The following is a 57671-nucleotide window of genomic DNA, read 5'->3' as shown; positions in this document are numbered from 1 at the left end:
AGCTCGCGGTGTTTCTGGTGCTGGCCCTCCTGCTCACGCCGCAATTCGGGCCGGTGGGCATGGCGATCGCCATCGTCGCCAGCGACCTGCTGGTGCAGTTCGGATGGCTGAGCCTCACCGTCCTGCGCCAGACGCTTGCGAACCCGCTTCGGCACATCCTTTTCCTGGCGCTCATCGTCGCGGTAGTGATGCCGGCGGGATGGCTGCTGGGCACGTTGATCCGCTCGGCACTGCCGGGGCAGGGACTGGCGCATTTCGTGGCGGAATGCGCCCTGTGGCTCGTTGTGACGGGGCTTGTGGCGCTTCCCTTCCTGCGCCCCCGGATGCGCGCAAGGCTGGAGGCCGTCATTCCAAATTAGGCAGCAATTCAAATGACTTGACACGAAGTTTGCGGTGTTCCAAATACCCCCTGCATCCGGTTTTCTCCTGAGCAGTTGACATCATCATGTGTGGAATTGCCGGGATCGTTAACCTCCGCGGCCGGCCCGTCGAACAGGCCGAAATCCAGAACCTCACGGACCAGATCGCGCATCGCGGCCCCGACGGCGCCGGCTACTGGTTCAGCGCGCAGCGCGATGTCGCGCTGGGCCACCGCCGCCTTGCCATCATCGATCCCGGTCCAGGCGGATACCAGCCGATGGCGTCCGCCGACGGGCGCCATGTCATCGTCTACAACGGCGAGATCTACAATTTCCTCGAGCTGCGCAAGGAACTCGAGGCCATCGGCGAGCGATTCCAGTCCGAGTCCGACACCGAAGTGATCCTGGCGGCGTGGCGCCACTGGCGCGAGGGCATGCTGCTGCGCTTCAACGGCATGTGGGCGCTGGCGATCTGGGACACGCAAAGCGGCGAGATGTTCCTCGCGCGCGATCGCTTCGGCATCAAGCCGCTGCTTTATGCGCTGACGCCGGAGCGGTTTGTCTTCGCATCCGAACACCGCGCGATGGTGCGAAGCGGCCTGATGCCGACCTCGATCGATGCCGATGTGGCGCGGCGGCTGATGCTGGACGCCTTCAGCGTCGAGGGCAGCGAGCGCACGCTCAGCCGCGAGGTGCACCGCCTGCAGGCCGGGCATTTCATGTGGCTGCGCGAGGGAAAGCGCACGATCGGACGCTGGTGGTGTACGGTCGATCATCTGCCGGAGATACCGAGCACCGAAGCCGAGCGCGTCGAGCGGTTCGGCGAGCTGTTTCGCAGCGCCGTGGCGTTGCGGATGCGCAGCGACGTGCCGATCGGGACCTGTCTGTCCGGCGGCTTCGATTCGACCGCGGTGATCTGCGAGATGGCCGAACATGCCCGTGCAGGAATGGGGCCGCGCGACAGCGCAGCCTGGCGCCATGCCTTCGTCGCCGCATTCGCGGGTGCCGCAAACGACGAGCGGCCGATGGCGGAAGAAGCCGCCAAATGGGCCGGCGTTGCGCCGACCATCGTGGAGATCGGCCGCGACGACGCCACCAGGGAAATCGACCGCATCCTCGACGACAATGACGACGTCTACATCGCGCTGCCGAGCGCGGCGTGGCTGGTTTACCGCGAGCTTGCCAGGCACAAGGTGCTGGTGTCGCTCGACGGTCACGGCGCCGACGAGCTGATGGGCGCCTACCGGCAGGAGGGGCAATCGCTCGCCTACTACCTGCGAAACTCGCTCGCCCGGCTGAGCACGGGATCGCCAGCGCTGGCGCGCTGGGTGGACGTCTCGCGGGCGATGATGATGAAGGGCAGGGGACATTATTTCCTGCGCGGCGGCCTCTCCAATCTTCCCCCGCAATTCAGCCTGGTTGGCGAGAGCGACGCGCTGCCGGACGACTGGGACGCGCTCAACCGGCGCCTCTACCGGATGTTTCACGGCACAGTGCTGCCGACCATCCTGCGCAATTTCGACCGCGTTTCGATGGCCCATGGCATCGAGGTGCGGATGCCGTTCATGGACTGGCGTCTGGTCACCTATGCGATGGCGCTGCCGGGGGCGAGCAAATCGTCCGACACCCACACCAAATGGATCGCGCGGCGGGCGATGCAGGGCAGGATGCCGGAAGACATCCGGATGGGACGCCGCAAGGTCGGCTTCAACTCGCCGATGCCGGAATGGCTGAACGGGCCGCTTGCGGGCTGGGTCGCCGCGCTGATGAACCAGAAGGTGCCTGCCTTCGGCGAATTCGTCGACGAGGCGAGGCTCCTCCGCAAGGTCGGGCAATTGAATGCAGCGAAAGGCTGGGACTGGCAGTCGGTCGGTGCGATCTGGCCGTACCTCAACATGAAATGGTCGCTGGCGAGGATGAGCCGATGAGGGGCCTCCTGAACTTGATCGATGCGCTGCTCGGCTGGAACGTCCGGCGATCCGGCGCGGTCAGCATCGGCCGGGGCGCTGCCGTTGTGTGGCGGCGCATCCGGCAGGTCGCCGGAAACCGCCTGTCGATCGGGCAAGACTCGATCATTCAGGCCAATATCCGTTTCGAGGATCGCGGCGGCGAAATCAGGATCGGGGACCGGACCTATATCGGAAAGAGCGATCTGGTCTGCTACCGCAGCATCGTCATCGGCGACGACGTCATCATGTCCTGGGGGATCACCATCACCGACCACGACTCCCACAGCCTCGACTGGGCGCTCCGCAAGAACGACGTGCTCGACTGGGGCAAGGGCCGGAAGGACTGGTCGCATGTCGCGACTGCTCCGGTCGTCATCGGGGACAAGGCCTGGATAGGCTTCAATGTCAGCATCCTGAAGGGCGTGACGATCGGCGAGGGCGCCGTGGTCGGCGCCTGCACGGTCGTCACCCGCGATGTGCCGCCTGATTCGGTCGTCGTCGGCAATCCCGCCCGGGTGGTGCGCAAACCGGAATCCACCGGCTAGTCATGCGACTGTTTCAGAACAACGGGTTGTCGCGCGGCTTCCGAGCCCATCGGCCGCGCGCGGACGATCGCAGCTTTGCCGGCTGCCTGAACTCGTTTCTCGATACGCGCTATACCGCCTCGCATATCCTGCAGCCGGTGCTGGCCGGCAATGCGGACGCCTTCTACACCAACGGCGACGACGAGACGCTGCAGGGGCTGTGGGCGCGCGCCAATGGAATGGCCGGCAGGGATCTCGAGCAGATCCTGCTGGCGCAGATCGAGCATCACCGCACCGAGGTGTTTTATAACCTCGACCCGATGCGTTATGGCAGCGCCTTCGTCCGGAAGCTGCCCGCTTGCGTGAAAAAGACGATTTGCTGGCGGGCGGCGCCCTCGGGCTCGGCGGATCTTTCCGGCTACGATCTCGTGGTGTGCAACTTTCCCTCCATCCTGGAGGACTGGCGGATCAAGGGATGCAAGGTCGCCCACTTCTTTCCGGGACATGATCCCGCGATGGACGGCTATGTCGCGGCGAGGCGCCAGGACATCGACCTGCTGTTCGTCGGCGGCTTCTCGCGGCACCACCGCTCGCGCGTTGCGGCGCTCATCGCGGCGGCCTCGGTGCCGGGGATCCGCGCGCGGTTTCACCTGGAGGATTCCCGCCTGACCCGGCTTGCCAACCTGTTGCCGTTCCTGCCGCCGCTCCGTGAATTCCGCCATCCCGCGGAAATCCGCCGCGTGCGGGCCGGCCCGCTCTATGGCAGGGATCTCTACGCCGCCATGGCTTCGGCGCGCATCGTGTTCAACGGCGCGGTCGATATGGCCGGCGAGGACCGCGGCAATATGAGGTGCTTCGAGGCTGTCGGATGCGGGGCGGTTCTGCTAACGGATGCGGGACGCTATCCGGAAGGTTTTGCAGACGGCGAGACCATGGTGACCTATGCTTCGGCCGATCAGATTTCCCGGCTGGTTGAACGGCTGATTGCGGATGCGGATTGGGCCAACGCGATTGCGAAGGCAGGCTATGCCATGGTTCGCGACCGCTACAGCAAGGAACGGCAATGGGCCCGGTTCCGGGAACTGTGCGACTGAGGGTTGGCGACGGGGCGATGGCAAATAGTTCTCCCGCGACCTGGGAATCGGCAGTGGTCTGGCTGCGCAACCAGCCCGACCGGCGCCAGCTTGTGCTCGACGCCTATTACGATGACCCATTGCTGACGGCGGCACAGCGCTATCACGCGAGCGATGAGTGGCGCGAGATCGCGGCGCTGCTGCGTGGTCGCACCGGCAAGGCGCTCGACATCGGCGCCGGCCGCGGGATCGCAAGCTACGCGCTCACCCGCGAGGGATTTGCCGTCACTGCGCTCGAACCCGACCCCAGCGCCATCGTCGGCTCGGCGGCAATCCGCGCGCTGGCGGCGGAGGCTGCGCTGCCGATCGATGTGGTCGAGGAACTGTCCGAGCGCCTGCCGTTTGCCGACGGCGAATTCGACGTGGTGTTCGCCAGAGCCGTGCTGCACCATACCAGCGATCTCGATCGCGCCTGTGCGGAGATGTTCCGCGTGCTGCGGCGAGGCGGCCTTTTCGTCGCCGTGCGGGAACACGTGATCAGCAGCGAGAACGATCTGCAGGCCTTCCTGGACGACCATCCATTGCATCATCTCTATGGCGGCGAGCACGCCTTCCTGCTCGATCGTTATCTCGGCGCGCTTCGAAACGCCGGCTTCGCGCCGGTCGAGGTGCTCTCGCCGCTGCAGAGTCCGATCAACCTCTTTCCCTACACGCGCGACACTCTGCGCGAAGCCGTGGTGGAGCGTGCTTCACAAAAGCTGCTTCCCCGCACGTTCTGGCGTATGGCGTTGGGCTCCGACCGCGTCTTCGCCGCACTGCTTTCGCTGGCTTCCCGTTTCGACAATCGGCCGGGAAGGCTTTATTCGTTCATCGCTCACAAGGCGGCGTGATGTCCGTTTGGGTAACTGGAGCCAGGGGGTTCATTGGCGGCCATCTCGCCCGCGAGCTGGCGGGAGCCGGTCATGCCGTGCATGGCATCGGCCACGGCGCGCTCGAGGAAGCCGAGTGCAAGCTGCGCGGCTTGCAGTCCTGGATCGACGGCGAGATCGAGGCAGCCAATCTCGACGCACTGGCGGCCGCGCACGGACTCCCCTCCGCGGTCTTTCACCTGGCGGGCGGCTCCAGCGTCGGGCTTGCGATCGAGCGTCCCTTCGAAGACTTCTCCCGCACAGTGGCCAGCACGGCGCGGCTGCTGGAATGGCTGCGGGTGCATTCCCCGCAAAGCCGGCTGATCGCGGCTTCAAGCGCGGCGGTCTACGGGTCCGGACATTCGGGGCCAATCTCCGAAGAGGCCGCGCTCACACCGATGTCGCCCTATGGCCAGCACAAGCTCATGATGGAACAGATGTGCCGGAGCTATGCGATGAGCTACGGCATCGGCAGCACGGTGGTGAGGCTGTTCTCGGTCTATGGCGCGGGACTGCGCAAGCAGCTGCTGTGGGACATCTGCTCGCGTCTGGAGCAAGACGGCCGCGAACTCGTGCTCGGCGGAACCGGCGAGGAGATCCGCGACTGGTGCGAGGTCCGGGACGTGGTCCGGTTGCTGGCGATGTCCGCGCAATTGCCGCAAGGGGGATCCTTCCGGGTGATCAACGGCGGCTCGGGCATGGGGATGCGCGTGTCGGAAGTCGCGAGCCTGCTGGCGGGACATTGGGGAAAGGTCAGCGTGCGTTTCTCCGGAAATGTCAGGGCCGGCGATCCCTTCAGCCTGCTGGCCGACGATACCGCGCTGCGCGCAACGGGATTTGCATGGCGCGTGCCTCCCGCGCAGGGCATCGCCGACTATGTACGATGGTTCAGGGATCGCGCCCGTGGCTGAACAGGGGCCGCGACGCGTTGCCTTCACGTATATTTCCCGCAGGCGATGGGCCGGCGGATACAACTATCAGCTCAATCTGTTTGCCGCTCTCGCCCGCCACTGTCCGGGGAAGATCGTGCCGGTGCTGTTCGCCGGGACCAGCGAGCCTGCGGCCGAGCTTGCGCCTTTCTCGAAGATCTCCGGCGTCGAGGTCGTGCAAGCCGGCGCGTTCGATCGGCAATATGCCGGATTGGCCGCGGCGCTGGTGACGGGAATCGACCGAAAGGCGGCGGACGCGTTCGAGACGAAAAGCATCGACGTCGTGTTCGAGAATGCGCGCTTCTTCGGCTGGCGGCTGCCGGTCCCGGCGCTCGCATGGTTTCCCGACTTCCAGCACCGGAAATTGCCGGGATTGTTTTCGCCCGTCGCGCGGTGGCGCCGCGAGCTCGGCTTTCGCGCGCAGATCGCATCACACCGCAGCATCCTGCTGAGCAGCGAGAGCGCGCTGGCCGATTTCCGGGCGGCCTATCCGGGCGCATCGAACCCGGTCGCCGTGGCCCGCTTTGCGACCGAGCCGTCGCCCGACCTCTTGACCGCGGATGCCGCTGCCGTCATAGCCGAGCATCGTTTGCCGGAAAAATTCTTTTACTTGCCGAATCAGTTCTACCGCCACAAGAACCATTTGCTGGTGATCAACGCGCTAACTATCCTCAAGCAGCGCGGCGTGGACGTCGTTGTCGCAGCTTCCGGCAGTACCGAAGAACCACGCAAATCGGACTATTTCAGCGGACTGATGCGCGAGGTGGCCGATCGCGGCATCCAGGCGAACTTCCGCTATCTCGGCCTGATCCCGCTACCGCATGTCTATGCGCTGCTGTGCAGCTCGATGGCGCTCATCAACCCGTCGCGGTTCGAAGGGTGGAGCACGACGGTGGAGGAGGCAAAATCCTTCGGGGTGCCGATGATCCTGTCGGACCTTGCGGTGCATCGCGAACAGGCGGGAGCAGGCGCGAGGTATTTTGAGGTCGATAATGCGGAAGCGCTGGCCGGACATCTCGTGGCGGTCGCGCAATCGGCGGAGCCGCCTGCCGTGCGCAATCTTCTGCCCGGCCTCGACAAGCGGGTGGCGGCCTTTGCGTTGGACTTTGTCGCCGCCGTCGAAAAATGCGCAGATCTGTTTGGGCGCCGGTCCTAGCGCCGGATCATGCTCCGAGACCCTTCGCCCCTGAACGAAGCTCCGCGAGCAGCGCTTCCAATCGATCAAGGCAACTACGACGTTGTGGACTGCGGCACACAAACCGCCGCGCCGAGATAGACCATCAGATTGGAAGCAACGCCGGGAGCAATTTTCAGCAGGCCCGACCTGATGGCGTGCTTGATCGAACCTTTTGTGGTTCCGGCAAGAAACTGCTCGTAGGGAAGTGAGTTCGAAAATACCCGGGAACGCTGCACAACAAGTCCGGAGGTTTCGAGCAAGTTCAGAAATCGCGCGTGAGTATAGTGATTGATGTGGCCGAACGGTCTTCCGGCGGCAATAGACCGTTTGAGGCGAACGGTATGTTCCAGCGGGACTTCAACATATACCCGGCGTGCGACACGAGCCATTTCCCGCAGGAAAAGTCGCTCGTGTTCGACATGCTCCAGAACGTGAATCGCAATTGCAGTGTCAAAGGTCTTGTCCGGGAAGGGAAGGGTGTAGCCATCGAACGACTTGACCGAGCGAAGAGAGGCCAGATGCCGGGAATTAATGCGCTCTATTCCGGATGCCGAAATCTCAACCGCGTCGATCGTTCTCGCCGAACCGCGCCGGTCAAGTTCCTGAAGGACTGCTCCTTCGCCGCTGCCGACATCAAGGACAGATCCGAGATTGCCGCCTGTCAGGGCATCGAGGTGATCGACCGACTGGATCGCCGCGATGGCGCGCTTCTTCGCGACCACTTCCGTGTAGTAGTTGTCGTAGAGATTGTGAAGTTCCTGGCTTTGCAGCGACATATCTGTTCGTCCAACCATACTGCCATTATGATAGCAAAGTCTCGCCCCGACGGCCAATAGCAGCGTGCGCTCGCCGCAGGCTGCTTCTGTTGCGCGAAAGATCGAGTTTCCCGAGCAGTATCAAGCTGATTTGGGCTGTCCAGACGGAACGCGATAGCTATTCAATTTATCGGAAGTAGATGCCTGCGACGATGCGCAGCGAAGCCGTGTGGTCCTGGCATCAGATCATGCTCTGAGGTTCTTCGCCTGGATGACGCTTCGGGCACCGTAGTTCCTGTCGATCCAGGCCTCGTAGGCGCCGGAGGTGATGTCGCGCCACCACGGCTCATGGTCGAGATACCAGTGCACGGTGCGGCCGATGCCGTCGGAAAAATCGACATGGCTGCGGCTGCCCAGCTCGCTTTCCAGCTTGCGCGCGTCGATGGCGTAGCGGTGATCATGGCCGGGCCGATCGGTGACGAACGAGATCAGCGAGCGGCAGGCTTTCCCGCTCGCCGCGGGGCAGGCCGGAAAGCGAGCCGAAAGCCCGCTGTCCGCGACAAAGGCGCGGTCGATCGTGTCGCAGATCAGGCCGACGACGTCGCGGTTGTTGCGCTCGTTGCCGCCGCCGATGTTGTAGGTTTCGCCGACGCGGCCGCGCTCGATCACGTTGATCAGCGCTTCGCAATGCGCCGAGACGTGCAGCCAGTCGCGCACGTTGGAGCCGTCGCCATAGATCGGCAGCGGCTTGCCCTCGAGCGCGTGGATGATCATCAGCGGGATCAGCTTTTCCGGGTGCTGATAGGGCCCGTAATTGTTGGAGCAGTTGGTGATCAGCGCCGGCATGCCGTAGGTGGCCACGAACGAGCGCACCAGGTGGTCGCTGGAAGCCTTGCTGGCGGCATAGGGTGAGTTCGGCCGGTAGGGCGAGGCCTCGGTGAAGGCGGGGTCGTCGAGACCGAGCGAGCCGTAGACCTCGTCGGTCGACACGTGCAGGAAACGGCTGCGGTCCAGTAATGCCGCTTCGCGCCAATGGTCGAGCGCGGACTTCAGCAGGGTGAAGGTTCCCAGCACATTGGTTTGCAGGAACGCCTCGGGGTCATCGATCGAGCGATCGACATGCGACTCGGCGGCGAGATGAGCGACACGCGTGAAGCGATGCTCATCGAACAGCGCCCGGATCAGCGCGGCGTCGTTGATGTCGCCCCTGACGAAGGCGATGCTGCGCTCGGCGATCAGCGGTTCGAGGCTGCGCAAATTGGCCGCGTAGGTCATGGCATCGATGACGACCAGCCGGTCGGAGGGCCGTGCATCGCGCCATGCATGAACCAGGTTCTGGCCGATGAAGCCGGCGCCGCCGGTGATCAGGACGGTGTGCATCGAAATCTCTCGCTGACACTCCCGGCAGCTTATCCGCTGTCCGAGCCGGAGTGGTAGTCGCTCGGATTCAGGCGGTCAATACAGGCAAAATCCAGCAAGGCGGCGGCTGCCGTCCGGCGAGCGGCCTCATGCCGGTTGGGATTCTTCGGAAAAGATGCTGCGCGGCGTGATGTACCACAGCAGGAACAGCAACCCCGCGCCGTGTGTCAGCAGCACCGTGGACAGCGGCACATTGAGCAGAACCTGGGGAAGAACGGCTCCCGAGATCATGATAAACGGCGGCGGCAGGCTGGCGGAGACCCGGCTGCCGATGGCAACGATGAATCCGCATGCCAGCACCGCGACAGGCGCCAGATAGAATCCGACGGAGGCGATGCCTTCGACCGCAAACAGCGAGGCGTTGAAATTGCCGAGCTTGTATTCGCGTTCCATCACCACCGCGAGCATCTCCTGATAGGGGCAGTTCATGAACGGCTTCAACAGCGTTATCTGGCAGAAATGAGTGAGGGGTTGCCGGGTGAAAAAGTCGGAGTAGACGTCCATGGCAACTGCCGGAACCGCGATCATCCGGAAGTTGACGACCGAGATGGGCAGTGCGGCCTTTTCACCGAGCATCGCGGCCAGTAACAGCATGGCAGACATCGGCAGCAGCAATGACAGGATGACCGCCGTGCGAGCCTCGAAGAGCCTGGACAGGATGAAGATGCCGACAAGCCAGAAAGGCGCAAAGAGGGCGAGCTTGGTCAGCGTAACCGGATACAGGCACAACATCAGAAACAGGGCGGCCATTGCGCGCCAGTTGGCCTTGCGGGCGAGGAACCCGGCGAAAGCAAACGGCAGCAGCGCGCTGCTGACGATCCCGATCAGGTAGTTCAGCTGGACCGGCGACTGAATCTTGTCCCGAAACTGGTAGATATCCTCCACGCCCACCAGCCGGAAACTGTACGTAGCCCCGGCGACGACCGTTGCGGCGCTCAGCAGCAGGATTCCGACGAGAAGGCGATCGAACGCCTGTCCGGACAGCGCATAGACCTGCCGTATCGGCGTCGAGATCAGCAGCGTGGGCAGCATGAAGGCGATCGCGGCCGCGGCGGCGGAGAATCCCGCCAGCCGGTGGTCGTAGTTCAGGTCGGTGAAGTTGTTGAGCCAGATATAGCTCAGCACCATGGTGTAGGAATAGAAGGCGACGAAATAGCCGAAGCTGAAACGTGCGAATACAAACGCCGAAACAAGCATTGCAAAGGCACCCGCCGTCAGAATGGCCAACGGCAGCCGGGTGACGTAGAAGAAGATATGAAAGATGTGGGGATCGTAGGCCCCGGGATTGCGGTAGTAAGCGACGCTGATGAGGGACACCAAGCATATCGCGACGTGAATGCAGGCGAGAAGCCCCAGTCTGAAGCGCTCCCGATCGGGCTGAGTATGTATGGCCATTGAGGTTCGCAAGAGGTGTGTCGTGCGGGATAGCCCAATCGCCACGGCCGCACAACCTGGGCGCCTGCGCGCGATCCAGGCCCGTCTTCAAGGTCCTGGCCGGCCGCCCCCGGATTTCGAGGGGACGTCAAACGCCTTGATTTGCTGTGACTTTCTTGAATATAGACATTGATCTGTGCCGGCCCGCTCGCCCGGAGAGAGCCGCGAAACGGACCGTGACCGCCGCAAAGGAAGCCCAATGATCAGATTCGGCCTGCTCGGTTGCGGGCGTATCGCCAAGCGCCACTCCGATCTCCTGGGCGGCAACCACATCGAGGGTGCGAGCCTGGTCGCGGTCTGCGATCCCATTCGCTCGCGCGCCGACGCCATCGCGACGAAATTCGGCGTGCCCGCGCATTACGACATGAACGACTTCCTGGCGCGCAAGGACATCGACGCGGTCGCGGTGCTCACCCCGAGCGGCATGCATCCGGAGCACGTCATCGCCGCCGCCAAGGCGGGCAAGCACGTGGTCGTGGAAAAGCCGATGGCGCTGCGGCTGCAGGATGCCGACGCCATGATCGGCGCCTGCGACGAGGCCGGCGTCAAGCTCTTCATCGTCAAGCAGAACCGCTTCAACGTCCCGGTGGTCAAGGCGCGCGAGGCGCTGGAGGCCGGCCGGTTCGGCCGCCTCATCCTCGGTACGGTGCGGGTGCGCTGGTGCCGCGACCAGGCCTATTACGACCAGGACGCCTGGCGGGGCACCTGGGCCTATGACGGCGGCGTGCTGACCAACCAGGCGAGCCATCACGTCGACATGCTGGAATGGTTTTTCGGCGACGTCGTCAGCGTGCATGCCCGCGCCATTACGGCGCTGGCCAAGATCGAGACCGAGGACACGGCGGTTGCCACGCTGAAATTCAGGAACGGCGCGCTCGGGATCATCGAGGCGACGACCGCAGCGCGCCCGACCGATCTCGAGGGCTCGCTCTCTATCCTCGGCGAGAAGGGGACGGTCGAGATATCGGGCTTTGCCGTGAACCAGATCCGGCACTGGCGTTTCGTCGACGAGCTGCCGTCGGACAAGGACGTCATCGAAAAGTTCTCGGTCAACCCGCCCAATGTCTACGGCTTCGGCCACCAAGCCTATTACCAGCACGTGATCGAATGCCTGACCAGCCAGCGCGCGGCGCTGGTGGACGGGCTCGAGGGCCGCAAGAGCCTCGAACTGATCTCCGCGCTCTACGAGTCGATCGAGACCGGACAGGAAGTGCCGCTGCGCTTCACGCCGCGGCTGAGCCGGCTCGGTGTCGCCTCGTGAACGCCCCGGAACTGCATCAGGCCGGCATCCGCGACGTCGAGTTCGGCGCGCGCGTCAGGGTGGTCGAACCCTGCAACCTCTATGGCTGCAGGATCGGCGACGATTGCCTCATTGGTCCCTTCACCGAGATCCAGAAGGGCGCCGTGATCGGCGCGCGCACGCGGGTGCAGTCGCATGCCTTCATTTGCGAGCTTGTCACCATCGGCGAGGATTGCTTTGTCGGCCACGGCGTGATGTTCATCAACGACACCTTTGCCAGCGGCGGGCCCTCCGGCGGCCGCAAGGAACTGTGGCGCGAAACCGTGATCGGCAACCGCGTCTCGATCGGTTCCAACGCGACCATCCTGCCGGTGCGCATCGCCGACGATGTCGTCATCGGCGCCGGCGCGGTGGTGACGAAAGACATCACCGAACCCGGCATCTATGCCGGCAATCCGGCGCGCCGCCTGCGCGGGAAGTGAGGACGTCATCATGCCGGTGCCTTTCGCCGACCTGCAGCTGCAGTACCAGAGCATCAAGAGCGAGATCGACGGCGCGATCGCCTCCGTGATCGGCGACTCTTCGTTCATCCGCGGGCCCCATGTCGACCGGTTCGAGCGCGAGTTCGCGGAGGCCGCCGAGGTCAAGCACTGCGTCTCCTGCGCCAACGGCACCGACGCGATCTGGCTCGCGCTGAAGGCTCTCAAGGTCAAGCCCGGCGATGAGGTCATCACGACGGCGCATTCCTGGATCAGCACTTCCGCAATGATCACCCATGCCGGCGCCACCGTGGTGTTCTGCGATACCGACGGCATCACCTTCACGATCGATCCCGCGGCGATCGAGGCTGCGATCACGCCGCGCACGGTCGGCATCATTCCGGTGCATCTCTACGGCCAGCCCGCCGACATGGATGCGATCATGGCGATCGCGAACAGGCACAAGCTCTGGGTGATCGAGGATTGTGCGCAGGCGCATCTGGCGCGTTACAAGGGCCAGCCGGTCGGCAGCTTCGGTCAGGCGGCCACCTATTCGTTCTATCCCGGCAAGAATCTCGGTGCGATGGGCGATGCCGGCGCCGTCGTCACCAACGATGCTGCGCTGGCCGAGCACATGACCATGTTGGCGCGCCATGGCGGGCTGGTGAAGCACCTGCACCAGATCGAGGGCATCAACAGCCGGCTCGACGGCATGCAGGCCGCGATCCTGTCGGCGAAACTGCCGCATCTCGCCGCCTGGACAAAGGCGCGTCAGGACGCCGCCAAGATCTATGACGCCGGTCTCAACCAGATCGAGGATGTGACGGTGCCGGCCGTCGCGCCCGAGCGCAACCACGTCTATCACCTCTATACCATCCGGCATCCGCGCCGCGACGCGCTCGCCGCGCATCTTGCCGCCTACGGTGTGCAGACCGGCATCAATTATCCGACGGCGCTGCCGTTCCTGGCGGCCTACGGACGCTATGAGCACCGGCCCGAGCAATTCCCCAACGCCTTCGCCGATCAGGGCAAGATCCTGTCGCTGCCGATGTTCGCCGAGATCACGCGCGAGCAGCAGGACGAGGTGATCCGGCTGGTGCGCGAATTCTGAGCGGTCCGAAGCGGGAGGTCCGTGTCCAGCGTGCAGTGTGATCAACGAAGGGCGTCTATTTCAGCAGGATAGCCCTTCGTCTTCGTATGCCGCTGATTTCATTTGTCGCGTGAGCGGAGATCGCGCACTCAAATGAGAGTGCACCGGCAGATGGGAAGTCGCAGATTTGCAAAATAGTTCCGCCCGTGCAGTGCGCGTCATGGATGGCGGCGATGTTGGGACCTTGCAACTGCAGCGAAGTGCCAGTAGTGCTGAACCACAGACGATCCGCGGATGTGACTATCAAGATATCGAGCGAACTCTCATTTGTGAAGGGCGCGGCTAGATATCCGTTTTCGAGTATCGGGCGACATGACGGCCAACAAATCCCCATCCGCAAGTGAGAAATGTACGCCCGCTTGTCTTGGGCTGAGAAGGCTTCGATGCCGATGAGGGAGGTGGTGAAAGGCATGCTGGCCGGCCTTCGCCGTTCCTTTTCCGGTCAGGACTTTCTGTTGGCGGTCATAGTTTCGTCGGGAGCAATCATCGTATTGCTGTATGGAGCAATAGGTATCACGGGGAATCCGGTCCTAACGGCGGCCATAATCTTTGTCCTGACAGTTGCCCTGTTCTTCTGCGGTCACCCTGCGGAGTTTCGTCCGAATATTATCGATGGTCTGTTTGTTGGATTCGTTATTTGCATTTGCGTGGCGACCCTGATGAACGGCATTCCCCCGATCAAAGAGCTGCAATTGCTTGTTCTCTCGCTGCTACATTATCCGGCTGCCCGTTTCCTTGCCGTCAGGCAGCCGCAGTTGACATTCGTCGCAACCGCCGGTGCGATAGTTGCCGCGGGAGCGATCGCCACAAGCATCGCGCTGGTCGAGCAGACGGGATTTATGATTGGCAAGCCCGTCGTGCTCGGGTTCGGTCATGCTGCTACCCTTTTCTCGATTTCGCTTTGTTTCCTTGCCATCAGTGTGGTGTCCAGCTCAATGAGCTCAGGACATGTCATTCGCACCTGTATTGGACTGTTCGTTCCGGCCGCTATCTTTGCGGCATCGCAGGTTCGCTTTGTATTCGCTGTATTGGCTGCAACTTTCGCGGTTGCGGCCGTTATCAGCCAGCGGAAGGTCGCTCTAATAGTTATGACGACGCTCGGAGTAGCTATCTTAACGGGCCTAACCGCAAATTATCGAGTTACGGCGCTTCACGTCGAACGCGACATTCTTGGTCGACCGCAACTAGTAGATAAGGCGGAAGTCGCCAAGGATCCTGTGTCCGCCGCCCTAGCTTCTTGTCTTGGGTCGGGTTCGTACAACAATTCGGTAGCAATTCGCAGAGCATTGCTAAATGACGCCATCATGCAGGTTCCATCATCCGGTTTCTTCGGATCCGGTCTGGCGTCCTTCAGATCAGCCTGTCTTGGCCGGGCGAGCCCTCACAACTCACTATTGCAAGCGGCCATCGAATTTGGGTGGATTGGCGGATTGGTATTCACCGCACTTATTGTTCTGGCGCTGCTGCGCGTCTGGCCATTGGCACGTGAGAATGTCGGGGCTCGATTTGTGTTATATTCACTGATCTTCACAACACTCTTATCGATGGCATATGGAGGGCTAGAAGTCGGGGCGCTATTGTATCTCTTCTTGGGCCTGAGTGGCGCTGCCGTCAACGCACACAAGTCAGGCGAAGGTTTGCAGGGCTAATTTTGAACCCAGATACCCGCGATGAAAGGTCCGGCGCGGCCTTCACCAATTTTCGCAAATGCCCCGGACGGGACCGGCGACTTGGATAGAACGTGCGCAAAGTGTCTGCCTGCAGTGGCTTTCGGTATTTCACCTGCGCCGGAATCCCTCGACGATTTCTCATACGAGGTGATGACGGAGGGCAGAGCCCTGAATATCTTTTCCGTCTGTACGTTGCGACCATCGGTGCATGGCGACCAATATTCGCAGATGTTGAAGATAAATCCCGAATAGTATCCACTCTTTTGAAGGGCTTCGCGCTGCAGGATTTCTTGCGCAGTCGCGGGTGACACGTTGGTCTGCCGCCAATACTCAAACAATGATGCCGACAACGGTGTGGGTTTGAATTCCGGTGTCGCCGGAATCGGATTCTTGAACACTTCCGTGTAGTCGAGGAGCGGACGGTAGGAACGTCGTGTTCTCAGCGAGACCAGAGGAGCATATTCAGGTTCTTCAAACACCAGCAATGTATCGCGACCGAGCGTGTCGGCCGCTTCTATGGCGCGCGCTATCGCGACCGATTTGAGATTATCGGCCAACCAAAGATTGTATGTTCGCATCGAGGATAAGGTGGAGAAGACCAAGGTGATGATTATCGCCGCTCCGGTTACGGGACCTTGCCAATCCCGGCGGCGATTCACGAGCGAAAGCAGTATCCCGCCCGAGACCACGACGAAAGACAAGTTGATGAATCGCTCCCAATCCCTGCCGCTGATCATCCATCCGGTGACGATCTGCTGATTCATGATGGCGAGGGGGACGATCGCGAGAGCAAATGCAGCGATCAGTCGAAGGTCGGATTTGCGCTGCAGCAGCATGATCCCGGATAGCAGCGCGAGCATCGCCGCTGACAGGACGCCGACGGTAATCTCGGGCATTCGGCTCTGAAAAAGCATTGTTGCCCCTGTCGTCGGACCGCCTGATCCAAGGCGAACGGAGGCGTATATCGCAGGGATGGATATGGTGAGCAGGAAGCCAAGAATTACAGCCTTTCGCACGCGTCCCGAAAGCACGAGCAGAAATGCGGCAAAGCCTTCGAACGCAAGCAGCGGATAGGCTACAATCAGGTAGCAGATCATCGTGAGCGCTTGGGAGACGGCCAATCCAAGAATCGTCCCCAACGCTGCTGGCCGGGCTTCATTGAAAATGAAGCGAAGCAACAGGCCGATCTGGCAGAATACGATGGCGTAGCTGATCTGTGGTTCCGGAGAGCGATAGAGTGCAAGGAACGACGTCTCAATCGGGGGAACCAGAGTCTTCCCGAAAAGTGCCCTGAACTGGTCGAGAGTTGGAAACGGACCCGGATAGGAGGCTGCATTGCCGAGTGAAAACAGATCGGGTGCGAGGGCCAGGAGGATTGCAAAAAGGCAGCGCGCCTTGATCTCCCTGAAAATCGCGGCGCCAACGAAATAGGCCGCAAGGAATATGAGGGGAGGGAAGAATGTGTCGAGCACGGCCAGTGCGAGGCCGTGAGATCCCTGCAAGAGCCATAGCAGTCCGGAAACAAGGGTTCCGGAAAGCAGGCGATCAGGACGGATTCCACCCGGACCAAAGGGATGCAGCAGGTAGGTATCTTCGTCGAACGCGTTCTTGAAGAAGGTCAGTTGATCGACGGAGTACGAGAAGTATAGATGCTGCCACAAACCAAGCGCGAGAAAGCCTGCCGCGAGGAGGGCGACATATCGCGAATTCCGGGATGCGTCGTGGCAATTGCGTTGCGGCATGGCGGATTCTCTGCCAATTATCATTCGATAGCCAAGGGGGCAAATCTCTCCTCCACGGAGATATCCGAAGAGCGGTCGAAATGTTCAAGCGGGGGCGTCATCAACCTGGAAGTGCACAACCAAGCGAACCAGGCAGTTCGCTTGGTATTTCGACGTCAACTGGCCAAGTTCCGCTGAATGCCCGAACATAGCGCCGCGGTCGCGCCATCGCACAGACTTGTAGTGATGAGCTTTCATCCGCTTACTCAACAATTCGCGACGGGGATCGAGACGGTTCGCGGAGCCGCCAGTTTCTATTTTGACGCCGCCAATCTGCGCAAACTTCCTTTGGTGGCGGGAATCCGGGAGCTTCGCGCTATCCGGACGGAAAAGCTCGTTATCGCGGTGGAAGGCGACGTGACGGCGGCTTTGGTCGGTCCCCTTTCCATTGCAGCGTCGCTTACACGTGCGCGTTCGATCGAGATCATTTGGCCCGATCTGCGGGTCGAGCCCTTGCGCCGTTGGCTGGTTGTGCGTCAACTCGCGAGAGTGGTCTACGACACGCTGGCGTCACGATTATCGCTCTTGCGCGCCCGACGACGTGCCGCAGCCATCCTCGCGAGCGAGATGCCGAGGAATGTTCCTCCGGCCGCCGGATCGCGGATCCTGTTTCTCGATGCGAACATATCGCTCGGGCTGCCGGTCGGCGGTTCGATCGGGCATACGGCCGGTGTGATTGATGGCTTCATCGACTGCGGATTCGAAGTCGATTATGCGAGCGTGAAGGACATTCCGACGGCCCGGCCAGGCGCCCAGGGATTGAAGCTTCGGCCGGAAAGTTTGTTGGCAATCCCACCGGAGCTCAATTTCTATCGATACGCGCAGTGCATCGACAGAGAGCTGCTATCGATGCACATGGCGAAGCCCTGGTCATTCATATACCAGCGTTTTTCGCTGCACAATTTCAGCGGGGCCGATCTGGGACGAAAGCTGAATATTCCGGTAGTGCTGGAATTCAACGGCTCCGAGGCATGGACGGCAGCAAATTGGGGTACGCGGCTGGTATTGCACGACGCGGCCATCGTGGCTGAGACCGCGGCGCTATCGAGCGCCGATCTTCTCGTGACGGTGTCCGATGAACTCGCTCACGATCTCCGGCGTCGCGGAATTCCCGATCGTCGCATTGTCGTGTATCCGAATTGCGTCGACTCCAACGCCTTTGATTCGAGAAGATTCGCAACGGAAGAGCTGGCCAACCTCAGGAAGAGCTACGGGATTGAAGAGGACGCTTTGGTCGTGGGCTTCATCGGCACATTTGGCCAATGGCACGGCGTGGAATTCCTGGCCGAGTGTATCGGAGATCTCGTGCGCGATGATCGCGACTGGCTCGAGCATGGCAAGATTCATTTCCTACTGGTGGGCGATGGCCTGAAGATGCCGGTTGTTCGCGAGTTGCTCGGATCGTCACAAATATCCCGATTCGCGACGCTGACCGGGTTGGTGCCCCAGTCGGAAGCTGCCAGATATCTGGCTTCAGCCGACATCCTGGTATCGCCGCACGTTCCCAACAAGGACGGCTCGCGGTTTTTCGGATCGCCGACGAAGCTGTTCGAATACATGGCGATGGAGAAGCCGATCATCGCCGCGGCGCTCGGACAGATCGAGGGTGTGGTTTCAGGAAGGGGGGCGTCAGAACTTGGCGAATTGCCGCCTGGCGCAGGCGAGCCTTGCGGATTCCTGTTCGAGCCGGGTAATGCACGGGATTTCAAAAAGGTTCTAAAACAGGTAGTGGAAAACAAGCCGGCTGCGATACGGGCGGCGCGGGCGGCGCGACGGGAAGTCTTGAGCAGATACACTTGGAAGCAGCATGTAAATGCGATACTTGCGGCCATGTCCAAGAACGGCCTGCTCCTCAGGAAGCGGGATGTTCCCTGATGGCGCCTCTCGAGAAACGGGTTCACTCTGAATGTGCGGGATAGTCGGGATTTTGCTGTGCGGGGCAGGCGGCGTGGACGGCGTCGTACTCAAGCGCATGCGCGACGCCATGGTCCATCGGGGCCCGGACGGTGGCGCAGACTGGATTTCCCCCGATCGCAGGATTGGGCTTGGCCACCGCCGGCTCTCGATCGTCGACCTCGACGTTTCCGCCAGTCAGCCGATGCCAAACGAGGATGGGTCGGTCGTCATTACTTTCAACGGCGAGATATACAATCACGCCAGACTGAGGCCCGAACTCGTCGCCCGCGGCCATAAATTCCGTACTGACCATAGCGACACGGAAGTACTTGTCCATGGTTACGAGGAGTGGGGCCTTCATGGTCTCCTTGATCGCATCGAAGGCGATTACGCATTCGGAATTTGGGACGAGCGGAGGGGCGTGCTCTCCCTTGCGCGAGACAGGGTCGGGGTGAAGCCGCTCTACTTTGCGCGGATAGGAGGTTGCTTCGCATTCGCTTCCGAGATGAAAGCCCTCGTCGAGCATCCGGATTTTTCTCCGGAGATCGAACCTTATGCGATGTATCACTATCTGTCGTTCTTGACGACGCCCGCGCCGATGACGATGATGCGCGGCATCTACAAGCTGCCGGCCGGCTGCAGTTTGACGATCGATCGTTCTGGAAAGGCCAGAGTGTCGCGCTATTGGGACGCGGTGCCGGGCGCCGGGATTGATCCAAGGGAAATCGCAGGCCTCTCTGACCAGGCGCTCGAGGATTTCTATATTTCCGGAATCAAGGATCGCCTTCGAGCGAGCGTCGAAAAGCGCATGATGTCGGACGTTCCGATGGGAGTGTTCCTTTCGGGAGGCGTCGATTCGTCTGCCAACGTCGCGTTGATGAGCGAGTTCTCGACGCGTCCGGTCGAGACCTTCACGATCGGCTTCAGCGACTATCGCCATTTGAACGAATTCGACCCTGCCAGCCAGATCGCACGTCAATTCGGTACCAACCACCATGAGATTGCCATCAGCAGGAAGGAGATGATCGACTACCTTCCGAAGATGATCTATTCCCAGGATGAGCCAATTGCCGACTGGGTATGCATCCCGCTCTATTTCGTGTCCAAGCTGGCGCACGATCACGGCATGAAGGTCGTTCAGGTCGGCGAAGGGGCGGACGAGCAGTTTTGCGGCTATGCGGGCTACATGGCCTACCTGAGGATGTATCACCGCTATTGGACACCGTTCCGGAAGTACCTGCCGCATTCCGCACAGCGCCTGGCCGCCGGCACGGCCAGCTTGTTGTCCGGAGTGCACCCGCGCCTGCCGGTCTATGCTGACATTATCGATCGGGCCGCTCGCAGCCGTGAGCACTTCTGGTCGGGGGCGATGGTGTTTCCGGACCTGATGAAGAGCCAGTTGGTGGATATCGGTGGAATTTCCGGAATTTTGGGCGGCCAGCCTGCGAACGTGGACGGGCTTCTGGATCCGGAATATCTCAAGGCCGACAGCTTCAACGTCGTTCGCAGCTTTCTGGATCCATTCGACGCGGCGTACCCAAATTCGGATCCGCTTACGCGCATGGTTCATCTCGAGTTCAGGCTTCGCTTGCCGGAACTGTTGCTGATGCGAGTAGACAAGATTGGCATGTCGGAATCACTCGAGGCGCGCGTTCCGTTTCTCGACCACAAGCTGATCGAGTTCACGATGGACATCCCGGAAGAATGGAAGACGAGAGGCGATGAGCCGAAATATCTTCTCAAGAAGGCGTTGAGAGGCATCATTCCTGACAACATTCTCTATCGGAAGAAAATGGGTTTCGGGGCACCGATGAGTGACTGGATGCGTACCGATTTTGGTCGCGCAGTCCGTTCAAGCGTATTGTCATCCGGTCTGCTAAGGCGTGGCTTGCTGAACGCAACTTACATCCAAAAGCTGTTCGATTGGCATTTTTCCGGACGCATGGACGCAAGTCTCTATCTTTGGGCAATCTACAATTTGACCGCGTGGTACGATTTGTGGATCGACCGCAAGGCGGTAGACACTTCGCAGCTGGCCGATGCGGTTGCTTGAGACGACGAAGCGCATCAGGAGGATTCTCGGTAAGTCTCCGGGCTACGTTGCGCGTCGCGCCTTGCATGAAGGTGAGCGGGAAATTGACCGGTGGCTGGCGCCGGTTCGGGAACGCCGCCTTGGCAAAAGTCGGCTGCTCGCCTTGGCGCAGGCAACTTCGGTAGATCAACTGTGGTCGCGACTGCGCGGAGCGCCATTTCCGGCCTGGACCGCTCCAATCGAGGCCAGGGTGCTCGATGAGCTCGTGCCTGGCGAAAGCGTGCGCATTCTCGATGCGGCGGAGAAGGCATGCCGACGGATCGTCGATGTGTTGGGAACAGGGCCCGTCGCACTGGGAAAGCCGATCGACTGGGCACGTGATTACCGCGTCGGCATGGATTGGCCCTCGGCATTTGCGCGCTCGATCGACTATGTCAATCGTGACCGCCCAAGCGACGTGAAGGTGCCGTGGGAGATTTCGCGGCTGCAATGGCTGATACCGGCAGGGCAGGCCTACTTGCTGACCGGTGACGAACGATACGCGGGAGCGGCCCGCGACGTGCTGATGGAATGGATATCGGCAAATCCGCTGGCATACACGGTAAACTGGTCATGCACGATGGAAGCTGCAATGCGGCTCTTCACATGGACCTGGCTGTTTCACGTGTTTGCAGGCAGCAATGCGTGGCGCGATGAACATTTTCGAGTTCGCTTTCTTGCCTGCCTTTACCTCCACGGCGATTTCACACGACGGCATATTGAAGTGGCCGACATCAACGGAAACCATTACACGGCGGATCTCGCCGGACTCGTGATGGCCGGATACTTCTTCGGTGAAGTTGGCGATGCCCGGCGCTGGCGCGACATCGGCTGGTCGGGCCTTCGGGCGGAGATCGAAAGGCAAGTCTTCGACGATGGGGTCGATTATGAGGCATCGGTGGCCTATCACCGGTTGGTTTGCGAGTTGTTTGCCTGGCCGGCGTTGTTCGGGCAAGCCGTTGGTGAGACTGTACCGACGGCCTACGCGAAACGGCTTTGCGCTATGGGGCAGTTTGCGTCGGCTTACTCGCGCGAGGATGGAACAAGCCCGCTTTGGGGTGATGCGGACGATGCCAGGGCATTGCCCTTCGGCGGACAAAAGCTTGGAGACCACCGCTATCTGATTGGGCTGGTTGGGATCGCGGTTGGAAATGACGAACTGGCGGCAAAGTTCAACGGATCCGTCTCCGAATTGATTTGGATTACGGGTCCGAACAAGCTTGCTGCGCTGTCCACGGCCTTGTCCAGGTCGGTGCCATCCACCGCCTTTACCGCGGGTGGCGTATATATCATGCGGCACAACGATCATCATGTGTTCATCGATTGCGGCCCCGTGGGGCTGGCCGGACGCGGCGGTCATGGGCATAACGATGCACTGTCATTCGAGGCGCGCCTCAATGGTGCGCTACTCGTGGTGGATCGGGGTTCGTTCGCTTATACGGCGTCCTTCGAGAAGCGAAATGAGTTTCGCTCCACCGCTTCGCACAACACGCCTCAGGTTGGCCAGGAGGAAATCAACCGATTTGACCCGAACGATCTGTGGAACATGCAGAACGATGCGAAGGCTGAGTGCGTGTCGTGGCGCAGCAACGAGGTCGAAGATGTGTTGGTCGGGAGACATCACGGTTATCAACGCCTTGGAATCAAGGTTCAGCGAACGATAAGGCTCGAAAAGGAAACCGGCTGTCTTGATGTAGCCGACAGGATTGAAGGCGAAGGTTTCCGACAACTGACGGTGCCGCTTCATCTGGCTCCGCAAGTTTCTGTCACGCTGCTTGGAACCCGGGTGGGTTTGCAATCAGATGACCGCGAGTTCATTATTGTCGCGGAGGGTGAGGGATGGACACTCGAGGTTGAGCCGACCACGATCTCACCGAGCTACGGCGTGCTCGTCCCGTCAAAGCGCCTGGTATGGCGACGAACCGGGTCGCTGCCCGCCTCTCTGCATCTAGCGATCCAGCCCGCGCCTTCGAAAGCAAATTCGGGGTCATGACCCAATTTATCGCTGACATCGCCACCACAATGCTGGCGCGCCTGCTGGCGATGATGGGCCCCTTTGCGGTCAGTGTAATCACCGCCCGAATTCTTGGACCCGAAGAGCGGGGACGTTATTTCCTGATACTTGCAATCGCCCAGATCGGATCGCAGATTGCGAACCTGGGCTTGCAGTCCTCAAATACCTACTTGGTGGCGAACCGGCACGAGTTGGCCGGTCGGTTGATGATGAACAGTTTTCTTGTGTCCTTCATCGTCGCACCAATTGTTACCCTGCCAATTGCATTGGCTTTTGGATGGCCTGATTTGGCGGGACTGAGCAGCCTCGTTGGCCCAGCGTTGGGACCGATTTCGCTGGTAGCTGTTCTTCTTTCTCCGATCTTCCTGTTCGCCGTACTGGTCAATAACCTCGCGCTGGGCTTGGGGCGTGTGCGATTGTTCAATGGGTTGACGATTGCTTACAGCCTTGTGGCACTCGTAACCACGCTGTCCTTTGCCCCGTTTGGGACGTTGACGATTTTTCTCTTGAGTGCAGCAATTTCAGTCGCGCTTCCAATGATCTATGGCGCTTACTGCATACTCGGCGGTCAACCGCCTTATCCGAGGTTTGACTTTCAATTGTTCGAAAGCGGCATTTTCTTCGCCTCGAGAGTGTACCTCGCCACCATGTTCGGCTTCATCATGGCTCGTGTAGGCGCGTTTGCGCTTCATCATCAGGGTAGTATCGAAGAGGTGGGGCAATTTTCGGTCGCTTCGCAACTCACAGACGGGCTGACGATGCTTCCATCCACGATCGGGTTGCTCCTCTTCCCTGAGTTTCTTCGCGCGGAGAGCGATCAGCGGTGGTCGACGTTGTGGCGAACGTTCTGGGGAGTTGCCGTCATCATGACGATAGTCCTGGGATCCGTTGCTGCTCTTGCTCCCTGGATCATTCAAGTGCTCTTTGGCGATTCGTTCGCGAGGGCTGCTGTGTTGACGCAAGCATTGTTGCCTTCGGTGCTGATTGTCTCGCTCGTCACCGTCGTCTCGCAGTACTTGTCGGCCGAAGGATTTCCAAGAATCCAGGTTTTCGCCTGGCTGATCGGTCTTATCGTGCAAACCGGCTTGAGCTACTGGCTCGCTCCGAAATGGGCAGGCGTAGGTGTTTCGCTATCGATTGCGCTCAGCTATGCGCTGGTGTTGGCGCTGCTCTTGTATGAGGTGCTGTCGCGGAAGAGAGTTGGGGCCTGCTAGAATGGTGCGTAACGTCATAAGCTATTATGCACTAAGCGCCGACTTCCAGGCTTCGATCAGTCTCGGTCATCCGGACCAGACCAATTATGTTGTGGTTAGCAGGGCGCGGGAACAGGGTCTGATCCGGGTTGCGATCCAGGCTCGGTCGCTAAAGGCTGAGAGCACGGTCGTTGCTATTGAAGACGCGAGCTCAAGCTATTTTGCGGGGCCTCTCATCTTGCTCGCAGCGATGATTTCTTCGGGACGGGTCGCTGTAATGTGGCCCGACCGCATACTTGAGACCGTGTCATGGGGTGAGCTTGCCAAATGGGCGCTAAAGATAGCTAAGGCGCAGGTATCGAGCAGGTTCGCGTACTGGCGATCGAGGCGACTGGTCCAGCAATTTGCGGTGCGAAGGCCACCGACGTTATCCCCTGTTGCAAATCGAAGCAGACGCATTTTGTATCTCGACGCCAATTTGCCGATCGGGCGCGAAGTAGGCGGCTCGGTCGGCCACACAAGCGGGGTGATCAACGCCTTTGCTGCGCGGAGCTATCGCGTCGACTATGCGAGCGGCAGGACGGCTGTCGGTCTCTCCGGGGCGCTGCAGTTCAAGGTACCCTATGCGGGGCACCTGGCAATGCCTCCAGAACTCAATTGCTATTCCTTCAACGAAGGATTTGAGCTTTGCGCGCGAAGACTCCTGGCAGAACACTCCTACGCGTTTATTTATCAGCGCATGTCAGTCCACAACTTCACCGGCGCTTGCTTGCGACGAGAGACGGGCATCCCTTTCGTGCTTGAGTACAACGGTTCTGAAGCGTGGGCAGCCGCCAATTGGAACAAGAGACTACGATTTCATGATATGGCGGTGAGTGCCGAGCGCGCTTCTCTTCGAAATGCCGACCTTGTTGTCACCGTTTCGGACGCCTTGACCGAAGAAGTGGTTGCTGCCGGCGTCGATAGAGAGCGGATTGTGGCTTATCCCAACTGTGTTGATCCCGCTATTTTTGATCCAAACCGCTTTTCTTTGGCAGAGACGGGCGGCTTGCGTGAGAAATTGGGGATTCGAGGAGACGCCAGGGTTGCAACGTTCATCGGGACGTTTGGCGCCTGGCACGGCGTCGTATTCCTTGCACGAGCAATACGACGCTTGATTGATGACCATCTAGCATGGGTGGAAGCAAGAAAGCTGCATTTCCTGCTCATCGGCGACGGATTGAAATCGGCCGAAGTCCGCAGCTTGCTGGCTGACGAGCCATACAGCAGATTTGCCACGCTGACGGGAACGATCCCGCAGGCCGAAGCACCGCTATATCTTGCATCGTCGGACATATTTCTGTGCCCAACTGTCCCGAACGTCGACGGAAGTGCATTCTTCGGGTCGCCGACCAAGCTGTTTGAGTACATGGCGATGGAGCGCCCGATTGTCGCTTCCGACCTGGACCAGATTGGCAAGGTCTTGAGGGGTGAGCTCTGCAGAGGCGGTCTGCTCAGTCCGATGGCCGAACTCTTTCGCCCAGGCGACGAAGAAGATTTCCTGAAGTCCTTGCGTAAGGTGGTTGAAGATACGAAATTTGCGAGTGATATTGCGGCGAGCGCCCGAATCTCTGCGCTGGGGTGCTTTACATGGACCCATCACGTTGATGCAATCCTTGCGCGAGCGCGATCCTTGGGAATTATGGAAGAGTGAAATTGCTGTGTCAGTATCAGCGTGAGTCGTCTATTTGGACGCTTGGCGGTTTGATTGTGTGCACTGTTGCTGATGCATGACATGCTGCCCCAACGGCAGAAAGCTGAATGCTAGACAGTTCCGAAAGCACTTGAAGATGGGGTGGGAGCAGAATTTCCGGGTTCGCGTTCAGGAGGGCACCAAGGAAGTCTTCGATGCCGTCTGCCACTCCGTGCTTTTGTTGCTATGCTTTTGGGTACCCATCCAGCCCATCTTGCCGATCAGAACCTATAGGCTGGTTGAAGTTATCATCATCCTGATGGGAGCGATGAGCTTTGCAATCCATGGGATGGTTCGCGTTCCACTCCTCATTCGGCTGTCCTTTTGGGTCAGTCTTGCAGGGTGGATGGTTTCGACAGGCTTCTCGCCCTATATCAAGCAGTCGATTGACGTCGGAACGCTCGAGATTCTCGTTTTCTATGCAGTGTCTTATCTCGCGACCGTTCACTTGCGCGGGCAACGCGATCTAGTTGCGGCTTCCACACTTTTTGCCGCAGGAGCCGCGGTCATAGCGGTAGTCCAGACTGTCGCCATCGTCCAATCGGTACAAGCAAAGTTTCAAGCGCTGTCTTCGCCGCTGCCCCTTCCGGTGCTGGCCTCCGAATTTCTGCGTTACAAGGCTGCGGTGCCGCAGTTGTTTCCGGCGGGTGTGCCAAACAGCTATGGCAACATCGACAATTACGCTTCACTTTGCGCGTTGTTGCTTCCCTGGCTTGTCGGCCTTCTCTACGTGTCCCGACAACGCTGGCTGATCCTGGGGCTTTTCCTGATACATGCCTATGCCGGCCTGGTCGTCTATTCTCGAGGCGTCGTGCTCGTCTTCGTAGCGGCCGTTTGTGCCTTGTGGATATTTCGATTTCGAGCTTATGGTCGACTAAGTCCTGCAATTTGCGCAGTTCTTGTTGGTACAGTCTTCCTTCACGCGGATTTCAAGATGGTCTCCACCTTCGTAGGCGGGGTTACGTCGTTTGTAAGCGCGATGGGGGCCCGGCCAACTGCTTCGGAGGCGCCGTCTGTTCGAATCGAGAAGGCCGAAGAGTACGAAGAAAATGAAAAGTACGAAAAGCACGAAAAGTACGATAAATCTCCCGCGGAACGCGCCCAGGCGCTGTCTACCGGTATTTCGATTGGACTCATGAGTTCAATGATGGGGGTTGGCTTTGGAACCTACCCGACCATCGATACCGCCCTTACTTCACCGCATAGCCTCGCTGTTCTGCGGTTTGCAGAAGGAGGCTTGCTTGGACTGATAGGGTTCGCAATGCTGGCGGTTTACGCGCCCTTCCGCTTGCTGCAAGTTCTGAAGCTCCGAGAGAAGCATATGCTGGTGGCGACTTGCTTATGCGCAATATCGGCATTCATGGCGAAGGCGGTCATATTCGGAGCGAATTTCTCTGTGAGCAGCAATTTTGTATGGGGGTTTGGGGTAGCGCTTTGCCTGGCTGGGAGTTTGTGCGAACGAGAGGAACACGCAAGCTGATTGTTGGCCGGCGATCTGCAGGTCGAAGTGAACATCTGGTTGCGCTCGCACCGTCCTGTTCTTAGCTTCTTGTCCCTTCTTGTGGTAACGTAATTGGCCTTTCGTAGGATTGCTTTGCCGTTGGGGGCTGTTGAAGCTTGAGGCGAATGTTGTGCCCTTCCACGACATTCCGATGCCAAGGTGGTTAGGGCGTGCACAACTTTCCGCGGCTGGAGGAGTTGGCGCGATTGATGCGAACGCTGCGCTACGTGCGCCCGTGTCAGGTCTTCAATCGGGTCGGTCGTAGGCTAATTCCAGTGCCGGCGAGAATGGGGCCGGCCGCCGACCTGCGGCCAGCCGGGGGCATCTGGAGAAACTGTCCCGGGCGTGCTCCCAGCATGCTTTCGCCGACGCGGTTCAGATTCCTTTCGTACGCTGCAGAAATTAACGGGCTGGCCGATTGGAACGCCAGGGGTCTTCCCAGGCTGTGGCTTTACAATCTCCACTATTTCGATGATCTACGAGCGCAAGAGGCCGCAAGAAGATCCGCCTGGCATCGCACCCTGATCGAGCGCTGGGTAATCGAGAATCCGCCTCGGCATGGTGTCGGCTGGGAGCCGTATCCCGCGTCATTGCGCATCGTGAATTGGATCGCCTGGGCATTGGCGGGCAACGAATTGGGGCCCCTGGCACTTCAGAGCCTTGCGGTTCAAACGAGATCATTGAGGGCGACGCTCGAATTTCATTTGTTGGGCAATCATTTGTTGGCCAACGCAAAGGCCCTGGTTTTTGCAGGGTGCTTTTTTTCGGGGCGCGAAGCGGAAGGGTGGCTCCGAAAGGGACTCGATCTTCTTGATGCGCAATTGGCCGAGCAGATACTCGAGGACGGCGGGCACTTCGAGCTGAGCCCGATGTATCATGCAATTATCCTCGAGGACGTCATCGATCTGGTTCAGCTCAGCACGCTCTTTCCAGAGCAGGTTGGTGGCCATGCGCCGTCGTGGCGCGGGCTGGCGACGCGCATGCTGAACTGGCTCTCGGTCATGACCCATCCGGATGGCGAGATCGCATTCTTCAACGATTCCGCCTTTGGAGTGGCCCGGAGCCACGCTGACCTTGCCGAGCACGGCGCGTCGTTTGGAATTCCTTCGGTAAGGAACGCGAGGTCCCTCAATTGGCTCTCTGAAAGCGGATATGCGTCTCTGCGAGCCGGTCGGTTCGGCGCCATCTTCGATGCCGCGGAGATTGGTCCCGCATATTTGCCGGGCCACGGCCATGCGGACGTGCTGTCCCTGGAGATTTCGGTCGATGACCGGCGGCTCGTTACCAATGGCGGCACGTCAACGTATGAAATCGGGCCGGTGCGGGTCCGCGAGCGTTCCAGCGCAGAACACGCAACGATTGAATTGGACGATCGCAGTTCGTCCGAAACCTGGTCCAGCTTCCGCGTGGGCCGCCGCGCGCATCCATTCGACGTGGAAATCGCCGAAACTGCGAGCGAGTTGACCGTCTCCGCGAGCCATGACGGGTACCGGTGGCTCCCGGGACGCCCTGTTCATCGACGAACCGTCACGGTGTCGCCGGATGCAGTAAGAGTAGTTGATCTCATTACCGGAGCCGGCGATCATTCGGTGGTCGCACGGTTTCCCTTGCATCCTGCGGTCACGGTCGTGGGAGTAGAATCCGATGGATGGCGGCTTGAATTGGGCGGGAGCCGCGTGATACGAGTTGCAATTAGAGGTGGCGTCGAACGCTGCATGCTCGATGGGTATTTTGCTCCGACTTTTGGCCAGCGCGTACCTCGTCCCGTGCTTGCCTGGCGATGGCAGAGGGGGCCGCTCCCGCTGACTGTCGAAACCTGCTTCGAGCTTTGACTTGCGCATTCTCCTGCTCACAGACAACTATCCTCCCGAGACAAATCCGTCGGCGCTTCGCTGCAGTACGCATGCGAAGCGATGGATAGCGCGCGGAAATCAGGTGAATGTCGTCACAAGCTTTCCGAATTTTCCAGGTGGCAGGATATATGCGGGGTACCGGCAATCGCTCTTCAAGCGCGAACTCGTCGATGGCGTGGATGTAGTCAGAGTTCCGACGCTCGTCTTCGCGAACCGCGGATTTGTGTTGCGGGTACTGGATTTTCTCAGTTTCATGATCGCCGGCAGCATTGGCTCGTTGTTCGTCGGGCGCCCTGACGTGGTGGTAGCGACGTCTCCGCAATTCTTTACCGGTGTAGCCGGTTGGTTGGTAAGCCGCATCTATCGCTGTCCGTTCCTGTTCGAGGTTCGCGATCTCTGGCCGGATTCCATTGTCGCCGTGGGAGCAATGAAGGAGGGGGTCGGGATACGGATGATCCGGCGCATCGAGAAATTTCTCTATCGCCAGGCGGAGTTGATTGTGGTCGTCACGCGTTCGTCGCGCGACGTGCTGATTGACCGGGGCGTCAGTTCTGACAAGATCATCGTGATCACCAACGGCATCGACATGGCGGCATTTGGACCGGGCCCCCCCTCCCAGAGACTGCGTCTCTGTCTGGGAGTGGAGCACAAGATCGTCGTTAGCTATATCGGAAACGTGGGAATGGCGCATGGCCTGCAGTTGATCCTGGACGCGGCATCCCAATGCAGTTCCCGCCTACCCGAGGTGCAATTCGTGATCGTCGGAACGGGAGCTGAGTTGGCCACGTTGCAGCAGCAAGCCAGGAAGCGGGACCTGGAAAATGTGACCTTCGTCGGTCAAGTTCCACACGCCGAAATACTGGAGTATTGGCGTCTGAGCGACATTACGCTGGTACTTCTGCGGGACACATCGCTGTTCAGGACGGTGCTTCCATCGAAGGTCTTCGAAGCCATGGCGACTGGCACGCCAATCATTACCAATGTGCAGGGCGAGTTGGACAGTATTCTACGGCCCGCCGGAGCAGCTGTAGTGATCGAGCCGGACAACGTGACGGCTCTGGTCGATTCGATCGAGGAGCTTGTGAAGGATCCCGCGCGTCGCAACGCATTGTCGGCTGCGGGTGTGGAGACGGCAAAGCACTACGACCGGAACGAACTGGCCGACAGGATGCTTGCAGCAATGCAGATGCTGAAGCGGAACACAGCGGATGCGCGCGCCGAAGATTGAGGATTGCCAGTCGACGGTCCAAGAAGGGTAGAAGCCGTCGACGGTCTTTTCCTGCCTATAAACAGCTGAAACAACATAGGAATTCGTTCAGGCGTTGCTGTCGTTCGTGACCCGGATCGAGGCGAAATTGCGTTTGTAAATCAGCGCGCGAGTAGCTACACCACGCGTGGCTCGCCGAAGTCGCAACTTTTGCTGGGCCAACATCAACCCTCGCAGAAGTTCGCTCGTTTGCTGATGAAGAAGGTAATCGCGATATTCGGCACGCGGCCCGAAGCCATCAAGATGGCGCCCGTCATCGCCGAATTGCGAAAAAGTGCAGATCTGGATTTGCGCGTATGTGTCACAGCCCAGCACCGCGGCATGCTGGACCAGGTACTGTCGTTGTTCGACATCACGCCGGATCATGACCTCGACCTGATGCAGCCGAATCAGTCGCTCGACAGCCTTACCGCCAGACTCCTGGTCGGAGTCGGACAGGTGCTCGATCGGGAGAAGCCTGATCTGGTCCTGGTCCACGGCGACACGTCGACGACGCTGTCCAGCTCCCTGGCGGCCTTTTACCGCAAACTGCCGGTGGGACACGTCGAGGCCGGATTGCGTTCGGGGTCGTTGCTGGCGCCGTGGCCGGAGGAAATGAACCGCCGGATCGCGACGCTGGCGACAAGGTTTCATTTCGCGCCGACCGAACGCTCGCGGCAAAATCTGCTTGCGGAGGCCGTCGAGGAATCGCAAATCTATCTGACCGGCAACACCGTGATCGACGCCTTGATCGAGACCGTGGCGCGGCTCAAGCGCTCGCCGGATATCCGCGCCGAGTTTGAGCGCAGGTTCGGATTTCTGGATTCGAACCTGCCTCTCATTCTCGTCACCGGTCACCGGCGAGAAAATTTCGGCGCGGGATTCGAAAACATCTGCCGGGCGCTGGTCGACATCGTGACGGATAACGAGGTCCAGATCGTATATCCAGTGCACCCGAATCCTAACGTACTGGCTCCGGTCGAACGCCTGCTCGGCGGTCATCCGCGGATTCACCTGATCGACCCGCTCGACTACGCGCCCTTCGTGTTTCTGATGGAGCGCTCGCATATCATCATCACCGATTCCGGCGGCGTGCAGGAAGAAGCTCCCTCACTCGGAAAGCCCGTGCTGGTCATGCGCGATACGACGGAACGGCCGGAGGCGGTCGATGCCGGTACAGTCATTCTCGTCGGCGCTTCAAGGGAGCGCATCGTTTCGGAGACGAGCCGGCTCCTTGGCGACAGTGCGCACTACGCGCGAATGGCGCAGGCCATGAACCCCTATGGGGATGGAAAGGCGGCGAAGCGGATTCGCGCCGTCATCGAGGAACGCGCGTGAACAGGCTGCGCACGATCAGCGTCATCGGGTTAGGTTATATTGGATTGCCGACTGCGGTGGTGTTGGCCTCGCGCGGCGTATCCGTTGTCGGAGTCGACATCAACAGCGATGTGGTAGCGAGGATAAACCGCGGTGAAGTTCATATCGTCGAGCCTGATCTGGATGCAGTAACGGCGCGGGTGGTCCAGAATGGACTTCTGCGCGCGACCACGTCGGTTAGCGAAGCGGATGCATTCGTGATCGCGGTTCCAACCCCATTCCACGATGGCAAGGCGGATATGGCCTATGTCAAGTCGGCGGCGGCTTCCGTTGCGCCGGTCCTGAAGGCGGGCGATCTCGTGGTGCTTGAGTCGACGTCGCCCCCGGGAACAACGGAGGCCATGGTCGTGCAACTCGCGGCACTTCGACCCGATCTCAAATTCCCGGGGAGACAGGACGGTGCATGCGACGTGCGCGTTGCGTATTGCCCGGAGCGCGTGCTGCCAGGAAGAGTCTTGGTGGAACTGGTAGAAAACGATCGTGTGATTGGCGGCATCACTCCAGAGTGCGCGGCAAGGGCTGAAGAACTCTATCGTATTTTCTGCACCGGCAGCCTGCTGAGAACCGATGTGCGGACCGCCGAGATGTGCAAGCTCACGGAGAACTCCTTCCGCGATGTCGGAATTGCCTTTGCAAACGAATTGTCAGTGATTTGCGAGAAGCTCGGCGTCAACGTGTGGGAGCTTATCCGGCTCGCCAACCACCATCCTCGTGTCAACATTCTGCAGCCGGGGCCGGGTGTTGGTGGCCATTGCATCGCCGTCGATCCGTGGTTCATTGTTGCTGCTGCTCCCGAGCAGGCTCGCCTTATTCGCACCGCGCGAGAGGTCAACGACGCAAAGCCTGCGCATGTGCTCGCCAACATCAAGGCGGCTATTGCCGGCGCCAGGGCAGCCGGCATCAGGCCGACGGTTGGCGTTCTGGGACTTGCGTTCAAGGCCGATGTGGACGATTTTCGCGAAAGCCCAGCTTTGCAGATTGCTGAAGCGATCGCCAGCTGGAGCAATTGCGAGGTGATTGTGTCCGAGCCGCACGCTGAAGCACTGCCCGGGAGACTTTCGGGCTTGAAGCACGTTCGTATGAGCGGGGATGTGCACGAGTTGATTCGTGAATCGCACATCGTAGTGATGCTGGTCAATCACCGTCACTACAAGGAAATCTCGCGAGAGGATCTCGAAGGCAAGGCTATCATTGATACCCGCGGAGTCTGGTCGTGAAGCAGCTTCTTGTCAGGTCAGGCAAAGTCTTCGTGAAGGAAGTGCCCGCGCCAGTTGTGGGATCGAAGAACGTGCTGGTGCGGGTGGAGCGGTCCTGTGTCAGCGTCGGGACCGAAATGGCCGGCGTCAAGATGTCCGGCTTGCCGCTCTATCGCCGAGCTTTGAAGCAGCCGCATCACGTCAAGCGGGTTTTCCAGCTCATGCGCGATCAGGGCTTTGCCCGGGTATACAAGCAGGTCAAGGGAAAGCTCGATTCCGGCTTGCCGACCGGCTATTCGGCCGCCGGCACGGTCGTCGCGGTCGGCTCCGACGTGGAGGGGTTTGCTGTCGGTGACCGCGTTGCCTGCGCGGGGGCCGGGATCGCAAACCACGCCGAACTGGTTGATGTTCCGGTCAACCTCTGTGTGTCAGTTCCCGCCTCATTGCCTTTCGATGCTGCCGCTACCGTGACACTCGGCGCAATTGCCTTGCAGGGCGTGCGACGCGTGCAACCGACTCTGGGAGAAACCGTCGTCGTCATTGGTCTCGGTATCCTCGGCCAGATCACAGCGCAATTGCTGGCTGCGAATGGTTGCCGAGTGATCGGGACCGATGTCGATTCCGCTCGCGTCGGAACGGCCATCGAGAATGGCCTCGATATCGGCATCAATCCGCAGGATGGTAACCTCGTCGAAAAGGTCATCAAGCTTACTGATGGTCACGGGGCCGACGCGGTAGTGATCACCGCTGCATCTTCGTCCAGCGAAATTCTAGCGCAGGCGTTTCAGGCTTGTCGCAAGAAGGCGAGGGTGGTGATCGTCGGTGACGTCGGGCTCAATATGTCTCGCTCTGACATTTACGCCAAGGAAATCGACGTATTGATATCCTGCTCCTATGGCCCTGGCCGTTACGATCTGGCGTATGAGGAAGAGGGAACGGATTATCCGTTGCCCTATGTTCGCTGGACCGAAAACCGGAACATGAGCGAATACCTTCGTCTGCTCGCGACGCGTCGCGTGCGCCTCGACAACATGATTGAGGAGCCGTTTTCGATTGATCAGGCGGAAGAGGCTTACCGCCGGCTGGCCGGGGACGGGGCAAAACCCCTGTTGGTCCTGCTGAAGTATCCGCCTCGCGAGGGCGCCAGCAATCCGGTGCTCAGGCTGGGGGAACCGGCCAGGATCGACGGTCGCATCAGGATTGCTTTGGTCGGTGCCGGTGGATTTGCACAGGGTGTGCATCTGCCCAACCTGATGGAGCTCAAGGACAAGTTCGATCTGCGCGCTGTTGTCAGCCGGACTGGTCTGTCGGCGCAGAGTGCCGCAGAGCGCTTTGGTGTTCCGACCGCGGCTACGGATTTTCGAGCCGCGCTGGCCGATCCCGAGATCGATCTCGTGCTGATCGCGACACGTCACGACCTCCACGCCGAAATGACGCTCGAGGCGCTGCGGGCAGGCAAGCATGTGTTCGTCGAAAAGCCGACGTCGATGACGGAGGAAGGGTTGAACCAGATCGAAGCGTTTTACGCCGGCAATCCCGCAGCTCCATTGCTCATGACGGGGTTCAATCGTCGTTTCTCGCCGGCCGTCGTCGCGATGAAGCAGGCAATGGCTGGTCGCACATCACCGCTAATCGTGAACTACCGGATGAATGCCGGCTATATTCCTCCCGATCACTGGGTGCATGGTCCTCATGGCGGAGGCCGGAACATCGGCGAAGCCTGTCACATCTATGATCTCTTCAACGCGATCACTGGCAGTGAGCCCGTCGAGGTGCACGCAACCGCGATTGTGCCGGGCGGCGACTACTGGCGCCGCGACGACAATTTTGTTGCGACTATCAGATATGCCGATGGCTCGGTGTGTACCCTGACCTACACGTCGCTCGGCAACAAGAGCTTCCCCAAGGAGCGCGCCGACGTCTTCGTCGATGGCAAGGTGATCGTGCTTGACGACTACAAGCAACTCGTCGTGTCCGGCGGCAAAGGCGGTTGGAAAAGCCTGACCATGGAAAAGGGGCAAATCGAGGAACTTAAGGCCCTTGCCGAAGCCTTTCACCAAAAGGGCCGATGGCCGATTTCGCTCGCCGATCAGATATCGGCAACCCGCGTCAGTTTTGCGGTGGAGCGGCAATTGCGGAATGATGAGGAGTCTGCTTCCGAGATCACGGGCAAGCAGCAGGACGAGGTGATCCAGCTGGTTCGGGAATTCTAAAGCGCGATGAGATTGGGATGAATCGTCATCGCGCTTCAGGTTGTTGTTTGAGCATGATCTTTTCGGAAAACCGCTTCACACTTTTCCGGATCATGCTCTAGCGCGGGTCGAGCGGAGGCGTTCCAATGTCGAGAAAACGAGAGCTCATCGCGAAGCTGCTGCCGCAAGGCGTCCCGTTCTCGGAGATGCTGAACGACAACGCGCGGTTTGTCGCCATTCGGCGGGAGCGTTTCTCGGCTTGCCCGGAATTCGCGACGCGGGACGCGCTTTACGACGCAGTCGCGCCGGCCGGCGCGATCACCTATCTCGAGTTCGGTGTCTGGAAAGGTGCGTCAATCGACTACTGGCGCAAGCTGAACACTCATCCTGACAGCCGGTTCTACGGCTTCGACAGTTTTGAGGGATTACCCGAGGATTGGGAAGCCGATCATCCCAAGGGCACGTTCTCGACATCGGGCGTTACGCCCGACATCGACGACACCAGGGTGTCGTTCATCAAGGGATGGTTTCAGGACACGCTGCGCGGATTCCTGAAGGAAACACAGCTTTCGAACCGGCTGGTGGTCAACGTCGACTGTGATCTCTATTCGGCGACCCTTTTTGTGCTGGGAACACTCGACAAGTATTTTGCGCCCGGTACGATCATCATCTTCGATGATTTCTATTCGATGAGCCACGAATTCAAGGCGTTCCATCACTACGACATCTCGTTTGGACGGAAGTGGAAGGCGATCGGAAGAATGCCTCACTGCATCAAGGCGGCGATCGAAATCGAATCCTGAGTCGCCGCCTGCGCGTGCTGCCGGACGAGGTGATCAGGCCGGTGCGCGAGTTCAGGGAGCGTTGTCCAGCGAAGGGAGTGATCGGGCTCCAGATGGCAGCCGTCCAATTCAGCCGGGTTGCCGGGAGGACGGAGCACTTTCAAACCCCTGTGGATTGAGGCTCTGCCATCGCCAGACGTCCCTGCACATGTCATCCAGCGACCGCTCGGCTCGCCACCCCAACATCTTCTGCGCCAGATCGCCGCTTGCATAGGATTCGGCGATATCGCCGGCCCGTCGCGGAGCAAAGCGGCAAGGGATGTTTCGGCCGCAGGTCCTGGAAAAAGCGTCCACGAGCTGAAGAACGCTGTATCCGTGTCCGGTACCGAGATTGACCTTGATCAGGCGTTCGCGTTCGAGCGCCTCCATGGCACGGATCTGGGCGGCCACGAGATCCATTACGTGGAGGTAGTCGCGCACGGTCGTGCCGTCTGAAGTGGGGTAATCGTCGCCGAATATGTCGAGCCAGGGCCGGCGTCCGATGGCGACCTGGGATATTTGAGGCATCAGGTTGCCGGGATTGCCGCGCGGATCCTCACCGATCAGTCCGCTCTCATGGGCGCCGACCGGATTGAAGAAGCGCAATATGGCGACGCGAAACCGGTCCGATGCGATGGTTTCCAGCAACGTCTCGACCGCCAGCTTGCTTCCCCCATAAGGATTGGACGGTTGAAGCGCGTGGTCTTCGCGGACCGGGAGCGAAGCGGGGGTGCCATAGACTGCTGCCGTCGAAGCAAACACTACGCGATGGACACGGGCTGTTTCTATCGCTTGTAACAGCGCGCGGGTGCCGCCAACGTTGATGTCCTGATAGAGATACGGATTCTCTATCGATTCCGGAACTGACTTAAGTCCGGCAAGATGAATGACGGCATCACACCGGTGCGTCGACAGGGTTTCTTCCAGCAATTTCCGGTCGCGGATATCGCCAGCAATGACGATCGGAACAACGCCGGTGAGACGTCGGATGCGGTCCACCACGTTTGGATGACTGCGGCTGAAATCGTCGAAGATCACGGCCGAGTGTCCTGCCTTCATCAACTCAACGCAGGTGTGGGAGCCGATGTAGCCCGCTCCCCCCGTCACCATGATGTTCATCGGGTGCATCCGGTGCATGTCGGGAAAGCGGGCGCCTGACTGGCACGCGGGTAGCGAGGGGCGCCATTGAGAGCCGGGTCAAAGGGCCGAAATTGGGTCTTAGGTATCAAATTACCTGCTTTGTGGTTGATATGCTTCAGGTGCCGAAATTCAGACCAATCGGCACAGGAAATGATCGCAAAACACTCCATTCCGACTTGAGTTCCCGCGGAAAATTTGGGTTAGTGAGGCTATTGTTTTTTCGTTTCTTGGAGGGCGTGTGTGAGTCAGGATACGACCCGCAGAGATGTTGTAAAGAAGATCGCGATCGTCGTCGGCGGCGCGGTCACCTTGATCGAGTTGCCGTCGCGGTGGACCAAGCCGATCGTTCAGTCGATCGTGGCGCCTGCGCACGCGGCGCTTTCCGTCGCTGCAGCTACGACCGCAGCGCCGACGACCACGGCGGCGCCGACTTCGACGACCGCTGCTCCTTGAGGCTTGCCCACGGGTCATTCGATGCAGGTGCGCGGTGCTTGTTGCGTGTTTGAATGAAGCATTTGCGATTGTGCGTTGACGGATTTTGGAGGCGCGTGTGAGCAGGGATACGACCCGTCGGGATGTCGTAAAGAAGATCACGATCGTGGTCGGCGGCGCGGTGATGTTGATCGCGTTGCCGTCGCAATGGACCAAGCCGGTCGTTCGATCCATCGTGGCGCCCGCCCATGCGGCGCTTTCTGTCGCCGCGCCCACGACTACGTTGGGGCCCACCTAGGCTGCTCTGTCCGTGACCGGGATTCCATGGGATTCGTTCGATGGAGCCCGAAGCGGTGTTGATCCAGGTGCAGACGATATTGATGTTTGGAGGTGCCTGTGAGTAAGGATACGACCCGGAGGGATGTCGTAAGGAAAATCACGATCATGGTCGGCGGCGCGGTGACCTTGGTCGCACTGCCATCGCAATGGACCAGGCCGATCGTTCAATCCATTGTGGCGCCTGCGCACGCGGCGCTCTCCGTCGCGGCGGCGCCGACGACTACGACGCCTGCGCCGAGTACTACCAACTCCTAGCCCCGGCTTACATTGACGTCGATTTCCGATCTTCCGCGCGTCAAGGCCTCCGGTCCAGGCGTGAGAACCATATCCGTTTCGCTCGGGGATCAGTCGGTCCTGCTGCATATTCCGCCCAATTGGGCGGATGATATGGACATATTGTTCGGCCCGGGGGCTGACACCGACACGCCAATCATGCCTTGCGCCGTCGTTACGCTTACCGAGGCCGGCGACGGTCGCTACTGCGTCGATGAAACAGAGGATCGCGAACGCTCGACCCGGCTTGGCCTCGATCGCCCGGAGGCCCTCATTCACATCTCGGAAGTGGTCGCCAGTCGGCTAGCCGGGCGGATTACGGCGGGAATTGCGCTGCATGCGGCGGCGGTCGCCTGGGGTGGCCGCTCCGTGCTCATTCCCGGCCAATCCGGCGCGGGGAAGTCGTCGCTCGCTGCATGGCTGTTCGACAAGGGGTTCGACTATCTCACTGACGAACTCGTGGTTCTTGCCGCGGACGGCGCCATCCAGGGTCTGGGTCGGGCCTTGATGCTGAAGCCTGACGCCGACAAGATCGTCGGCGGGTTTTCGCGGGTCGCTCCGCTGCGGCGATTGCAGGCGGGAGCGAACCTGATTGTTCGCCCGCAAGACGATGCGGCCCAAGCGAGCCCGTGTCTGTGTGGCCTGATCGTTTTTCCCTCATTCAGTCCCGGCGCGCAGATCGCCATTCAGCCGATTACGGCCGCGCAGGCCTGCATTCGGCTGATGGGGTGCAACGTCAACGCGCGCAATCTGGCGGACGGAGGCTTTGCCATCCTCAGCGATCTTGCCCGGCGCGTGCCGGCGCTGGAGCTGCGCTATGGTTCCTTTGATCAACTGGAGGGCGTCGTCGACGTGCTGGCGCGGCTGCTGCTCGAAGGCGGCATCGATGGCAGCCAGGCACGACGGATGATGAGCGCGTTTGCGCGCCCCGCGGAAACCCTTTCCGCCGCGTCTGCGCCCCGCTTCGAAGTTCCCGCCGCCACCCCGCGCCGCGGCCCGGTGCGGCTGACTGTCGGCATGGCGACCTATGACGATTATGACGGTGTGTATTTTTCCATCCAGGCGCTGCGGATTTATCACCCGGAGATTCTCGACGATATCGAGTTTGTCGTCATCGACAATCATCCTGACGGCCCCTGTGCAAGCTCGCTGAAGGCGCTCGAAGGTGCCATTCCGAACTACCGCTACGTTCCCGAGATGTCGAAATCCGGCACTTCGGTCAGGACAAGGATCTTCGAGGAGGCGTCCGGCGAGTTCGTGCTGTGCATGGATTCGCATGTCTTCATAGTTCCAGGCGGCATGCGCAAGCTGCTGGATCATTTCGCCGAGAACCCGTCGACCAACGACCTGTTACAGGGTCCGTTGGTTTACGACGATCTCGGCCGGCTCGCGACGCATTTCAAACCGGAGTGGCGCGCCGGAATGTTCGGCACCTGGGACGACAATGGTCTTGCCGCCGATCCGGACGCTCCGCCATTCGAGATTCCGATGCAAGGCCTGGGGGTCTTTGCTTGCCGTCGCACGGCGTGGCCCGGGTTCAATGCTGCCTTCCGCGGCTTCGGCGGCGAGGAGGGCTATATTCACGAGAAATTCCGCCAGCGCGGCGGCCGAACGTTGTGTCTGCCTTTCCTGCGCTGGATTCATCGCTTTGGCAGGCCAATGGGCGTGCCCTATCGCAACACTTACGAAGATCGCGTCTGGAACTATCTGGTCGGCCTTCACGAATTGGGCCTGCCGACAGATGCCATGGAGGCTCACTTCCGTGAGCTGATCGGCGAGAAAAATGCCGTCGAAATGATTGATCGGTTCAAGCTCGAAATGGAAGAGCTGGGCATTTGAGCCCAATGGGCCGTATCAATTCGGCTTGGAGGCGCGGCTCGTCATGTGCAACGCGCCTTCCCGAACCAGGCTGTCCAGCGCCGCGACGACGTCGCCGATCACGGTATCGCGTGTTTCCGGATAAGCGTCTGCAAGGAGATTGACGATCTCCTGCGCGGTACGTTCGCCATCGCACAGTTTCCAGACCACCGCGGCGCTCTCACTGAGATAGATCATCTTCTTCAGGGAATGCCGGTAGAGGAGCGTCTCCCCATCCAGTTCTTCCAGCTGAAACCCCTGGCGCTGGATCGGGATAGTGTCGGAGTTGAACATTGCAGGTCTCAGGAATGAAATGCTGCCGAACGGGAGTTCGTCCAGCCTGAAGCTATGGCACGTTGTGGCGCAACAATATTCGAAAAACCAGGCGGCGCCAATTGAAGATGGCGCGGCGGCGATCAGTGGTGGACATGATCACGGTACGATCGACCAGGAAATTCGCCAGTTCCCTGAGTTTCGTCGAACCGATCCCGCGTGCAATGCCGCGGCAACGGGCATCGTCAAAAAGGCGGCCGGCGAGCAGCAGGCCGGAAACGGCGGCAAGCCTCGCATTGGTCGCTTGCACCAGCCCCTCGAAGGCGGATTCATCGGCCGGCGGCAGGTTGCGTGCCGCCTGGCGGATATCGACGACGTGCTGCAGTCGTTCATACTGGTGTCCGACGCCATGCACCAGCGCAACGATCAGGAACGCCGCCGGACTGTATGGCGACGAGGCGATCGTCTCGCAGGAAAGTGAAATTGCATTGTGAAGACTGTCGGGATGGACGAGGTCGGTCTGGACTTCCACCATCACCCGGTCATTGGCGCGGCTCAGCCACTTGAATTCCCGCTTGTGGCTTTCGGCGAGATAGAACCCGCGGTCCGACAGTATCTCGGCGAGCCGGGAAAGCGCGCGATCCGGTGCAAGAATATCGATATCCGAGAACGAACGCAGAGACGGTGTCGGATACAGGTTGCGCGCGAATGTAGCTCCCTTGACGACGATCGCACCGACGGTTTTCAGGTCCGGCAACAACGCATCTGTCTCCCGGGCGAGAAGAGCCGAGAATGCGGCATTGGCGCGGTTGCGGCTGCGTGCCGATTCCCGTGCCGCAGCGAAGCCGGGATCCTGTTCGAAGCCGGAGAAATTCTTCAGAAGCGCTCCCAGCACGCCATGCGCTTCAGCCTGGTCAACGAGATGATCGGCGAACCGGGGGGCGAGCTCGCGGGAAGGAGGAGGTGACTGTGATCCGAGCGGATCGGCGCAATGAACGATCCAGGCGTCAAGCAACGACATCGAACCGTATCCCGAGCGACGCTTTGCGGCTTCTGGTCATCGTCAGGTCCGTATGTTGCAGGACAAGATCGAATAGTCCATCACTTCAGGAGATGCGACAATCGCCCTTCGATCAAATGCATGCTGCCGGGCGCGATCTGGTTCCTGATTCCGTTCAGATATTGGTGCCACCGCAGGGACAGGTCCGACGGCAGAAGGACGCCGCCGGGCTCAATATCGTTGCTCCGCGCCCGCCAGGTATCGACATTTCCGGCCTGTCGTTGCTCGTCACCGCTGCCATATTGGCTCAGATGCTGCGTTCCGATATCCCATCGATAAATGTAGGAAGTCAGATCGCCGAGCTCGGTGGTGGCAATCAGACCAGCTTCCTCGGTCTGACGGAACACGGGATGATCGGGGTAATCCGGATGAGCATGCATCTGGGCTTTCCTCACGTGATCGGAACGGAAAATCCACGACCCCTCGAACCTGTTCTTGCTTAGCGTGAACCGGATATTGGCCTCGGAAAACCAGCTTGAGGCGGGTTTCCAGGCGACGTTGTCGCCAATGTGGTCGAGACAATCCTGCAAGTGCCACGGCAGATACAAATCGTCGTCGTCCCACCAGTGAATCAACTGGGCATCGGGGTCTGCAAGCTCATGCATGCGCTGCCGGATGTATCGGAGTGAGGCCTTGGGACCGGCCTCGTTGACGATGCGGACGCGCGGGTGATCGAAAATCAGCGGATCGGGATGCTGATTATAGATCAGGAGCGTTGCATTGGAGATGGCCGACTGCTGCAGAAAGCAGGCGAGCGACTCGCAGACCAGCCCGTATCGCCCGTAAGTTCCCATCAGGCAGTCGATCTTCATCGCGATCACGCTATCCCAAGGCTAGAACCAACCGTCGTCCGGAAATAGCGCAAGGCAGACGGCGAAGTCCATGCCTCTCGCCCGGATTTGTTGCGGGCGTTCGTCCGCGATCACCTTGCCGTCGTTCGGCAGCGAACCCGCACTTACCAGTTCGACATTGCCGCCGAGCTTTGCAATCGTGCGCAAGGTTGAAGAGAGTTGATCGCGCAGCGCGTCGCTTGGGGAGGCGCATTCCGCCCGCAGCGTCATCACGTAGGACTCGCCGGCGCGGCTGACGATAAGACGGGCATGCGCTCCCCAAAAGCAACGGTTGTCCTTGATTTCATGCGACAGCCGCGCTTTGATCCGGCATTGACTACCCGGCGGGACATCACTGGGATCGGCGCCGGCCAAGCTGTTCTTTGCCTGGCGCGAGGCAGTCACGCGCAAGGAAATCGTAGAGCAAAACTCGAGTGACCACGTACATAATTCTGACCGACGACTGGGAACTACGCGGGAACGGGACAGGTCGCGTTGAAGACCTTCAGCGCAAACCCGCGATCCAGCTGATGAATCTTTACGATAGCTTTGGCATTAAGTCGACTTTCAATGTCGAAGTCTTGCAGCAGCTCGCATTCGAACGATATGTCGACGTTGACGAAGCGATCAGATCTGGTCGGGATGCCTGGTTGGAAACCGTGCGGCTCATGGTCGCGCGCGGCTTTGACGTGCAACTTCACGTGCACCCACAATGGATGAAGGCTGAGCTGATTGACGGCTGGTGGAAGCTTGATCGCCGCTGGAATCTTGCCGACTACTCCGTCGAAGAAATTCGCCGCATGCTGGATGCCGCCATTCCTTACCTGGATAAGCTGACCGCGCCGCATCGTATCATTTCGTTCCGCGGCGGGTCCTGGGGCATGGGGCCGCCGTCGCGTGCAATTGTCGAAGAGCTCGTGCGTCGCGGGATACGGTATGACCTTTCGATCGTGAAAGGCAACCTTTATGACGGTGAGGCCATTCAGCTGGACTATCGCGAACTCGATTCGCCGTTTTTCCCGTATCGTCCAGACTACGACGACATCCGGCGCTTTCCGCGCACGCCGGAGAATGTAGCACCGCTGCTGGAGATTCCGACGCAATCCATAGAACGCAGCCTGCTGGCAAAAAAGATACTCGAAGGCTTGCCTGGCCATGGACCAAGCGAGGCCTTGAGGGGAATGATAAGTGTGCTGCGCGGAACGCGCCTGTATTCCAGGATAGGAAAAATGGCTCGAAACATTCGCTCGCGAGTTTCTGGAAAGAAGGATGCCAAGCAACCCGATTTTGTGATTCGGGATCCGTTCGGGTTTCAATCGGGGCGCGCGATGACCGACGTTATCTTCGATCTCTCGTCCGATCTTCCCTTCTCGGTATTTCGTGACATGGCCGATATTTGCATTGCGCGTGCGGCTAACGACCCGAGTCCGCTAAAGGTGTTGGTGTTCGAGAATCACACGAAGGACCTGCAAACGCCGCTCCACTTTAACCGCATTGCGAAGCTGATCGATCATATTCACACGACGCATTCTAACGTAGAGTTTCGATCTTTTGTTCAGCTTGCTGACCAGCTGGACCTTAACGCATGGTGACGGTTCGTGCCTGCGTCGAACTGGCGCCCTTCCTGCGGGAAAATCTCCGTCAGCGTTTGTGCGCGATCGGGGACGGTTCGAAAACTCGATTGGCGCCGCCGCCATCGCAGCCGCAAGCGGAGGAAGCGTTGAGGCAGCTCATGGTGCGATATCGCCCGCGCATTGCCGCGCGTGTGATCACCAGAGATGACCTTTCGATGATGCTGGATCAGGCCGCAATCGTAGCGTCAGCCGTCCAGATCGATGATTTGCGTTTCATTGATGGCCTCAACGCGACGTTTGAGAGCTGGGGTAGCGGCTATGAAGAAGAAGCTCGTGTAGCCTTTCTTGCGATGTATCGCTCCACGCTTGGTGTTTTGGTCGAACCATGAAGCTCGTCGTCTTCTGCGACACCCTTGGACAGATTCCCAAATTTTGGAAGGCCTTCAAAGGCCTTGGCAGCAAGCATGAACTCCGGTTCTTGATTTGTAACAATTCCCGGCGTTCGCGCTGGCTCTTCCTCGCCGCACAATTTGCGCACGCTGCTCGCCGGTACAGCGTCTGGGATTGGATTGGCGTCGTGACGGACCTGTGGGGTGGGCGAATCTTTCTTGCTCTTGATCCCCTTGGGTCGGCGGCCAGCTTGGGCTTCCTTCGGGGTGTGGGTGCCGACCTCGGGCTGCACGCCATGGGAGTTATTTATCGAAAAGAGGTGATAGAGCTGTGCGGCAAGGGCATTCTCAATGCCCATATCGGACAGTTGCCGAAATTCCGCGGCCGTTCGGTAATGGAATGGTCGGTTCTCTGCGGAGATCCGACAGGAGTAACCGTGTTTTTTATCGACAGCGGCATCGATACCGGTTCTCCCATAGTGCATTGGGAACCGGTGCCACTTCGGAATATGAAAACCATAGCGGAAGCCAAGGCGCTCCTCTTCTCGAAGGATGCCGAACTCTACCGCAAGGCAGTCAATAAGATAGAAGATGGGACCGTAAACGGTCAAAATGACGTAGCGAAGGGGCGACGGTTCTACGAAATGTCATCGCTTCTACGCGCTGTCGTGCAAGAGCATTTCGAAGCACAGAAGATGGGCTAGCCGGGTTTCGCGGCCGCGATCAGTGGCCTGCGATTGCGGCTCGTGCCTAACGCTCGTCCGCCGCAACCACCTTGCCATCGTTGGGCAACGCCCCGTTCACTTTGGCCATCCGGCCTTTGATGCGTATGTTGGGCGGTCCCATAGGCTCTTGGCCGGCAGCGACGTTGTGCCGGTGGTGGTCGCGAAGTCGAATGGCCACGGTCAAACTAGTCGACAAAGGCCCGCCAGATCGATTCCCAGTCGCCACGCCGAAAGCTGTTGAGCTGGTCGTTGACTAACAAGAATTCCGCAGGGACAGTTTTCGCTGGAAAGTTCCTCGCAACCGACCAATCCACCACGCAATCGGGCGAAATGTTACCCAAGCTCAAGCCCTCAAATGCGAGATTTTTTGAAAAGGTTTGGGGAAAATAGTACGTCGCATATCCAGCCTGGTCCGGCAGCAGAGGACCACCAAGTCTTACTTGATTGTCAAAACGCACATAGTTTGCGTCAATCCTTTCGCCAGGGCTCCAGCAGTTCGGCTCGGGCACAGTGACGAGTTCAACGGTATCGACCCGAACGCTGCTGTGTACACGCAGGACGTTGGAAAAGAGAATGGTAAAACTGTCGAGATCAGAGCCGATTTCAAACTGCTTTCGGTATTTCCATCTTCCTCGCGACAAGCGCTCAAGAAATGCAAACTTGCTCTTGTCGGCGTTGAGTACACCGATTTGAAATTCTCCGCTAAGGGTTTCGCCTGTAGCCTGCAATACGAGAACCTGACGGCCATTTTTCCCTTTGCCAGCAAGCGATCGCAGGCTGCTCCCGGAGATGGGACTGCTTTCGATAGCGTAACCCACCTTGTTCGTGGACAAGGCAAATGACTTCCCGGCCAATGGCGTTTTTTCCTGTACCGCAGACCAGGAGTATTCAATCGGCAGCGGTTCAACGCGGGGGTGCTGCAGCTCTATTGTAACTTTGGAGAATGTGTCGGTTCGCGGTGACGTCCAGCTGTTTTGATCGGAAGGATGTTTCAATGCAAAGGAGATGCCCGGTCTGTTGTCACGGTTGCCCAAAGACACGGGCTCGATACCATCCTTTGCCGGCCGGAACTTGATCGATTCCCATTCGAGGCCCAGGTAGGTTTGCGCACTTCCTTGCAGCGCTTTCCGTTGCGCAACGGCGACGAATTGGAGAACAGCAGCCAACGCAATCGCCAGAAGACCTGCTGACAGCCAAAAGGAGCCAAACCTCAAGCCAAACCATGGCGGCAAGCGCAGGCCTTGACAGCGTATCCAGCACGCAACGTCCAGCAATACCCCGAAAGACAGCGCTAGGAGGATTGGACCCAATAGCGTCATGTAGAAGGCATGACGTATATCGAATTGAAGAGAAAGCGCAGCTGTAAGAATTCCAAAAGCCAGGATTGCGAACAAGAAGTGCCGCGGTCGCGCTATCGCAACGATCGGAATCGCAAACAGTAATTGTGGTCCCCAGACAAAGGCATTGAGTGGAAGGTGGCCAATTGCATTGGCTGTGTAGAAAACGCGAAACAGGGCATCGAACGGAATGAGCAGCAAAATCGATTTGAGAAGTTCGGCGGAAACTCTCTCGTATTCGATCGATCCCCATTCAACAGGAAACTGACCGGTTTTCCCCGCAAAGAAATTCACGCTGGTACGCACGGCTTCATCATAGTAGGGGCGGAAGACGCTGTAAGGTGAATCTGGCATGCCAAGCGCGCCGTGGAGGAATAGCTCAGAAAAGCCAAGAATGAAGACGTGCGGTATGAACGTCGCGGGCGCTGATTTGACTTCGCTGAAGGCAAGCTCGAGCGGCAACCGAAAAGCAAGGTACGAAACCGCAAAACCCGCCCACACCAAGAAAATGCGTGCGACGGATCGGCGTAAGTCACCACCGCTGATCGAGAGTATGGGTGCCAGAATGGCAATCGGAATGACCAAGTTCAAGTCTGTGCGAAATCCCAGCCCCAACGAGACGAGGGCGCCGGCTGCAATTGCATATGACAGCGTGATTATCGGCTTATTGTGCCGGAGCGCGGCGATCGCAATGCAGGCAATTGCGCCGATCAAGAATGGGCCCTTGGAGAAGTCGCGCAGGTGCGGGATTTGCGAAACGACGGGTTGTGACGAAATCACGAGATACGTAAATGTCGCGGCGATCAGGCGGCTCTCGAAGAAAACACGCAAGAGAGTGAAGCAGGCCAAAGCAAAGCCCGAGGCAAGGACGGCCGCGATAATCCAGAGAATCTCCCAATTGAATCCGAATAGCTTCCACAGGATGGCCGAAGCAAGCTCGAGATAGACTGTGGACCTCTCAAAGCCGCTGAGGGTTGCAACCGGCAGAGCTTCGACTTCGTTGCAGTTGACGAGACTCGGTGACTTGCGCTCAAGAAACAGCCGTACCTGCTCATTTGGCTTGATCCGGTTGTATTCGTTATGGCAGGCAAAGCTGACGGCTGGGCCGAAACGAGTCTGATAAAAGAAGGCCGAGTCGACGTTTGCCCTATAATGTTGGGCACCTTGAATGGCTGCGATAACCAGGATGATTGTGGCAACCGCGATTCCAAGGACGCGTCCTGATTTTCGTTCGCGGGCCGTCAGCCGGTCCGATGGAAGGGTTTCGACGCGCCAAAGGGTCAGCAAAACATGTTTGAGCGCGGAAGCCGGGGTGCTTTCATTGGTTCCGTTCGTCAACTATGACCTTACCGTCATTGGGAAGTGAATTCGAGCTGACCAACTCGACTGAACCGCCGAGCTTGATCACCGCACGTATAGATGATTCTAGTCGCTCGCGTAGTTGGTCGGAAGCTCTTGCGCATTCCGCCCGCAGCGTCATCACGTCGGACTCACCGGCGCGGCTGACGACGAGGCGCAGCCGGCCGAGTTCGGGATGGCGCTTGCCGATCTCGGCGACCTGTTCGGGGCGCACGAACATGCCCTTTACTTTCGTCGTCTGGTCGGCGCGACCCATCCATCCCCGGATGCGCATGTTGGTGCGGCCGCACGGGCTCTTGCCCGGAAGTGCGGCGGTGAGGTCGCCGATGGCGAGCCTGATCCAGGGGTGATGCGGATCGAGCGAGGTGACGACGATCTCGCCGACATCGCCTTCGGCGACGGGATCGCCGGTGCCGGGCCTGACGATTTCCATGATGAGGTCCTCGTTGACCGTCATGCCCTCGCGGGCCGGCGTCTCGAAGGCGATCAGGCCGAGGTCGGCCGTGCCGAAGGCCTGGTAGGCGTCGACGCCGCGCGACTTGATCTCTTCCTGCAGCGATTTCGGGAAGGCTGCGCCGGAGACCAGCGCGCGCCTGATCGAGGAGACGTCGCGGTTGGCCGCGGCGGCCGCGTCGAGCAAGATCTTCAGAAAGTCCGGCGTGCCGCTGTAGCCGACCGGCCGATAGGCCTCGATCAGTTCGAACTGCGCCTCGGTATTGCCGGGGCCGGCGGGGATCACGGCGCAACCGAGCGCGCGTGCGGAAGCATCGAAGATGAAGCCGCCGGGGGTGAGGTGATAGCTGAAAGTGTTGAGCACGACGTCGCCGGGGCGGAAGCCGACGGCATGGAGGGCCCGGGCGCCGCGCCAGGGATCGGCCTGGGCGCCTTCCGGCTCGAAAATCGGGCCGGGCGAGGTGAACAGCCGCGCAAACGAGCCGGGGGAGGCCTTGACGAAGCCGCCGAAGGGCGGCGCCGCCTTGTGCAGGGCAGGCAGCTCCGACTTCCGCAGCACCGGCAGGCGCGCCAGCGCGGCCCGGCTGGTCACGGCGGCCGGATCGACCCCCTTCAGCCGCTCGGCATAGGCAGGCGCTTCCAGGGCCTTGCGCAACACGCCAGGCAGCCGGGCGAACAGGTCCGCCTCCCGGCTGGCGGGATCGCGCGTTTCCAGGGTGTCATAGTGCTCGGTCATGGCGGGCTCCGGCCGATTGCGGTTCGGCGTTGGCATGGTATCAGACGGCTTGCGGCGGTGCCGGGGGTGGCGTCAGGAAGAACAATGGTTGATCCGTCTACTGCCTCGGCCCGAGAGGCCGGCGACATCGTCGCGCAACTCAAATCCTTTGTCATCGAGCGCTCCCTGCCGCTGTGGTCGGGGGAGGGCTGGGATCGCACGACCGGCGGCTTCGTCGATCGTCTCGACCAGGATGGCCACGCCGACCGGCAGGCGCCGCGACGCACCTTCGTGCAGGCGCGGCAGATCTATTGCTTTGCCAAGGCTGCCCAGATGGGCTGGTACCCGGACGGCAAGGAGATCGCACTGAAAGGGCTCGATCATCTCCTGGGCAAGGCCAGGGCGCCCGACGGCCGGCCGGGCTTCGTCCATCGGCTCGGTGCAGATGGCGCGGTGCTCGATGCCAGGCGCGATACCTACGACCATGCATTCGTGCTGCTGGCGCTGGCGACGGTCTATTCGCTCGACCGCGACGCGCAGGTGCGTTCCGAAATCGATGCTGTGCTGTCATTTGTCGACACCAAACTGCGCTCGCCGCATGGCGGCTTCGCGGAAGGGGTTCCGGCGACGCTGCCGCGGCGGCAGAACCCGCAGATGCACCTGTTCGAAGCGATGATCGCGCTGTTCGACGCGACGCACGATCTCGCCTTCCAGCAGCGCGCCGGCGAGTTCTTCGGCCTGTTCATGGCCAGTCTCTACGACAAGCAGAGGCAGGCGCTCGGCGAATATTTCGAGGAGGACTGGTCGAGGATCGAGCCGGTCGTGGTCGAGCCCGGACACCAGGCCGAATGGGCCTGGCTGCTGAAGGGATTTGAGCGCATCACCGGCTGCCCGACGGGACGTCCGCGCGGCGAGCTGCTCGCCACCGCGCTGCGCTACCAGGACGCGGCGACGGGCTGCCTGGTCGATGTCGGAGACACCGCCGGCAACATCACGCATTCCACGCGCCGCCTGTGGCCGCAGACGGAGATCGCCAAGGCGTGGATCGCGCAGGCCGAGTCCGGCGAGGAGGGTGCCGCCGACAGGGCGCGCGATGCGCTGGCGCGGCTCGAACGGCATTACCTGCGCCATCCCGTGGCGGGCGGCTGGTACGACCAGTTCGACCGCGAGGGCACTTCGCTGGTTGCGACCATTCCGGCGTCTTCGTTCTATCATGTTCTCTGTGCCGTGACGGAAGCGGAACAGGTGATTGGCTGATTTTTGGTTTGACGCGTTTTCTTCACGCGAACCGGTCTCCACTTCGCTCAAGAACGCTATGGTTGGAGCTCACAGCCACCGCTTCCTCCGCTTGAAGCTCTTGAGGTTCTTGAAGCTCTTGCGCTGGTCGCCGGCGCCGCCGAGGTAGAACTCCTTGACGTCCTCGTTGTCGCGCAACTCGTCGGCCGAGCCGTCCAGCACGACCTTGCCCTGCTCCATGATGTAGCCGTGGCTTGCGACCGACAACGCGGCGCGGGCGTTCTGCTCCACCAGCAGGATGGTGACGCCGAGGTCGCGGTTGATCTCGCGGATGATGGAGAAGACCTCCTTCACCAGCAGCGGCGACAGGCCCATCGACGGCTCGTCCATCAGGATCATCTTCGGGCGCGCCATCAGTGCGCGTCCGATCGCCAGCATCTGCTGCTCGCCGCCGGAGAGGTAGCCGGCGAGCCCCGTGCGCTCCTTGAGGCGCGGGAAATACTTGAAGACCATGTCGATGTCGTCATCGACCTCGCGGTCGTTGCGGGTGAAGGCGCCGAGCCGCAAATTCTCCAGCGACGTCATGTCGGCGATGATGCGCCGGCCCTCCATCACCTGGAAAATGCCGCGGCGGACGATCTTGTCGGGATCGATGCCGTTGATGCGCTGGCCGTCGAACAGGATGTCGCCGCGGGTGACCTCGCCGTCCTCGGTCTTGAGCAGGCCGGAGATCGCCTTCAGCGTCGTCGACTTGCCCGCACCGTTGGCGCCCAGCAGCGCAACGATCGCGCCCTTCGGCACCTCCAGGCTGAGGCCGCGCAGCACCAGGATGACGTCGTCATAGACCACCTCGATGTTGTTCACGGACAGCAACGGGGCAGCCGCAGCGGCGGCGGGCGTGGGGCGGACGGCTTCGACGGTTTGGGTCATGGTTCGATTACCTTGTCGTCACCCGCGAATGCGGGTGACCCAGTATTCCAGAGACGCCGGAGTTCAACCGAGAAGCCGCGGCGTACTGGATCCCCCGCATTCGCGGGGGATGACATTTTTGTACGAGGCTGCTGCCGTGCAGCAGGCCCCGAGCAGCTTACCAGCCCAGCCATTCCGGCTTGCGCGGCAGGTCGATGGTCTTGACCTTTTCGAGCTTGATGGTGCCCTTGCCCATGAGGTCGTTGAGATCGCCGTCGGTCGCGCCCGCGACCTTCAGGCGATAGAGATCGACCTTGAGTGTGCCGCGGTGGTCCTTGTCGGTCCAGGTCGAGGCGTTGCAGACGCCCTCCATGCCGGCGGGCACCCAGTCCTTCTTCTGGTAAAAGCCCTTGGCGACGTTCTCGCCGGTGGCGCCGCCGTTCTTGGCGGCCCAATCGAGTGCTTCCCTGGTGTAGAGCGCGCTGCAGACGCCGGCGATGTAGTGCACGGCGCGATACGCCTTGCCGGTCGGATCGGACATTTTGGAGATTTCAGCCACCGTCTTCATGCCGGGCGCGTTGCCGCCCCAGGTCACGGCCGTGCGCAGCGGGAACACGACGCCGTCGGCCGCATCGGCGGCGGTCTTGGCGGCGTTCTCGTCCATGCCCCAGACGTTGCCGAGGAACTGCACTTCGACGCCGGCTGCCTTGCAGGCCTTCAGCACCGAGATGTTGGAGGCGGCGGTATTGCCCAAATAGGCATAGTTGGCGCCGGAGCTCTTCAGGCTCAGGCACTGCGCCGAGTAGTCGCCCGGCGTCAGCGCGAACACGATCGGGGGCAGCACTTCGAAGCCGAGTTCGTTGGCGATGGCTTCACCGGCCGCCTTCGGCGCGTTCGGATAGGGGTGGTTGCCACCCATGTGGACGAATTTCGCCTTGCCGCTCTTGCCCTTGGCCTTCCAGTCCTCGGCGGCCCAGGTGACCAATGCGCGCATCGCATCCGAGTAGCTCGGGCCGTAGAAGAAGTTGTAGGGCGCGGGCTTGGCCTTGCCGCTGACGCCGCCGGGATCGGTGAGGGCGGCCGCATAGGAGGCGGAGACGTAGGGGATCTTGTCGTTGGCGACGAATCCGGTCAACGCTTCGGTGTCGGCGGTGCCCCAGCCCATGATGGCCGCGACCTTGCTGTCCGGCGCCGACCATTTCTTGTAGAGCGCGATCGCGCGCGGCACCTGGTAGCCATAGTCGTTGGTGTCGACATTGAGCTGCTTGCCGCCGACGCCGCCGTTCTTGTTGACCCAGGCGAAGGTGTCGGCCACGGCCTGGCCATAGGATTGTCCGACGTCGGAGGTCGGGCCGGAATAATCGACGAGCTGGCCGACCGCGATCTGGGCATGGGCGGTGGCCGACATGCCGCCGACCAAGAGCGCCAGCGAAACAGTGCTCATAAGGGACTTGATCTTCATTGGTGGTTTCCTCCTGTTATTCGTTGCCTTGAGTAGCCCGTCGGTCCGTCCTCAATGCGAGAACGGATAGAGTTTCCAGTACGCCTTGATCTGCCGCCAGCGATGCGCCAGCCCGTCCGGCTCGAACATCAGGAAGCCGATGATGATCAGGCCGATCGCGATCTCGCGCAGGAAAGTAAGGTTGGTGTTGAGCGACAGCGCCTTGTCGATCATGCCGCCCTTCAGCCAATGGCTTAGCCATTCCATCGATTCGGGCACCAGGACCACGAAGGCCGTTCCCATCAGCGTGCCCATCACGGAGCCGGTCCCGCCGATGATGACCATGGCGAGGAACAGCACCGAGCGCTCGATGCCGAAACCTTCCTGCGAGACCACGAGCTGGTAATGCGCATAGAGCGCGCCGGCGACACCGGCGAAGAACGCGGCAAGCCCGAACGACAGTGTGCGGTACTTGGTGAGGTTGATGCCCATGATCTCGGCGGAGAGATAGTGGTCGCGGACCGCAACCAGCGCGCGGCCGTCGCGCGTGCGCATCAGGTTGGTCACCAGGACGAAGCTGACCACGACATAGGCGAGCACCACGTAGAAGTACTGCCGGTCGCCGCGCAGCGTGTAGCCGAAGATCGAGAACGGATTGGCGCTGGCCGGGACGGTGCCGCCGGAGAACCATTCGGCGCGCGAGAAGAAGTCGAGCAGGATGTATTGCGCGGCGAGCGTCGCGATGACGAGGTAGAGTCCCTTCAGCCGCGCCGCCGGCACGCCGAAGATCAGCCCGACCAGCGCGGTGACGACACCGGCGAGCGGAATGGCGAAGAAGACCGGGATCGGGAAATTGTTGTTGATATAGGCCGAGGTGAAGGCGCCGAACAGGAAGAAGGCGGCATGGCCGATCGAAATCTGGCCGGTGAAGCCGACCAGGATGTTGAGGCCCAGCGCTGCGATGGAAAAGATGCCGATCTGGATCAGGATGCTGAGCCAGTAGCCGCTGAACACGAGCGGCGCAAAGCAGATCAGCACGATGCCGAGAATGGCCATGTTGCGGCTGGTCGTGGTCGGGAAGATCGTGGTGTCTTCCGCGTAAGTGGAGCGGAAGTCGCCAGCGGGGATGAGGGTAGGGCCGGCCATCGGGCTTTATCTCCCTCCCTGCTGGAATGATTTCACGATTACGCCCGATGCTTTCTGGGCATGATCGTTACCGAAAACCGGTTCCCACTTTTCGGCGATCATGCCTACACCCGCTCGATGTCTTTGGTGCCGAACAAGCCGTAGGGCTTGATCATCAAGATGATGATCAGCACGTAGAACGGCGCGATCTCGTAGAGATTACCCCAGTGCAGATACTGGCTGTCGACATATTGCGCCAGGTTCTCCAGCAGCCCGATGATGATGCCGCCGAGTACGGCGCCGCCGATCGAGTCGAGCCCGCCGAGAATGGTCGCGGGAAACACCTTGATGCCGTAGGCCGAAAGGCCGGACGACACGCCGTTGACGACCGCGACGACGACGCCCGCGACCGCGGAGACGACGGCGGAAATCGCCCAAGCCATCGCGAACACGCTCTTGACGGAAATGCCGAGCGACTGGGCAACCTGCTGGTTGAAGGCGGTGGCGCGCATGGCGAGGCCGTATTTCGAAGAGCGGAAGAACCAGGCCATGGCGATCATCATGGCGACAGACACCACGAGGCTCATGACGTAGACGGTCTGGATCTGAAGGCCGAACAGATTGACAGACTGGTTCTGGAACACGCGCGGGAATGGCTGCGGATTGACGCCAAAAATCCATTTCAGCGCGGCCTGGAAAACGGTGGAGAGGCCGATCGTCACCATGATGACGGAAATGATGGGCTCGCCGATCATCGGTCGCAGGAAGATGACCTGTATGGCGATGCCGAAGATGAACATGAACACCAGCGTCATCGGCATGCCGATCCAGAACGGCACCTCGTATTTAGCGAGCAGCGCCCAGCACACCCAGGCGCCGACCAGCAAGAGTTCTCCTTGCGCGAAATTGACGACCTGCGTGGCCTTGTAGATCAGCACGAACGACATCGCGACCACGCCGTAGAGTGTGCCGACCACGAGGCCGTTCATGATGAGCTGGAGCAGGAGCTGGGTGTTCATTCCGCGGCCTCCGCCATTGTGGGGTTGCTCGCGAGATCGACCACCTTCAACGTGGTGCGGATACGCTGGGTGGTGCCGTCCTGGAACCGGATCACGGTGTCCACGGGAATGCTGGCGTCGCCGCGGTAGATCGCATCGATGATCCCAGCATATTTCTCGTTGATGACGCTGCGGCGGACCTTTCGCGTGCGGGTCAGTTCGCCGTCGTCGGCGTCGAGTTCCTTGTAGAGCAGCAGGAACTTGGAGATGCGCTGCGCCGGCGGTAGCGTGGCGTTGACCGATTCGACCTCCTGGCGCACCAGCTCGTACACTTCGGGACGCGAGGCGAGGTCGGTGTAGGTCGTGAACGCGATGCGCTTTTTCTCCGCCCATTTCGAGATGATGGAGTAGCGGATGCAGATCATGGCAGCGAGTTTTTCGCGCCCGGCGCCCAGCACCACGGCCTCGGCGACGTAGGGCGAGAATTTCAGCTTGTTCTCTAGATATTGCGGCGAGAAGCGCTCGCCGCGCGAGGTCTCGGCGAGATCCTTGATGCGGTCGATCACCACAAGCTGCTTGTTGTCATTGTAGTAGCCGGCATCGCCCGAGTGCATCCAGCCGTCCTTGATGTCGGCGGCGGAGGCTTCCGGGTTCTTGTAGTAGCCAAGGAACATGTTGGGGTGGCGCACCACGATCTCGCCGACGCCGTTGATATCGGGGTTGTCGACGCGGATCTCGATGTCGTCGGCCATGGGGACGCCGGTTGTATCGGGGTCAATCCTGTCCGGCGGGTGCAGGGTATAGGCACCCAGCATTTCGGTCTGGCCGTAGATGGTGCGCAGCGGCACGCCCATCGCCTGAAAGAACTTGAACGTATCCGGGCCGAGCGCGGCGCCACCGGTCGCGGCCGAGCGCAGGCGGGCAAAGCCGAGCCGGTCGCGCAGGGCGCGGAACAGAATGAAGTCGGCGAAGGGGGAATGCTTGCCTTCGGCGAGCGCCGCCAGTCCCGACTTCATGCCGATGTCGTACAGCTTCTGTTTCAGCGGCGAAGAGTCCATCACGCCGGCGCGCACGTCTGCGGCGATCGATTCCCATACGCGCGGGGCAAACAGCACGAAGGTAGGCGCGATCTCGCGGAAATCGTGCATCATGGTCTCGGGCTCTTCGACGAAGTTGACCTTCATCCGGCAAAGCAGGCCTTTGCCGAGCACGTAGACCTGCTCCATGATCCACGGCAGCGGCAACACCGAGACATATTCGTCGTCCGGGCCCTTGGGATCGAACGACAGATAGGTCGCGCAATGGCGCAGCACGCGGGCGGCAGCGAGCATCGCGAGCTTGGGGTGGGCGGTGGTGCCCGAGGTGGTGCAGAGGATGGCACAATCCTCGCCCCCGGTGGCATCGACCAGACTGTCATAAAGGCCCGGCTCACGCGCGGCGCGTTCGCGGCCGAGGGAGGCGAGCTTGCCGGCCTCCATCAGGCGCGGATCGTCGTATTTGCGCATGCCGCGCGGGTCGGAATAGACGATGTGCTTGAGATGCGGCGCCCGTTCGGCAAGGTTGAGCAGCTTGTCGACCTGCTCTTCGTCCTCGGCGAAGACCAGGCGCGCCTCGCCGTAGTTGAGGAGATAGGCGGCTTCCTCGTCGAGCACGTCGCGATAGAGCCCGAGGCTCATCGCGCCGATGGCGTGGATTGCGATCTCGGCGGCGACCCAGTCCGGCCGGTTGTCGCCGATGATGCCGACGACGTCGCCGCGGCCAAGCCCGAGCTCGACCATGCCGAGCGCGAAGTCGCGCACGCGGTCCTGATAGTCGTTCCAGGTGAAAACGCGCCAGAGCCCGAGATCCTTTTCGCGCAGCGCAATCTCGCTGCCGTGCTCCCTGGCATTGAGGCGCAGCAGCTTCGGATAGGTGTCGGCCTCTCGCACGCGGGCGGCGTAGTCCATCATGCCGCGCACTCCGGAGCAGCAGGCTTGTCGTCGGGATCGACAAGCATCTCGTCTTCCTCGCCGAGATAGGCGCGCTTGACGTGCGGATCCGCCAGCACGGCGGCCGGGTCGCCCTCGGCGATCTTGCGGCCGAAATCCAGCACGGTGACGCGGTGGGAGATGTCCATCACCACGCCCATGTCGTGCTCGATCATCACTACCGTCATGCCGAACTCTTCGTTGAGGTCGACGATGTAGCGGGCCATGTCCTCCTTCTCTTCGAAGTTCATGCCGGCCATCGGCTCGTCGAGCAGGATCAACTGCGGCTCCAGCGCCATGGCGCGGGCAAGCTCGACGCGCTTGCGCAGTCCGTAGGGCAGGGTGCCGGCCGTCGCCTTGCGCACCGACTGCAGGTCGAGGAAGTCGATGATCTCTTCCACCTTGCGGCGATGCTCGAGCTCCTCGCGCCGCGCGCCGGTCAGCCAGTACAGCGATCCCGTGAGGAAGTTGTTCTTCAGCAGGTGATGGCGCCCGACCATGATGTTGTCGAGCACGCTCATGTGGTGGAACAGCGCGAGATTCTGGAAGGTGCGGCCGATGCCGAGCGTGGCGCGGGCGTTCGGGCTGAGGCCCGTGATGTCCTTGCCGCGGTAGAAAAGATGGCCTTCGGTCGGCTTGTAGCGGCCGGAAATGCAGTTGACGATCGAGGTCTTGCCGGCGCCGTTCGGGCCGATGATCGAAAATAGCTCGCCTTCCTTCACGCCGAAGGAGACCTCGGTCAGCGCGCGGACGCCTCCGAAGCGCAGCGATACTCCGCGCACTTCCAACGTGTAAGACACTCATTTCCTCCGAATATGGCGCTTGTCCGGCGCTCTTTATCTTCGGTTGCCGTCGCGACGGTGACCTTACATCTGCGGTCCAAGCCAGACCATCCGACTACGGAGGCTGGCCTTCGTCCGCCCTCATGCCCGGTAACGCCGCACCCCGTGCTCGCGCCATTGGCGGCAATCGTCGAGGTGGCCCTGCTTAGGGCAATGCGATAGTTTGAAATGTCTTTTGCCTGACAATTGGTCGGGAAATTTCGCCGCAGCCTTCGGCTTTGTTGCAGCGCAGCAGGCCGGTCTGGCGCGGAACCATCTGGGTGCGCGACGGTCGATGCGTTCATGATTGCTGCCGATTACCTCACGCGCATCGCGGCGTGGTCGCGCGAACTCGACGAGCGGGAGATCGAGGTTGCCCGCGCCGGCATCGTGGAGAAATCCTACGTCGCCAACGAGCATATTTTCGTGCGCGGTGACGCCTTTGACTACTGGACGGGCATCGTCACGGGCCTGGCACG

47 protein-coding genes and 1 pseudogene (2 of these 48 only partly in view) are annotated in these 57671 nt (G+C 60.4%); 31 read left to right on the top strand and 17 right to left on the bottom strand.

Annotated elements, in window-relative coordinates; translation table 11 throughout:
• The 7 genes from HZB49_RS16870 to HZB49_RS16840 all read left to right on the top strand — a co-directional run.
• On the top strand, positions 1 to 359 hold the 3' portion of the coding sequence (locus HZB49_RS16870) for a hypothetical protein (protein WP_291613315.1). 1162 nt of this gene lie to the left of the window's left edge; only the last 359 of its 1521 coding nucleotides appear in the window; the start codon falls outside the window, past its left edge; the stop codon is at positions 357 to 359.
• An 86-nt stretch (positions 360 to 445) separates the two neighbouring features.
• Complete coding sequence (asnB, locus tag HZB49_RS16865) at positions 446 to 2287, top strand: asparagine synthase (glutamine-hydrolyzing) (RefSeq protein WP_291613313.1); 1842 nt, start codon at positions 446 to 448, stop codon at positions 2285 to 2287.
• Positions 2284 to 2853 (top strand): acyltransferase, encoded by a 570-nt coding sequence (locus tag HZB49_RS16860; protein ID WP_291613311.1) that lies wholly within the window; start codon positions 2284 to 2286, stop codon positions 2851 to 2853. The genes asnB (HZB49_RS16865) and HZB49_RS16860 overlap by 4 nt, the downstream gene beginning before the upstream one ends.
• A 2-nt stretch (positions 2854 to 2855) precedes the next feature.
• Positions 2856 to 3926, top strand: a complete 1071-nt coding sequence (locus HZB49_RS16855; protein WP_291613309.1) for a glycosyltransferase — start codon at positions 2856 to 2858, stop codon at positions 3924 to 3926.
• 17 nt (positions 3927 to 3943) lie between these two features.
• Positions 3944 to 4795: a class I SAM-dependent methyltransferase gene (locus tag HZB49_RS16850; protein ID WP_291613307.1), complete on the top strand. Its 852-nt coding sequence runs from the start codon at positions 3944 to 3946 to the stop codon at positions 4793 to 4795.
• Complete coding sequence (locus tag HZB49_RS16845; RefSeq protein ID WP_291613305.1) at positions 4795 to 5724, top strand: SDR family oxidoreductase; 930 nt, start codon at positions 4795 to 4797, stop codon at positions 5722 to 5724. Before HZB49_RS16850 ends, HZB49_RS16845 begins: the two co-directional genes overlap by 1 nt.
• Positions 5717 to 6898: a glycosyltransferase family 1 protein gene (locus HZB49_RS16840; RefSeq protein ID WP_291613303.1), complete on the top strand. Its 1182-nt coding sequence runs from the start codon at positions 5717 to 5719 to the stop codon at positions 6896 to 6898. The genes HZB49_RS16845 and HZB49_RS16840 overlap by 8 nt, the downstream gene beginning before the upstream one ends.
• 74 nt (positions 6899 to 6972) lie before the next feature.
• On the opposite strand, the gene HZB49_RS16835 is transcribed toward HZB49_RS16840, so the two are convergent.
• From HZB49_RS16835 to HZB49_RS16825, 3 genes are all read right to left on the bottom strand, one after another.
• Positions 6973 to 7695, bottom strand: coding sequence for a class I SAM-dependent methyltransferase (locus tag HZB49_RS16835; protein ID WP_291613299.1), 723 nt, complete (start codon positions 7693 to 7695; stop codon positions 6973 to 6975).
• A 225-nt stretch (positions 7696 to 7920) separates the two neighbouring features.
• Positions 7921 to 9054, bottom strand: coding sequence for a dTDP-glucose 4,6-dehydratase (gene rfbB / locus HZB49_RS16830; RefSeq protein ID WP_291613297.1), 1134 nt, complete (start codon positions 9052 to 9054; stop codon positions 7921 to 7923).
• A gap of 126 nt (positions 9055 to 9180) precedes the next feature.
• Positions 9181 to 10410 carry a hypothetical protein gene (locus HZB49_RS16825; protein WP_291613295.1) on the bottom strand — a complete coding sequence of 410 codons (1230 nt, stop codon included), beginning with the start codon at positions 10408 to 10410 and terminating at the stop codon, positions 9181 to 9183.
• Positions 10411 to 10726: 316 nt separating this feature from the next.
• On the opposite strand from HZB49_RS16825, the gene HZB49_RS16820 reads away from it, so the two are divergent.
• From HZB49_RS16820 to HZB49_RS16805, 4 genes are all read left to right on the top strand, one after another.
• Positions 10727 to 11788: a Gfo/Idh/MocA family oxidoreductase gene (locus HZB49_RS16820; protein ID WP_291613293.1), complete on the top strand. Its 1062-nt coding sequence runs from the start codon at positions 10727 to 10729 to the stop codon at positions 11786 to 11788.
• Positions 11785 to 12249, top strand: coding sequence for an acyltransferase (locus HZB49_RS16815; RefSeq protein ID WP_291613292.1), 465 nt, complete (start codon positions 11785 to 11787; stop codon positions 12247 to 12249). Before HZB49_RS16820 ends, HZB49_RS16815 begins: the two co-directional genes overlap by 4 nt.
• A 10-nt stretch (positions 12250 to 12259) precedes the next feature.
• A complete protein-coding gene (locus tag HZB49_RS16810) occupies positions 12260 to 13357 on the top strand; it encodes a DegT/DnrJ/EryC1/StrS family aminotransferase (protein WP_291613290.1) in 1098 nt (365 codons plus the stop codon).
• A 386-nt stretch (positions 13358 to 13743) separates the two neighbouring features.
• Complete coding sequence (locus HZB49_RS16805; protein ID WP_291613288.1) at positions 13744 to 15045, top strand: hypothetical protein; 1302 nt, start codon at positions 13744 to 13746, stop codon at positions 15043 to 15045.
• Here HZB49_RS16805 and HZB49_RS16800 read toward each other — a convergent pair.
• Positions 15042 to 16808 carry a hypothetical protein gene (locus HZB49_RS16800; protein ID WP_291613286.1) on the bottom strand — a complete coding sequence of 589 codons (1767 nt, stop codon included), beginning with the start codon at positions 16806 to 16808 and terminating at the stop codon, positions 15042 to 15044. The two genes, HZB49_RS16805 and HZB49_RS16800, sit on opposite strands and share 4 nt — an antisense overlap.
• A 225-nt stretch (positions 16809 to 17033) precedes the next feature.
• On the opposite strand from HZB49_RS16800, the gene HZB49_RS16795 reads away from it, so the two are divergent.
• From HZB49_RS16795 to HZB49_RS16740, 12 genes are all read left to right on the top strand, one after another.
• Positions 17034 to 18722: a glycosyltransferase gene (locus HZB49_RS16795; RefSeq protein WP_291613285.1), complete on the top strand. Its 1689-nt coding sequence runs from the start codon at positions 17034 to 17036 to the stop codon at positions 18720 to 18722.
• A gap of 31 nt (positions 18723 to 18753) precedes the next feature.
• Positions 18754 to 20796: an asparagine synthase (glutamine-hydrolyzing) gene (gene asnB, locus HZB49_RS16790; RefSeq protein WP_291613283.1), complete on the top strand. Its 2043-nt coding sequence runs from the start codon at positions 18754 to 18756 to the stop codon at positions 20794 to 20796.
• Positions 20783 to 22807 carry an alginate lyase family protein gene (locus tag HZB49_RS16785; RefSeq protein WP_291613282.1) on the top strand — a complete coding sequence of 675 codons (2025 nt, stop codon included), beginning with the start codon at positions 20783 to 20785 and terminating at the stop codon, positions 22805 to 22807. Before asnB (HZB49_RS16790) ends, HZB49_RS16785 begins: the two co-directional genes overlap by 14 nt.
• On the top strand, positions 22804 to 24042 hold the full coding sequence (locus HZB49_RS16780) for a polysaccharide biosynthesis C-terminal domain-containing protein (RefSeq protein WP_291613281.1): 1239 nt from the start codon (positions 22804 to 22806) through the stop codon (positions 24040 to 24042). The genes HZB49_RS16785 and HZB49_RS16780 overlap by 4 nt, the downstream gene beginning before the upstream one ends.
• 1 nt (position 24043) lies before the next feature.
• Complete coding sequence (locus tag HZB49_RS16775) at positions 24044 to 25714, top strand: glycosyltransferase (RefSeq protein WP_291613280.1); 1671 nt, start codon at positions 24044 to 24046, stop codon at positions 25712 to 25714.
• Between the two features lie 130 nt (positions 25715 to 25844).
• Entirely contained in the window at positions 25845 to 27233 is a 1389-nt protein-coding gene (locus HZB49_RS16770; RefSeq protein ID WP_291613279.1) for a hypothetical protein, read from the top strand.
• A 377-nt stretch (positions 27234 to 27610) separates the two neighbouring features.
• Positions 27611 to 29086, top strand: coding sequence for an alginate lyase family protein (locus tag HZB49_RS16765; protein ID WP_291613278.1), 1476 nt, complete (start codon positions 27611 to 27613; stop codon positions 29084 to 29086).
• Between the two features lies 1 nt (position 29087).
• Positions 29088 to 30335 (top strand): glycosyltransferase family 4 protein, encoded by a 1248-nt coding sequence (locus tag HZB49_RS16760; protein WP_291613276.1) that lies wholly within the window; start codon positions 29088 to 29090, stop codon positions 30333 to 30335.
• Positions 30336 to 30569: 234 nt separating this feature from the next.
• Complete coding sequence (gene wecB / locus HZB49_RS16755) at positions 30570 to 31691, top strand: UDP-N-acetylglucosamine 2-epimerase (non-hydrolyzing) (RefSeq protein ID WP_291613351.1); 1122 nt, start codon at positions 30570 to 30572, stop codon at positions 31689 to 31691.
• Positions 31688 to 32947, top strand: a complete 1260-nt coding sequence (wecC, locus tag HZB49_RS16750) for a UDP-N-acetyl-D-mannosamine dehydrogenase (RefSeq protein WP_291613274.1) — start codon at positions 31688 to 31690, stop codon at positions 32945 to 32947. Before wecB ends, wecC begins: the two co-directional genes overlap by 4 nt.
• Positions 32944 to 35139: a bi-domain-containing oxidoreductase gene (locus tag HZB49_RS16745; RefSeq protein ID WP_291613272.1), complete on the top strand. Its 2196-nt coding sequence runs from the start codon at positions 32944 to 32946 to the stop codon at positions 35137 to 35139. The genes wecC and HZB49_RS16745 overlap by 4 nt, the downstream gene beginning before the upstream one ends.
• 125 nt (positions 35140 to 35264) lie before the next feature.
• Positions 35265 to 35921, top strand: coding sequence for a TylF/MycF/NovP-related O-methyltransferase (locus HZB49_RS16740; RefSeq protein ID WP_291613270.1), 657 nt, complete (start codon positions 35265 to 35267; stop codon positions 35919 to 35921).
• A 108-nt stretch (positions 35922 to 36029) separates the two neighbouring features.
• Here the strand turns inward: HZB49_RS16740 and galE are convergent, their stop codons facing one another.
• Positions 36030 to 37058, bottom strand: a complete 1029-nt coding sequence (gene galE / locus HZB49_RS16735) for a UDP-glucose 4-epimerase GalE (RefSeq protein WP_291613268.1) — start codon at positions 37056 to 37058, stop codon at positions 36030 to 36032.
• A gap of 261 nt (positions 37059 to 37319) precedes the next feature.
• On the opposite strand from galE, the gene HZB49_RS16730 reads away from it, so the two are divergent.
• The 3 genes from HZB49_RS16730 to HZB49_RS16720 all read left to right on the top strand — a co-directional run bounded on the left by HZB49_RS16730 (position 37320) and on the right by HZB49_RS16720 (position 39962).
• The gene (locus HZB49_RS16730; RefSeq protein ID WP_291613266.1) at positions 37320 to 37532 is read left to right on the top strand and encodes a twin-arginine translocation signal domain-containing protein; all 213 of its coding nucleotides are present in this window, start codon (positions 37320 to 37322) and stop codon (positions 37530 to 37532) included.
• A 97-nt stretch (positions 37533 to 37629) separates the two neighbouring features.
• A complete protein-coding gene (locus HZB49_RS16725) occupies positions 37630 to 37809 on the top strand; it encodes a twin-arginine translocation signal domain-containing protein (protein ID WP_291613264.1) in 180 nt (59 codons plus the stop codon).
• A 428-nt stretch (positions 37810 to 38237) separates the two neighbouring features.
• The gene (locus HZB49_RS16720; RefSeq protein ID WP_291613262.1) at positions 38238 to 39962 is read left to right on the top strand and encodes a glycosyltransferase; all 1725 of its coding nucleotides are present in this window, start codon (positions 38238 to 38240) and stop codon (positions 39960 to 39962) included.
• 15 nt (positions 39963 to 39977) lie between these two features.
• Here the strand turns inward: HZB49_RS16720 and HZB49_RS16715 are convergent, their stop codons facing one another.
• From HZB49_RS16715 to HZB49_RS16700, 4 genes and pseudogenes are all read right to left on the bottom strand, one after another.
• Positions 39978 to 40274 (bottom strand): PqqD family protein, encoded by a 297-nt coding sequence (locus HZB49_RS16715; RefSeq protein WP_291613260.1) that lies wholly within the window; start codon positions 40272 to 40274, stop codon positions 39978 to 39980.
• Between the two features lie 52 nt (positions 40275 to 40326).
• On the bottom strand, positions 40327 to 41274 hold the full coding sequence (locus HZB49_RS16710) for a nucleotidyltransferase family protein (protein WP_291613258.1): 948 nt from the start codon (positions 41272 to 41274) through the stop codon (positions 40327 to 40329).
• Positions 41275 to 41354: 80 nt separating this feature from the next.
• Complete coding sequence (locus HZB49_RS16705) at positions 41355 to 42125, bottom strand: hypothetical protein (protein ID WP_291613256.1); 771 nt, start codon at positions 42123 to 42125, stop codon at positions 41355 to 41357.
• A 96-nt stretch (positions 42126 to 42221) separates the two neighbouring features.
• A pseudogene (locus HZB49_RS16700) lies at positions 42222 to 42410 on the bottom strand (phenylacetate--CoA ligase family protein); the annotation flags it as partial.
• A gap of 167 nt (positions 42411 to 42577) precedes the next feature.
• Here HZB49_RS16700 and HZB49_RS16695 point away from each other — a divergent pair.
• Genes HZB49_RS16695 through HZB49_RS16685 form a run of 3 tightly spaced genes read left to right on the top strand, consistent with a single transcriptional unit; the run spans position 42578 to position 44810 of the window.
• Positions 42578 to 43735: a hypothetical protein gene (locus HZB49_RS16695; protein ID WP_291613255.1), complete on the top strand. Its 1158-nt coding sequence runs from the start codon at positions 42578 to 42580 to the stop codon at positions 43733 to 43735.
• Positions 43729 to 44106 carry a hypothetical protein gene (locus HZB49_RS16690; RefSeq protein ID WP_291613253.1) on the top strand — a complete coding sequence of 126 codons (378 nt, stop codon included), beginning with the start codon at positions 43729 to 43731 and terminating at the stop codon, positions 44104 to 44106. The genes HZB49_RS16695 and HZB49_RS16690 overlap by 7 nt, the downstream gene beginning before the upstream one ends.
• Positions 44103 to 44810: a formyltransferase family protein gene (locus HZB49_RS16685; protein WP_291613250.1), complete on the top strand. Its 708-nt coding sequence runs from the start codon at positions 44103 to 44105 to the stop codon at positions 44808 to 44810. Before HZB49_RS16690 ends, HZB49_RS16685 begins: the two co-directional genes overlap by 4 nt.
• A gap of 206 nt (positions 44811 to 45016) precedes the next feature.
• Here HZB49_RS16685 and HZB49_RS16680 read toward each other — a convergent pair whose 3' ends face one another.
• Both HZB49_RS16680 and HZB49_RS16675 read right to left on the bottom strand, forming a co-directional pair.
• On the bottom strand, positions 45017 to 47506 hold the full coding sequence (locus tag HZB49_RS16680) for a hypothetical protein (RefSeq protein WP_291613248.1): 2490 nt from the start codon (positions 47504 to 47506) through the stop codon (positions 45017 to 45019).
• On the bottom strand, positions 47487 to 48716 hold the full coding sequence (locus HZB49_RS16675) for an AMP-binding protein (protein ID WP_291613247.1): 1230 nt from the start codon (positions 48714 to 48716) through the stop codon (positions 47487 to 47489). The genes HZB49_RS16680 and HZB49_RS16675 overlap by 20 nt, the downstream gene beginning before the upstream one ends.
• An 84-nt stretch (positions 48717 to 48800) precedes the next feature.
• Between HZB49_RS16675 and HZB49_RS16670 the strand changes: the two genes are divergently transcribed.
• Positions 48801 to 49952, top strand: a complete 1152-nt coding sequence (locus tag HZB49_RS16670) for an AGE family epimerase/isomerase (protein ID WP_291613246.1) — start codon at positions 48801 to 48803, stop codon at positions 49950 to 49952.
• A 69-nt stretch (positions 49953 to 50021) separates the two neighbouring features.
• Here HZB49_RS16670 and HZB49_RS16665 read toward each other — a convergent pair whose 3' ends face one another.
• From HZB49_RS16665 to HZB49_RS16640, 6 genes are all read right to left on the bottom strand, one after another.
• Positions 50022 to 50861: an ABC transporter ATP-binding protein gene (locus HZB49_RS16665; protein ID WP_291613245.1), complete on the bottom strand. Its 840-nt coding sequence runs from the start codon at positions 50859 to 50861 to the stop codon at positions 50022 to 50024.
• Positions 50862 to 51018: 157 nt separating this feature from the next.
• Positions 51019 to 52302 carry an ABC transporter substrate-binding protein gene (locus HZB49_RS16660; RefSeq protein WP_291613243.1) on the bottom strand — a complete coding sequence of 428 codons (1284 nt, stop codon included), beginning with the start codon at positions 52300 to 52302 and terminating at the stop codon, positions 51019 to 51021.
• Between the two features lie 51 nt (positions 52303 to 52353).
• Entirely contained in the window at positions 52354 to 53427 is a 1074-nt protein-coding gene (locus HZB49_RS16655) for a branched-chain amino acid ABC transporter permease (protein ID WP_291613241.1), read from the bottom strand.
• A 104-nt stretch (positions 53428 to 53531) separates the two neighbouring features.
• Positions 53532 to 54425, bottom strand: coding sequence for a branched-chain amino acid ABC transporter permease (locus tag HZB49_RS16650; protein ID WP_291613239.1), 894 nt, complete (start codon positions 54423 to 54425; stop codon positions 53532 to 53534).
• On the bottom strand, positions 54422 to 56353 hold the full coding sequence (locus HZB49_RS16645) for a long-chain fatty acid--CoA ligase (protein ID WP_291613237.1): 1932 nt from the start codon (positions 56351 to 56353) through the stop codon (positions 54422 to 54424). The genes HZB49_RS16650 and HZB49_RS16645 overlap by 4 nt, the downstream gene beginning before the upstream one ends.
• Positions 56350 to 57171 (bottom strand): ABC transporter ATP-binding protein, encoded by an 822-nt coding sequence (locus HZB49_RS16640; protein WP_291613235.1) that lies wholly within the window; start codon positions 57169 to 57171, stop codon positions 56350 to 56352. Before HZB49_RS16640 ends, HZB49_RS16645 begins: the two co-directional genes overlap by 4 nt.
• Before the next feature lie 324 nt (positions 57172 to 57495).
• On the opposite strand from HZB49_RS16640, the gene HZB49_RS16635 reads away from it, so the two are divergent.
• A protein-coding gene (locus HZB49_RS16635; protein ID WP_291613233.1) for a Crp/Fnr family transcriptional regulator crosses the window boundary here: on the top strand, positions 57496 to 57671 show its beginning. Its footprint extends 499 nt past the window's final position; only the first 176 of its 675 coding nucleotides appear in the window; its start codon is at positions 57496 to 57498; its stop codon lies beyond the right edge, outside the window.

The organism is Bradyrhizobium sp. (assembly GCF_016219575.1).
Lineage (GTDB): Bacteria > Pseudomonadota > Alphaproteobacteria > Rhizobiales > Xanthobacteraceae > Bradyrhizobium.
Note: the sequence above shows the minus strand (reverse complement) of the source record. Positions and strands in the feature narration are given on the sequence as shown.

What these genes read in the sequence shown, in the direction of transcription:
- asnB (WP_291613313.1), top strand. Translation starts at nt 446, where the DNA reads ATGTGTGGAATTGCCGGGATCGTTAACCTCCGCGGCCGGCCCGTCGAA.
- HZB49_RS16860 (WP_291613311.1), top strand. Translation starts at nt 2,284, where the DNA reads ATGAGGGGCCTCCTGAACTTGATCGATGCGCTGCTCGGCTGGAACGTC.
- HZB49_RS16855 (WP_291613309.1), top strand. Translation starts at nt 2,856, where the DNA reads ATGCGACTGTTTCAGAACAACGGGTTGTCGCGCGGCTTCCGAGCCCAT.
- HZB49_RS16850 (WP_291613307.1), top strand. Translation starts at nt 3,944, where the DNA reads ATGGCAAATAGTTCTCCCGCGACCTGGGAATCGGCAGTGGTCTGGCTG.
- HZB49_RS16845 (WP_291613305.1), top strand. Translation starts at nt 4,795, where the DNA reads ATGTCCGTTTGGGTAACTGGAGCCAGGGGGTTCATTGGCGGCCATCTC.
- HZB49_RS16835 (WP_291613299.1), bottom strand. Translation starts at nt 7,695, where the DNA reads ATGTCGCTGCAAAGCCAGGAACTTCACAATCTCTACGACAACTACTAC.
- rfbB (WP_291613297.1), bottom strand. Translation starts at nt 9,054, where the DNA reads ATGCACACCGTCCTGATCACCGGCGGCGCCGGCTTCATCGGCCAGAAC.
- HZB49_RS16820 (WP_291613293.1), top strand. Translation starts at nt 10,727, where the DNA reads ATGATCAGATTCGGCCTGCTCGGTTGCGGGCGTATCGCCAAGCGCCAC.
- HZB49_RS16810 (WP_291613290.1), top strand. Translation starts at nt 12,260, where the DNA reads ATGCCGGTGCCTTTCGCCGACCTGCAGCTGCAGTACCAGAGCATCAAG.
- HZB49_RS16805 (WP_291613288.1), top strand. Translation starts at nt 13,744, where the DNA reads ATGTACGCCCGCTTGTCTTGGGCTGAGAAGGCTTCGATGCCGATGAGG.
- HZB49_RS16800 (WP_291613286.1), bottom strand. Translation starts at nt 16,808, where the DNA reads ATGCCGCAACGCAATTGCCACGACGCATCCCGGAATTCGCGATATGTC.
- HZB49_RS16795 (WP_291613285.1), top strand. Translation starts at nt 17,034, where the DNA reads ATGAGCTTTCATCCGCTTACTCAACAATTCGCGACGGGGATCGAGACG.
- asnB (WP_291613283.1), top strand. Translation starts at nt 18,754, where the DNA reads ATGTGCGGGATAGTCGGGATTTTGCTGTGCGGGGCAGGCGGCGTGGAC.
- HZB49_RS16785 (WP_291613282.1), top strand. Translation starts at nt 20,783, where the DNA reads ATGCGGTTGCTTGAGACGACGAAGCGCATCAGGAGGATTCTCGGTAAG.
- HZB49_RS16780 (WP_291613281.1), top strand. Translation starts at nt 22,804, where the DNA reads ATGACCCAATTTATCGCTGACATCGCCACCACAATGCTGGCGCGCCTG.
- HZB49_RS16775 (WP_291613280.1), top strand. Translation starts at nt 24,044, where the DNA reads ATGGTGCGTAACGTCATAAGCTATTATGCACTAAGCGCCGACTTCCAG.
- HZB49_RS16765 (WP_291613278.1), top strand. Translation starts at nt 27,611, where the DNA reads ATGCTTTCGCCGACGCGGTTCAGATTCCTTTCGTACGCTGCAGAAATT.
- wecB (WP_291613351.1), top strand. Translation starts at nt 30,570, where the DNA reads ATGAAGAAGGTAATCGCGATATTCGGCACGCGGCCCGAAGCCATCAAG.
- HZB49_RS16740 (WP_291613270.1), top strand. Translation starts at nt 35,265, where the DNA reads ATGTCGAGAAAACGAGAGCTCATCGCGAAGCTGCTGCCGCAAGGCGTC.
- galE (WP_291613268.1), bottom strand. Translation starts at nt 37,058, where the DNA reads ATGAACATCATGGTGACGGGGGGAGCGGGCTACATCGGCTCCCACACC.
- HZB49_RS16720 (WP_291613262.1), top strand. Translation starts at nt 38,238, where the DNA reads ATGGACATATTGTTCGGCCCGGGGGCTGACACCGACACGCCAATCATG.
- HZB49_RS16715 (WP_291613260.1), bottom strand. Translation starts at nt 40,274, where the DNA reads ATGTTCAACTCCGACACTATCCCGATCCAGCGCCAGGGGTTTCAGCTG.
- HZB49_RS16710 (WP_291613258.1), bottom strand. Translation starts at nt 41,274, where the DNA reads ATGTCGTTGCTTGACGCCTGGATCGTTCATTGCGCCGATCCGCTCGGA.
- HZB49_RS16705 (WP_291613256.1), bottom strand. Translation starts at nt 42,125, where the DNA reads ATGAAGATCGACTGCCTGATGGGAACTTACGGGCGATACGGGCTGGTC.
- HZB49_RS16690 (WP_291613253.1), top strand. Translation starts at nt 43,729, where the DNA reads ATGGTGACGGTTCGTGCCTGCGTCGAACTGGCGCCCTTCCTGCGGGAA.
- HZB49_RS16685 (WP_291613250.1), top strand. Translation starts at nt 44,103, where the DNA reads ATGAAGCTCGTCGTCTTCTGCGACACCCTTGGACAGATTCCCAAATTT.
- HZB49_RS16675 (WP_291613247.1), bottom strand. Translation starts at nt 48,716, where the DNA reads ATGACCGAGCACTATGACACCCTGGAAACGCGCGATCCCGCCAGCCGG.
- HZB49_RS16670 (WP_291613246.1), top strand. Translation starts at nt 48,801, where the DNA reads ATGGTTGATCCGTCTACTGCCTCGGCCCGAGAGGCCGGCGACATCGTC.
- HZB49_RS16665 (WP_291613245.1), bottom strand. Translation starts at nt 50,861, where the DNA reads ATGACCCAAACCGTCGAAGCCGTCCGCCCCACGCCCGCCGCCGCTGCG.
- HZB49_RS16660 (WP_291613243.1), bottom strand. Translation starts at nt 52,302, where the DNA reads ATGAAGATCAAGTCCCTTATGAGCACTGTTTCGCTGGCGCTCTTGGTC.
- HZB49_RS16655 (WP_291613241.1), bottom strand. Translation starts at nt 53,427, where the DNA reads ATGGCCGGCCCTACCCTCATCCCCGCTGGCGACTTCCGCTCCACTTAC.
- HZB49_RS16650 (WP_291613239.1), bottom strand. Translation starts at nt 54,425, where the DNA reads ATGAACACCCAGCTCCTGCTCCAGCTCATCATGAACGGCCTCGTGGTC.
- HZB49_RS16645 (WP_291613237.1), bottom strand. Translation starts at nt 56,353, where the DNA reads ATGATGGACTACGCCGCCCGCGTGCGAGAGGCCGACACCTATCCGAAG.